This window comes from Bacillus sp. FSL R5-0416 (assembly GCF_037975425.1).
Taxonomy (GTDB): domain Bacteria; phylum Bacillota; class Bacilli; order Bacillales; family Bacillaceae; genus Bacillus; species Bacillus subtilis.
In genome coordinates, this window is sequence record NZ_CP150252.1 from 3,157,501 (window position 1) to 3,215,171 (window position 57,671).

At 43.7% G+C, this 57,671-nt stretch carries 56 protein-coding genes, 1 tRNA gene, 1 rRNA gene and 2 riboswitches (2 of these 60 only partly in view); of the genes, 18 read left to right on the plus strand and 40 right to left on the minus strand.

Annotated elements, in window-relative coordinates:
- Positions 1 to 1,224: ribosomal RNA gene (locus NYE20_RS16915) — 16S ribosomal RNA — on the minus strand (it extends 326 nt beyond the left edge of the window).
- 465 nt (positions 1,225 to 1,689) lie between these two features.
- A riboswitch (TPP riboswitch) is annotated at positions 1,690 to 1,791 on the plus strand.
- Positions 1,792 to 1,890: 99 nt separating this feature from the next.
- On the opposite strand from NYE20_RS16915, the gene thiT reads away from it, so the two are divergent.
- Complete coding sequence (gene thiT, locus NYE20_RS16920) at positions 1,891 to 2,469, plus strand: energy-coupled thiamine transporter ThiT (RefSeq protein ID WP_003228966.1); 579 nt, start codon at positions 1,891 to 1,893, stop codon at positions 2,467 to 2,469.
- A 41-nt stretch (positions 2,470 to 2,510) separates the two neighbouring features.
- On the opposite strand, the gene NYE20_RS16925 is transcribed toward thiT, so the two are convergent.
- The 3 genes from NYE20_RS16925 to NYE20_RS16935 are packed head-to-tail and all read right to left on the minus strand — an operon-like array spanning position 2,511 to position 5,124.
- Positions 2,511 to 3,032 carry a GNAT family N-acetyltransferase gene (locus tag NYE20_RS16925; RefSeq protein WP_003228963.1) on the minus strand — a complete coding sequence of 174 codons (522 nt, stop codon included), beginning with the start codon at positions 3,030 to 3,032 and terminating at the stop codon, positions 2,511 to 2,513.
- A 17-nt stretch (positions 3,033 to 3,049) separates the two neighbouring features.
- On the minus strand, positions 3,050 to 4,579 hold the full coding sequence (gene floT, locus NYE20_RS16930) for a flotillin lipid rafts scaffold protein FloT (protein WP_015384468.1): 1,530 nt from the start codon (positions 4,577 to 4,579) through the stop codon (positions 3,050 to 3,052).
- Positions 4,580 to 4,599: 20 nt separating this feature from the next.
- On the minus strand, positions 4,600 to 5,124 hold the full coding sequence (locus tag NYE20_RS16935) for an NfeD family protein (protein ID WP_032727091.1): 525 nt from the start codon (positions 5,122 to 5,124) through the stop codon (positions 4,600 to 4,602).
- A gap of 167 nt (positions 5,125 to 5,291) precedes the next feature.
- On the opposite strand from NYE20_RS16935, the gene NYE20_RS16940 reads away from it, so the two are divergent.
- Positions 5,292 to 5,780, plus strand: a complete 489-nt coding sequence (locus tag NYE20_RS16940; RefSeq protein WP_003242867.1) for a DinB family protein — start codon at positions 5,292 to 5,294, stop codon at positions 5,778 to 5,780.
- A 5-nt stretch (positions 5,781 to 5,785) separates the two neighbouring features.
- On the opposite strand, the gene NYE20_RS16945 is transcribed toward NYE20_RS16940, so the two are convergent.
- The 3 genes from NYE20_RS16945 to betB all read right to left on the minus strand — a co-directional run bounded on the left by NYE20_RS16945 (position 5,786) and on the right by betB (position 9,149).
- Positions 5,786 to 6,364: an MOSC domain-containing protein gene (locus NYE20_RS16945; protein ID WP_123373916.1), complete on the minus strand. Its 579-nt coding sequence runs from the start codon at positions 6,362 to 6,364 to the stop codon at positions 5,786 to 5,788.
- Between the two features lie 87 nt (positions 6,365 to 6,451).
- Entirely contained in the window at positions 6,452 to 7,660 is a 1,209-nt protein-coding gene (gene gbsB / locus NYE20_RS16950) for a choline dehydrogenase (protein WP_014477776.1), read from the minus strand.
- Positions 7,661 to 7,676: 16 nt separating this feature from the next.
- Entirely contained in the window at positions 7,677 to 9,149 is a 1,473-nt protein-coding gene (betB, locus tag NYE20_RS16955; RefSeq protein ID WP_103804292.1) for a betaine-aldehyde dehydrogenase, read from the minus strand.
- 198 nt (positions 9,150 to 9,347) lie between these two features.
- Between betB and gbsR the strand changes: the two genes are divergently transcribed.
- From gbsR to ktrB, 4 genes are all read left to right on the plus strand, one after another.
- Positions 9,348 to 9,890, plus strand: coding sequence for a transcriptional regulator GbsR (gene gbsR, locus NYE20_RS16960; RefSeq protein ID WP_015251366.1), 543 nt, complete (start codon positions 9,348 to 9,350; stop codon positions 9,888 to 9,890).
- Positions 9,891 to 10,087: 197 nt separating this feature from the next.
- Positions 10,088 to 10,633, plus strand: coding sequence for a biofilm surface layer hydrophobin BslA (gene bslA / locus NYE20_RS16965; RefSeq protein WP_003243556.1), 546 nt, complete (start codon positions 10,088 to 10,090; stop codon positions 10,631 to 10,633).
- Between the two features lie 144 nt (positions 10,634 to 10,777).
- Positions 10,778 to 10,926, plus strand: a riboswitch (cyclic di-AMP (ydaO/yuaA leader).
- 72 nt (positions 10,927 to 10,998) lie between these two features.
- Entirely contained in the window at positions 10,999 to 11,667 is a 669-nt protein-coding gene (gene ktrA, locus NYE20_RS16970) for a potassium uptake protein KtrA (protein ID WP_003228942.1), read from the plus strand.
- A 6-nt stretch (positions 11,668 to 11,673) separates the two neighbouring features.
- A complete protein-coding gene (gene ktrB / locus NYE20_RS16975) occupies positions 11,674 to 13,011 on the plus strand; it encodes a Ktr system potassium transporter KtrB (protein ID WP_326153838.1) in 1,338 nt (445 codons plus the stop codon).
- A gap of 35 nt (positions 13,012 to 13,046) precedes the next feature.
- Here the strand turns inward: ktrB and NYE20_RS16980 are convergent, their stop codons facing one another.
- The 3 genes from NYE20_RS16980 to NYE20_RS16990 all read right to left on the minus strand — a co-directional run bounded on the left by NYE20_RS16980 (position 13,047) and on the right by NYE20_RS16990 (position 15,963).
- A complete protein-coding gene (locus NYE20_RS16980; protein ID WP_003222348.1) occupies positions 13,047 to 13,310 on the minus strand; it encodes a YiaA/YiaB family protein in 264 nt (87 codons plus the stop codon).
- A 108-nt stretch (positions 13,311 to 13,418) separates the two neighbouring features.
- Positions 13,419 to 14,267: an exo-glucosaminidase LytG gene (lytG, locus tag NYE20_RS16985; RefSeq protein WP_339183528.1), complete on the minus strand. Its 849-nt coding sequence runs from the start codon at positions 14,265 to 14,267 to the stop codon at positions 13,419 to 13,421.
- Between the two features lie 160 nt (positions 14,268 to 14,427).
- A complete protein-coding gene (locus NYE20_RS16990) occupies positions 14,428 to 15,963 on the minus strand; it encodes an MFS transporter (protein ID WP_339183531.1) in 1,536 nt (511 codons plus the stop codon).
- Between the two features lie 502 nt (positions 15,964 to 16,465).
- On the opposite strand from NYE20_RS16990, the gene cdoA reads away from it, so the two are divergent.
- Positions 16,466 to 16,951 carry a cysteine dioxygenase gene (gene cdoA / locus NYE20_RS16995; RefSeq protein WP_003243534.1) on the plus strand — a complete coding sequence of 162 codons (486 nt, stop codon included), beginning with the start codon at positions 16,466 to 16,468 and terminating at the stop codon, positions 16,949 to 16,951.
- Between the two features lie 106 nt (positions 16,952 to 17,057).
- Here the strand turns inward: cdoA and NYE20_RS17000 are convergent.
- The 3 genes from NYE20_RS17000 to NYE20_RS17010 all read right to left on the minus strand — a co-directional run bounded on the left by NYE20_RS17000 (position 17,058) and on the right by NYE20_RS17010 (position 19,326).
- Positions 17,058 to 17,130 (minus strand) — tRNA-Ala (locus tag NYE20_RS17000).
- A 106-nt stretch (positions 17,131 to 17,236) separates the two neighbouring features.
- Positions 17,237 to 18,067 carry an undecaprenyl-diphosphate phosphatase gene (locus NYE20_RS17005; protein WP_014477785.1) on the minus strand — a complete coding sequence of 277 codons (831 nt, stop codon included), beginning with the start codon at positions 18,065 to 18,067 and terminating at the stop codon, positions 17,237 to 17,239.
- A gap of 92 nt (positions 18,068 to 18,159) precedes the next feature.
- Positions 18,160 to 19,326, minus strand: a complete 1,167-nt coding sequence (locus tag NYE20_RS17010) for an AI-2E family transporter (protein WP_021480467.1) — start codon at positions 19,324 to 19,326, stop codon at positions 18,160 to 18,162.
- A 181-nt stretch (positions 19,327 to 19,507) separates the two neighbouring features.
- On the opposite strand from NYE20_RS17010, the gene iolU reads away from it, so the two are divergent.
- Complete coding sequence (gene iolU, locus NYE20_RS17015) at positions 19,508 to 20,494, plus strand: scyllo-inositol 2-dehydrogenase (protein WP_041850599.1); 987 nt, start codon at positions 19,508 to 19,510, stop codon at positions 20,492 to 20,494.
- Between the two features lie 40 nt (positions 20,495 to 20,534).
- Here the strand turns inward: iolU and rhaA are convergent, their stop codons facing one another.
- The 9 genes from rhaA to mcpB form a co-directional block, all read right to left on the minus strand.
- Complete coding sequence (gene rhaA, locus NYE20_RS17020) at positions 20,535 to 21,809, minus strand: L-rhamnose isomerase (protein WP_043940183.1); 1,275 nt, start codon at positions 21,807 to 21,809, stop codon at positions 20,535 to 20,537.
- A gap of 25 nt (positions 21,810 to 21,834) precedes the next feature.
- Entirely contained in the window at positions 21,835 to 22,149 is a 315-nt protein-coding gene (rhaM, locus tag NYE20_RS17025; RefSeq protein ID WP_021480470.1) for an L-rhamnose mutarotase, read from the minus strand.
- A 17-nt stretch (positions 22,150 to 22,166) separates the two neighbouring features.
- Positions 22,167 to 23,624, minus strand: a complete 1,458-nt coding sequence (gene rhaB / locus NYE20_RS17030) for a rhamnulokinase (RefSeq protein WP_141949149.1) — start codon at positions 23,622 to 23,624, stop codon at positions 22,167 to 22,169.
- A gap of 4 nt (positions 23,625 to 23,628) precedes the next feature.
- Positions 23,629 to 24,405, minus strand: a complete 777-nt coding sequence (gene rhaR / locus NYE20_RS17035) for a rhamnose catabolism operon transcriptional regulator RhaR (protein ID WP_009968057.1) — start codon at positions 24,403 to 24,405, stop codon at positions 23,629 to 23,631.
- Between the two features lie 56 nt (positions 24,406 to 24,461).
- Entirely contained in the window at positions 24,462 to 26,531 is a 2,070-nt protein-coding gene (locus NYE20_RS17040; protein WP_339183538.1) for a bifunctional aldolase/short-chain dehydrogenase, read from the minus strand.
- Positions 26,532 to 26,668: 137 nt separating this feature from the next.
- The gene (gene tlpB, locus NYE20_RS17045) at positions 26,669 to 28,657 is read right to left on the minus strand and encodes a methyl-accepting chemotaxis protein TlpB (protein ID WP_038828460.1); all 1,989 of its coding nucleotides are present in this window, start codon (positions 28,655 to 28,657) and stop codon (positions 26,669 to 26,671) included.
- Positions 28,658 to 28,769: 112 nt separating this feature from the next.
- Positions 28,770 to 30,755, minus strand: coding sequence for a methyl-accepting chemotaxis protein (gene mcpA / locus NYE20_RS17050; RefSeq protein ID WP_015714603.1), 1,986 nt, complete (start codon positions 30,753 to 30,755; stop codon positions 28,770 to 28,772).
- A 125-nt stretch (positions 30,756 to 30,880) separates the two neighbouring features.
- Positions 30,881 to 32,869 (minus strand): methyl-accepting chemotaxis protein TlpA, encoded by a 1,989-nt coding sequence (gene tlpA, locus NYE20_RS17055; RefSeq protein ID WP_339183542.1) that lies wholly within the window; start codon positions 32,867 to 32,869, stop codon positions 30,881 to 30,883.
- Between the two features lie 176 nt (positions 32,870 to 33,045).
- Positions 33,046 to 35,034, minus strand: coding sequence for a methyl-accepting chemotaxis protein McpB (mcpB, locus tag NYE20_RS17060; RefSeq protein WP_003243461.1), 1,989 nt, complete (start codon positions 35,032 to 35,034; stop codon positions 33,046 to 33,048).
- A 157-nt stretch (positions 35,035 to 35,191) separates the two neighbouring features.
- On the opposite strand from mcpB, the gene NYE20_RS17065 reads away from it, so the two are divergent.
- Positions 35,192 to 35,929, plus strand: a complete 738-nt coding sequence (locus tag NYE20_RS17065) for a protein-glutamine gamma-glutamyltransferase (protein ID WP_003228904.1) — start codon at positions 35,192 to 35,194, stop codon at positions 35,927 to 35,929.
- A gap of 13 nt (positions 35,930 to 35,942) precedes the next feature.
- On the opposite strand, the gene NYE20_RS17070 is transcribed toward NYE20_RS17065, so the two are convergent.
- The 7 genes from NYE20_RS17070 to NYE20_RS17100 form a co-directional block, all read right to left on the minus strand.
- Positions 35,943 to 36,197, minus strand: a complete 255-nt coding sequence (locus NYE20_RS17070; protein WP_339183544.1) for a hypothetical protein — start codon at positions 36,195 to 36,197, stop codon at positions 35,943 to 35,945.
- A 256-nt stretch (positions 36,198 to 36,453) separates the two neighbouring features.
- Entirely contained in the window at positions 36,454 to 36,852 is a 399-nt protein-coding gene (locus NYE20_RS17075; RefSeq protein ID WP_003243483.1) for a secondary thiamine-phosphate synthase enzyme YjbQ, read from the minus strand.
- A complete protein-coding gene (locus tag NYE20_RS17080; protein WP_003243642.1) occupies positions 36,812 to 36,946 on the minus strand; it encodes a hypothetical protein in 135 nt (44 codons plus the stop codon). Before NYE20_RS17080 ends, NYE20_RS17075 begins: the two co-directional genes overlap by 41 nt.
- 25 nt (positions 36,947 to 36,971) lie before the next feature.
- A complete protein-coding gene (locus NYE20_RS17085) occupies positions 36,972 to 38,636 on the minus strand; it encodes an alpha-glucosidase (RefSeq protein ID WP_141949150.1) in 1,665 nt (554 codons plus the stop codon).
- 126 nt (positions 38,637 to 38,762) lie between these two features.
- Complete coding sequence (locus tag NYE20_RS17090; RefSeq protein ID WP_038828450.1) at positions 38,763 to 40,052, minus strand: hemolysin family protein; 1,290 nt, start codon at positions 40,050 to 40,052, stop codon at positions 38,763 to 38,765.
- Positions 40,053 to 40,095: 43 nt separating this feature from the next.
- Positions 40,096 to 40,773 (minus strand): zinc metallopeptidase, encoded by a 678-nt coding sequence (locus NYE20_RS17095; protein WP_003228889.1) that lies wholly within the window; start codon positions 40,771 to 40,773, stop codon positions 40,096 to 40,098.
- A gap of 41 nt (positions 40,774 to 40,814) precedes the next feature.
- Positions 40,815 to 41,078, minus strand: coding sequence for a membrane protein (locus NYE20_RS17100; RefSeq protein ID WP_015483620.1), 264 nt, complete (start codon positions 41,076 to 41,078; stop codon positions 40,815 to 40,817).
- 46 nt (positions 41,079 to 41,124) lie between these two features.
- Here NYE20_RS17100 and mstX point away from each other — a divergent pair, with 46 nt between their 5' ends.
- Both mstX and kbfO read left to right on the plus strand, forming a co-directional pair.
- On the plus strand, positions 41,125 to 41,457 hold the full coding sequence (mstX, locus tag NYE20_RS17105) for a biofilm formation protein MstX (RefSeq protein ID WP_003228886.1): 333 nt from the start codon (positions 41,125 to 41,127) through the stop codon (positions 41,455 to 41,457).
- Positions 41,454 to 42,440, plus strand: coding sequence for a potassium channel protein KbfO (kbfO, locus tag NYE20_RS17110; RefSeq protein WP_003228881.1), 987 nt, complete (start codon positions 41,454 to 41,456; stop codon positions 42,438 to 42,440). Before mstX ends, kbfO begins: the two co-directional genes overlap by 4 nt.
- Here kbfO and NYE20_RS17115 read toward each other — a convergent pair.
- The 5 genes from NYE20_RS17115 to NYE20_RS17135 form a co-directional block, all read right to left on the minus strand.
- On the minus strand, positions 42,437 to 42,841 hold the full coding sequence (locus NYE20_RS17115) for a YugN-like family protein (protein ID WP_003228878.1): 405 nt from the start codon (positions 42,839 to 42,841) through the stop codon (positions 42,437 to 42,439). The two genes, kbfO and NYE20_RS17115, sit on opposite strands and share 4 nt — an antisense overlap.
- Positions 42,842 to 42,900: 59 nt before the next feature.
- Entirely contained in the window at positions 42,901 to 43,272 is a 372-nt protein-coding gene (locus NYE20_RS17120; protein WP_124047990.1) for a hypothetical protein, read from the minus strand.
- A gap of 58 nt (positions 43,273 to 43,330) precedes the next feature.
- Entirely contained in the window at positions 43,331 to 44,683 is a 1,353-nt protein-coding gene (locus NYE20_RS17125) for a glucose-6-phosphate isomerase (RefSeq protein WP_161621294.1), read from the minus strand.
- A 111-nt stretch (positions 44,684 to 44,794) separates the two neighbouring features.
- Positions 44,795 to 45,967: an iron-containing alcohol dehydrogenase gene (locus tag NYE20_RS17130; RefSeq protein ID WP_032726782.1), complete on the minus strand. Its 1,173-nt coding sequence runs from the start codon at positions 45,965 to 45,967 to the stop codon at positions 44,795 to 44,797.
- A gap of 103 nt (positions 45,968 to 46,070) precedes the next feature.
- On the minus strand, positions 46,071 to 47,234 hold the full coding sequence (locus NYE20_RS17135; RefSeq protein ID WP_161621293.1) for an iron-containing alcohol dehydrogenase: 1,164 nt from the start codon (positions 47,232 to 47,234) through the stop codon (positions 46,071 to 46,073).
- A 229-nt stretch (positions 47,235 to 47,463) separates the two neighbouring features.
- On the opposite strand from NYE20_RS17135, the gene NYE20_RS17140 reads away from it, so the two are divergent.
- Positions 47,464 to 47,700 (plus strand): DUF378 domain-containing protein, encoded by a 237-nt coding sequence (locus NYE20_RS17140; protein WP_003220771.1) that lies wholly within the window; start codon positions 47,464 to 47,466, stop codon positions 47,698 to 47,700.
- A 78-nt stretch (positions 47,701 to 47,778) separates the two neighbouring features.
- Here NYE20_RS17140 and yugI read toward each other — a convergent pair whose 3' ends face one another.
- From yugI to NYE20_RS17155, 3 genes are all read right to left on the minus strand, one after another.
- Positions 47,779 to 48,171 carry a S1 domain-containing post-transcriptional regulator GSP13 gene (gene yugI, locus NYE20_RS17145; protein WP_003228864.1) on the minus strand — a complete coding sequence of 131 codons (393 nt, stop codon included), beginning with the start codon at positions 48,169 to 48,171 and terminating at the stop codon, positions 47,779 to 47,781.
- 201 nt (positions 48,172 to 48,372) lie between these two features.
- The gene (locus NYE20_RS17150) at positions 48,373 to 49,533 is read right to left on the minus strand and encodes an aminotransferase (protein ID WP_161621292.1); all 1,161 of its coding nucleotides are present in this window, start codon (positions 49,531 to 49,533) and stop codon (positions 48,373 to 48,375) included.
- Positions 49,534 to 50,034: an Lrp/AsnC family transcriptional regulator gene (locus NYE20_RS17155; RefSeq protein WP_009968070.1), complete on the minus strand. Its 501-nt coding sequence runs from the start codon at positions 50,032 to 50,034 to the stop codon at positions 49,534 to 49,536.
- 147 nt (positions 50,035 to 50,181) lie between these two features.
- Here NYE20_RS17155 and NYE20_RS17160 point away from each other — a divergent pair, with 147 nt between their 5' ends.
- Positions 50,182 to 51,003, plus strand: coding sequence for an alpha/beta hydrolase (locus NYE20_RS17160; protein WP_103804304.1), 822 nt, complete (start codon positions 50,182 to 50,184; stop codon positions 51,001 to 51,003).
- 24 nt (positions 51,004 to 51,027) lie between these two features.
- On the opposite strand, the gene NYE20_RS17165 is transcribed toward NYE20_RS17160, so the two are convergent.
- Positions 51,028 to 51,288, minus strand: coding sequence for a YugE family protein (locus NYE20_RS17165; RefSeq protein ID WP_070547695.1), 261 nt, complete (start codon positions 51,286 to 51,288; stop codon positions 51,028 to 51,030).
- Between the two features lie 86 nt (positions 51,289 to 51,374).
- Here NYE20_RS17165 and patB point away from each other — a divergent pair, with 86 nt between their 5' ends.
- The 3 genes from patB to kapB all read left to right on the plus strand — a co-directional run bounded on the left by patB (position 51,375) and on the right by kapB (position 54,382).
- Positions 51,375 to 52,538, plus strand: a complete 1,164-nt coding sequence (patB, locus tag NYE20_RS17170) for a cystathionine beta-lyase PatB (RefSeq protein ID WP_070547696.1) — start codon at positions 51,375 to 51,377, stop codon at positions 52,536 to 52,538.
- 125 nt (positions 52,539 to 52,663) lie between these two features.
- Complete coding sequence (gene kinB / locus NYE20_RS17175) at positions 52,664 to 53,950, plus strand: sporulation sensor histidine kinase KinB (protein ID WP_015714613.1); 1,287 nt, start codon at positions 52,664 to 52,666, stop codon at positions 53,948 to 53,950.
- 45 nt (positions 53,951 to 53,995) lie between these two features.
- A complete protein-coding gene (kapB, locus tag NYE20_RS17180) occupies positions 53,996 to 54,382 on the plus strand; it encodes a kinase-associated lipoprotein KapB (RefSeq protein ID WP_015714614.1) in 387 nt (128 codons plus the stop codon).
- Positions 54,383 to 54,408: 26 nt separating this feature from the next.
- Here kapB and kapD read toward each other — a convergent pair whose 3' ends face one another.
- Together kapD and NYE20_RS17190 are read right to left on the minus strand one after the other, a co-directional pair.
- On the minus strand, positions 54,409 to 55,026 hold the full coding sequence (gene kapD, locus NYE20_RS17185; RefSeq protein ID WP_014480688.1) for a 3'-5' exonuclease KapD: 618 nt from the start codon (positions 55,024 to 55,026) through the stop codon (positions 54,409 to 54,411).
- 75 nt (positions 55,027 to 55,101) lie between these two features.
- Positions 55,102 to 55,305 carry a hypothetical protein gene (locus NYE20_RS17190; protein ID WP_003243502.1) on the minus strand — a complete coding sequence of 68 codons (204 nt, stop codon included), beginning with the start codon at positions 55,303 to 55,305 and terminating at the stop codon, positions 55,102 to 55,104.
- Here NYE20_RS17190 and NYE20_RS17195 point away from each other — a divergent pair.
- Together NYE20_RS17195 and NYE20_RS17200 are read left to right on the plus strand one after the other, a co-directional pair.
- Positions 55,238 to 56,416 (plus strand): multidrug efflux MFS transporter, encoded by a 1,179-nt coding sequence (locus NYE20_RS17195; RefSeq protein WP_072173680.1) that lies wholly within the window; start codon positions 55,238 to 55,240, stop codon positions 56,414 to 56,416. The genes NYE20_RS17190 and NYE20_RS17195 overlap by 68 nt on opposite strands.
- 92 nt (positions 56,417 to 56,508) lie before the next feature.
- On the plus strand, positions 56,509 to 57,671 hold the 5' portion of the coding sequence (locus NYE20_RS17200; protein ID WP_010886602.1) for a transglycosylase domain-containing protein. Its footprint extends 712 nt past the window's final position; 1,163 of the gene's 1,875 nt are visible here — the first part of the coding sequence; its start codon is at positions 56,509 to 56,511; its stop codon lies beyond the right edge, outside the window.

Consider the following 57,671-nt stretch of genomic DNA (forward strand, 5'->3'; position numbering starts at 1 on the left):
GTCATAAGGGGCATGATGATTTGACGTCATCCCCACCTTCCTCCGGTTTGTCACCGGCAGTCACCTTAGAGTGCCCAACTGAATGCTGGCAACTAAGATCAAGGGTTGCGCTCGTTGCGGGACTTAACCCAACATCTCACGACACGAGCTGACGACAACCATGCACCACCTGTCACTCTGCCCCCGAAGGGGACGTCCTATCTCTAGGATTGTCAGAGGATGTCAAGACCTGGTAAGGTTCTTCGCGTTGCTTCGAATTAAACCACATGCTCCACCGCTTGTGCGGGCCCCCGTCAATTCCTTTGAGTTTCAGTCTTGCGACCGTACTCCCCAGGCGGAGTGCTTAATGCGTTAGCTGCAGCACTAAGGGGCGGAAACCCCCTAACACTTAGCACTCATCGTTTACGGCGTGGACTACCAGGGTATCTAATCCTGTTCGCTCCCCACGCTTTCGCTCCTCAGCGTCAGTTACAGACCAGAGAGTCGCCTTCGCCACTGGTGTTCCTCCACATCTCTACGCATTTCACCGCTACACGTGGAATTCCACTCTCCTCTTCTGCACTCAAGTTCCCCAGTTTCCAATGACCCTCCCCGGTTGAGCCGGGGGCTTTCACATCAGACTTAAGAAACCGCCTGCGAGCCCTTTACGCCCAATAATTCCGGACAACGCTTGCCACCTACGTATTACCGCGGCTGCTGGCACGTAGTTAGCCGTGGCTTTCTGGTTAGGTACCGTCAAGGTACCGCCCTATTCGAACGGTACTTGTTCTTCCCTAACAACAGAGCTTTACGATCCGAAAACCTTCATCACTCACGCGGCGTTGCTCCGTCAGACTTTCGTCCATTGCGGAAGATTCCCTACTGCTGCCTCCCGTAGGAGTCTGGGCCGTGTCTCAGTCCCAGTGTGGCCGATCACCCTCTCAGGTCGGCTACGCATCGTTGCCTTGGTGAGCCGTTACCTCACCAACTAGCTAATGCGCCGCGGGTCCATCTGTAAGTGGTAGCCGAAGCCACCTTTTATGTTTGAACCATGCGGTTCAAACAACCATCCGGTATTAGCCCCGGTTTCCCGGAGTTATCCCAGTCTTACAGGCAGGTTACCCACGTGTTACTCACCCGTCCGCCGCTAACATCAGGGAGCAAGCTCCCATCTGTCCGCTCGACTTGCATGTATTAGGCACGCCGCCAGCGTTCGTCCTGAGCCAGGATCAAACTCTCCGATAAATGGATCACAGGTTAAGTTCACCGCTTCCTGCGGCGACACCTGTGTGACCTGCGTCGTGCAGGCCCTAGTTTGACTGACTACGCACATTGCTGTGCGATTTATAAAAATGAATTAACAGGTACGTTTTGTCTTGTTTAGTTTTCAAAGATCATTTCGTTACTTCTCAATGAAGCAGCTTTACTAATATAACATTCAGCTTCTTTTTTGTCAATAACTTTTTCAAGTTGTTTTGAAGCATCTAGTTTGTGTCCGCTGTGCATCAGCGACGTTTAATAATATAACACCTGTATTTATTTATTGCAATAGTTTTTTTAAAAAAAATCTATAAAACAAATAAACTATAATCCTCGCCATGATTTCTAAAGCGTGTGTATCATATAACTTTCTTAAAAGAACATATACATCAGTCATGTGATCTTGTTGTTTTTTTCGTTTTCTTGTATAGTAGAAACGAACTAAATACTGATGACCACAAGGGGAGCATTAAAGCTGAGAGTGAGCGGTTTCGTTCTGACCCTTTGAACCTGTTAGTTAACGCTGGCGTAGGGATGTGGCAAAGTCAAATGAATTGCAGATCGTAAAGCAGTGCGTGGAACTTTTCTCATCCTTCCGCGTGCTGCTTTTTTGTTGTCCTTTTGGTTGTCTGTCAATGGAAGGAGATAGATATGAATCAATCTAAGCAACTGGTTCGCCTTATTGAAATTGCCATTATGACAGCGGCAGCCGTTATTTTAGACATTGTCTCAGGAATGTTTCTTAGCATGCCTCAAGGAGGCTCGGTCTCCATCATGATGATTCCGATCTTTTTAATTTCGTTTCGCTGGGGTGTCAAAGCAGGTCTTACTACAGGTTTGTTGACAGGTCTAGTACAAATAGCAATCGGAAACTTGTTTGCTCAACATCCTGTACAGCTATTGTTAGATTACATTGTCGCTTTCGCAGCAATCGGCATAAGCGGCTGTTTCGCTTCTTCAGTCCGTAAAGCCGCTGTATCCAAAACAAAAGGGAAATTGATTGTTTCAGTGGTCAGCGCAGTTTTTATCGGCAGTTTGCTGCGCTATGCCGCGCATGTCATTTCAGGAGCTGTGTTTTTCGGCAGCTTTGCTCCAAAAGGAACACCGGTATGGATTTATTCTTTAACTTATAATGCGACTTACATGGTACCTTCATTCATTATTTGTGCAATTGTCCTATGTTTATTATTTATGACAGCACCCCGTTTGCTTAAAAGTGACAAAGCGTAAAAGTAACAATCCCCCAGCGAATTCCGCTGGGGGATTGTTCGTTATCTGTTAAGAAGTGTTTTTAAAGCTGAAAGATCCGGCCAGCCAAGACCTACTTCTTTCAGCCTTACTCCGGCAATTTCAAAGTTGTCCTCCGCTACTCTTTCAGGTGAATAGGCCTGATAAAATATAATCGAGGGATTCTGCTCAATAACCCAAACAAACATACTTGAAAAACCATGTTGAAGCAAAAACTCTGCTCCTTTTGCTAAGAGCGCCCTGCCTGCACCTTGCCGCTGGCGCTCTTCCAGAAGATAAATAGCGTATAACTCGCCGTCATAGCCTTCTTGTTCAGAGCGAATAGGTCCAAATGAAGCAAAGCCGAATACTGAACCCTTTTCGTCCTGAGCAACAAATACTCCCTTTAACGAGCGACTTTTCCATTTGTCTTCAAATTCCTTATAGTTCAGGCTGTTTAAATAATCAATCGGGATAATTTCGTGGTATGTTGTCCTCCAGCTGTCTACATGCACTTTTGCAATGTCCTTTATATCCTCTAACTTCGCTTCACGTACAGTTACCATACGGTTCTGCCCTTTCCTTACTCTGATTTTTGGATCGTTTTGGCTTCTTTGATTTCATTTGTTAATTCATTAATGCTTTGTTTTACGTTTCCTTTTCCTGAAAAGTTCTCAAGCATTTCTTTTACATCAATTCCTGAGGATGCTTTTAAACTTTCTTGCAAACTTGACATTAAGTTCGTCGCATAGCTGGTTACTTTGTTTGCTCCGCTTGATTCACCGCTTCCTCCTGTATCGACAACGGTGATTTTATCAATATTTGAAAGAGGTGCCGCTGCTTGTTTCGCGTATTCCGGAAGCATTTTGACAATCATATCGAAAATCGCCGCCTGCCCGTACTGTTCAAAAGCAGCCGCAATTTTCTCTTTTGCTTCCGCTTCTGCAAGACCTTTCAGGCGGATAACCTCTGCCTCTGTCTCTCCTTTCGCTTTTTCCGCTTCTGCTTTTGCTAGCCCGTCAATTCTTACTTTTTCCGCCTCAGCCTTTGCCATTGCTTCTATACTGTACTTCTTGGCATCGGCTTCCGCGAGCTGTTTGGCTTTCTCAGCTGCTGCGGACTGCTCAACAGAATAACGGTCTGCATCGGCTTTTTTCTTTACCTCTGAGTCGTATTGACGTTCACGGCGAAGAATTTCTTTTTCTTCTAGTTCTATTTGTTTTTGGCGTTCGATAATTTTAACCTGCATTTCCTGCTCTGTGACTTGCTGGCGCGCTCTGGCAGTCTCTAAATCATATGCTTGGTCGGCATTCGCTTTTGCCGTATCTTGTTCTCTGCGAAATTCAGCCATTTTGAGCTGATTGAGTTTTTCAGCTTCAGCGATTTCCGTCGCCCGTTCAAGTTCTGATTTTTTTGCGTCTTTATCGGCTTCTGCCCGCTTAATTCGGGTTTCTTTATCAGCCTCTGCTGTTGCGATATCAGCATCGCGTTTTACTTGGGCAATTCTCGGTTTCCCTAATGATTCAAGATAACCGTTTTTATCACGAACATCTTTAATGGTAAACGAGACGATTACAAGCCCCATTTTCGCGAGATCCTGTGAAGCGACACGCTGCACCTCTTGAGAGAATTTTTCTCTGTTTTTATAGATTTCTTCTACTGTCATTGAGCCGAGAATGGAACGAAGGTGGCCTTCTAAAACCTCCCGCGCTTCCTGCTCACGGTCGTCTTTTGATTTCCCTAAAAATTGTTCGGCTGCTGTAGCGATTTCTCCTATAGAACCGCCGATTTTAATAATCGCAGTTCCATCGGCCATTACTGGCACTCCTTGTTCTGTATAGACTTCAGGTGTCGAAACATCGAGTTTGCTTGATAATAGGCTTAGCGGCTCTGCCTGCTGGAAGACGGGAAGGACAAAGGTTCCTCCGCCGCGGACGATTTTAATACGGTTGCCGCCTTCATCGACATGAACATTTTTATTGCCCAGATAGCTCCCCGTTACAATTAACGCTTCATCAGGCCCTGCTGTACGATACTTCGTAATAAACACAGCTATTAGTGCAATTAATAAAAAGAATACAACTCCGATGATCATTATAATCGGCATTGTCATATCAAATTCCTCCTTGTATATTAAATGGGTTCATGCGGAGTAACCGAAAGAACTCCGTTGTTAATATCTACGACTAACACCGTTGTCCCGTAACTGATCTGCTGATTATCAAAACTGACCGCTGACTTTGAAATGGTCCCGCCTATCCCTTCTATGACCACTTCACCAAACCCGTCAACCGGCACAGCTGTAATCACTTTACCGAGTCTTCCTCTGAGATCATCTTCTCTATATGCCAATGATTCTTCTGCAGATGATAATGGTACCAGTACAAAGATGTGAAGCAATACCACCAGCATGATCGAAAGGATGCAAGATAAAAGCGCAATCAGCAAGCTTGACAGAGGCAATACAAGTTCACCTATATATCCGCCCGCTGAAAAACATGTGAAAAATGAGAGCACTAATGTCGGATTAAGAAACGGAATGCCTTCTGACAGTCCTGCAAATACATCTCCGAAAAACAGGAATAATAGCGTAAGGCTGCCCGCAATAATAAGCGTATAAAGATAAATTGTTTGTATAGGTACTCCAAATAACTCCAATTTCCTCATCCTTTCTTCATCAATGCATTGATGAACGGCCGCCGTTACCATTTATACGAGACACCACGGGAAAGGTTTCAAAATTTTAAGACAAATAACCCATTTGAAGTGCTTTATAAATGATAATTGCTTATATATATGGTAATGTCATTTTAGGAGGAGATATGATGAGTATCTTTAATGAAGCCAGATTAGAAACGTGGAACGAATTGAAAGGACTTTCTGACGAAAAGCTGAACCAAAAGCCTTCTGCTGAAGAATGGAGCATACGGGAAGTTCTTGACCATTTGAAAAAAATCGATATGACCGCACAAAAAATGTTGAAGGAACGTGTAAAGGACGCTCCGATTAAAGAAATTGAAGAAAAACCGCTTGAGGTAGCACAGGACAGAAATAATAAACGGAAAGCCCCGAGTCATCTTGAGCCTGCGCATGATTTTATTTCAGGCAGCCAAATGAAACGTGAGCTTGATGTGGTAAGAGAGCAGCTGACTGCTGCGATTGCCTCTCTGAAAGAAGAAGATTTTGAAAGAGTGCTTCCGCATCCTGTGTTTCAAGAGCTGACTGTCAGACAGTGGATCGATTTTATCGGCCATCATGAAAAACGGCACCTCAGCCAAATGAAAGAAATTAAAGAAAAGATAGAAAGGGCCTGATTTCATCAGACCCTTTCTGCTTTTCGTTTGACTTTTCGCTGATAGGAATGAACTTCTATTTCATCACCTGTGTAAACAGCACCAGGTCTCTCCACAATACAGACAATCCCTCTAATGCCCAGTGCGTGGCGGACGAAAGCCGGCGCCAGCTTCGGTTGGTCCGGATAAAAAGACTGAATGACTTCTCCCGGCTGGATACACGGATCATTTTCGCCCTCACACAGCAGAGCCGCTCCGCTCGGAAAAATAATCCGGCTTCCTTCTTTTAATGAAGTAAGATCTGGCATACCGCTGACTGCCACATTCGCCCCGAGCCATTCCGGCAAAATCCTCGGCACTCCCATTTTTAAAGCGATTTCGTTGCATTCCTCTATTGAAACAATTGAAATTTGTCTGCGGTTGAAAATTTCAGTCCCTCTTGAAAACATTGGTTCTCTGGCTCCCGCTTTTTTGGTCAGGCCAAAATGCAAGTCGCCGGGGATGCCGCCATAATCAAAATCAAGCTTGTCCATTTGCTTTGTTACGAAGCTTTCTGTATCTGCGATATATAAGCCTTCCGCTTTTGCAGTCATCCGCTTCCACATCAGCTGGCACCTTCTTTCTTATCTAAAATTTCCACCTATGCTTCATTATCCCAAAAAATCCCGCTCTGTAAAGGAGCGGGATTTTGATTATACCGTTTTAGGCGTAAGGTTAAAGCAGCGCTTGTAGATCCAGTTGTATGCTTTTTCATTTAAATCTCTAGGGTTTCCGAAGGTTTGCGGATCTTTCATAGCTTCTTTAGACAAGCGTTCGATCATATCAGGTGATACTCCCTGCTCTTCTAAAGTCGGCACTTCTAAATCTTCGACCAGATCATACATCCAATTGACAGATGCTTTCGCAGCTTCTTCTGTTGTCATCTTGCTTGTATCAATACCGAACGCTTTCGCAATACGCGCAAACTTCTCAGGATAGCCCTTCCAGTTGTATTCCATGACAGGGCCCATCATTGCCGCTACACATTGGCCGTGAGCGACTGGGATAATACCGCCAAGCGTTTGGCTCATCGCATGAGCCGCGCCCGCTGATTCACTTCCGTAAGAAAGACCGGCAAGCATCGCAGCCTGCGCCATTCCGTACCTTGCTTCCAGATCCTCTCCGTCAGCAAATGCCCTCTTAATGTAATGAGCGGCATACTCAATCGCCATTAGGGCAACCGCATCCGTGATTGGCTGTGCAAATTTCATTGTATAGCACTCAATGGCATGGGCGAGCGCATCAATTCCCGTCATAGCTGTCACATGCGGAGGCATTGAAACATGAAGCTCAGGATCAATGATGGTCAAGTGTGCTGCAATCAGCGGACCGCCCGTGTTGAATTTGAATTCTCTTTCTTCATCTGTGATAACCGCCCATTGGGTTACTTCTGATCCTGTTCCAGCTGTAGTGGGAATTGTCGTCAGCGGAGGAATGCGGTTTTCCAGCGGTTTTTTCCCATCTGCCGCTTCATAATCAAGCACGCTTCCTTCGTGAGTTGCTTCTACTCCGATTGCTTTTGCTGTATCCATGGAGCTTCCGCCTCCGACTGCCACCAAACCATTACAGTTCTCTTTTTTGTAAAGCTCAGATCCTTCATTCACCAGACGGACAGGCGGGTTTGGCTCAACTTTATGAAAGAGCACCACTTCAATGCCTGCTTCTTTAAGTGATTCGATTACAGGATCAGCAACACCGGCTTTATAAATCCCTGGGTCTGTGACAAGGAGCGCTTTTGAAACACCCAGTGCAGCTACTTCCTCACCCGTATGCTTGATGGCTCCGATTCCATGCTTAATCACAGTCGGAATTTCAAATGTGTGGAATTTCTGCATGCTTTCTACCTTCATATTTAATGTCATCATCAATCTCCCCCTCTTATGAATTAAACCAGTTAACCGCTGCCGGTTTTGTATTGCGGTATACATGTTTGACTTCTGTGTATTCTTCAAGGCCTATTTTTCCAAGCTCGCGTCCGAACCCGGATTGCTTATATCCGCCCCATGGCGCTTGTGCAAAGTACGGATGAAAATCGTTGATCCAAACGGTTCCCATTCTCAAGCGGGCTGCTACCCGTTCGCACTTTTCAATGTCTTTTGACCATACCGCTCCAGCCAAGCCATAGATAGTATCATTCGCAAGCTCGATTACCTCTTCTTCAGAGCTGAAGGTTTCGACTGTCAATAAAGGACCGAAAACCTCTTCCTGAACGATTCTCATGTCAGAATTACAGTTTGAGAAAATAGTAGGCTCATAGAAAAAGCCGTTTTGAAGCTCAGGATCTTCCGGGCGTTTGCCTCCTGTCTCCAGCTTCGCGCCTTCCTCTATTCCGATCTCAACATATTTTTCTACCTTTGCCCTGTGCTCCGCCGAAATAAGCGGACCGCTTTCTGTCTCAGCATGAAAACCGTTTCCGAGTTTTATGCGTTTTGCCCGTTTGACCAGCTCCGCCAAAAATTGATCATGAATGGCATCCTCAACAAGCAAGCGGGAACCTGCAGAGCATACTTGGCCGGCGTGGAAAAATACAGCGTTTAAGGCCTGATCAACCGCAACTTCTAAATCCGCGTCCTTGAAAACAATATTTGGGTTTTTCCCGCCAAGTTCAAGGGCGATTTTTTTGACGTTTCCGCTTGCCGCCCGCATGATTTTTTTGCCTGTTTCAATTCCGCCCGTAAATGAAATCAAATCGACGTCTTTGTTTACGGCAAGCTCGTCGCCCACTGTGGCTCCCGGTCCAAGAACAAGATTCGCGACACCTTTTGGAACACCGGCTTCTTCCATCAGCTTAAAGACTTTGATTGTCGTCAGCGGCGTAATCTCACTCGGCTTCATGACGATTGTGTTTCCTGCGGCCAGTGCAGGGGCGATTTTCCAGCTCGCTTGAAGGAGCGGATAATTCCATGGAGTGATCTGGCCGCAAACCCCGATTGGCTCCCTAATAATTTTGCTTTCTGAATCACGAATCGGAGATGAAATGATCTCTCCGCCATCTTTGTCTGCCAAGCCGGCGTAATATTGAAAAACATTGGCGATATCGTCCATATCGGCCTTGCTTTCTTCGAGTGTTTTTCCTGTATCAAGAGATTCAAGCTCAGCCAGCTCCTCAAGATCGCGTCTGATTAATTCCGCAATTTTCAGAACAATTTTTCCGCGTTCAAGCCCGGATAGCGATGACCATTCTCCTTTGTCAAATGCTCTGCGTGCGGCTGCGATTGCTTTGATGGCGTCCTCTCGCCCTCCCTCGCTTACAGTTGCAATTTCTTCTTGATTAAAGGGGTTGATAATACTGCGGATCTGTTCTTTTTCGGCACTGATCCATTCTCCGTCAATGAATAATGTTTGACTCATATAAGCCTCCTTGACGTAAATAAAGTTTGTTAAATAAAAATTTAATGTTTTTAACAACCTTAATCTAACATATGGTTTTTAAACTGTCAAAGTCCCATTTTGATTTTTCTTTTTGACTTTTCCTCATGTTTCGTTAAGATAAAGAACATAAAGAAATAACTTAACGAATTTAATTTTCTAAAGGAAAAGAGGGTCAGTATGGATGAAAATCCAGAATTTGCAGCTATAGAACAGGCTCGGGATCTTGTTATTGACTCCATTGCTGAAACGATGGATCTTTACGGAATTACCCGCAGTGTCGGGATTTTATATGGGACGATGTATATGAGGGATGAGATGACGCTTGACGAAATGCGTGAGGAGTTGCAAATGAGCAAACCAAGCATGAGCACTGGCGTCAAAAAGCTTCAAGACTTAAATGTAGTGAAAAAAACATTTCACCGGGGCATCCGCAAGCATACATTTGTGGCTGAGAAGGATTTCTTTAAATTTTTCACAAATTTCTTTCCACCTAAATGGGAGCGGGAGGTTCAAGTGAATGTAACAGCGATCGAGGAAGCACAAGCTGATTTACAAAAGGTTTTAAGCAAGGAAGATCTCGATGAGGATATCAAAAATGAAGCACTGCAGTTATATGATCAGCTGGAAAGCTCTAAAGCTTACTATGACTGGCTGAAACGGCTTGCTGAATCGGTGCAGACCGGAGAAATTTTTAAATTTATACCGATCGAAACAAAGTAAAGCAGAAAACGCCTGGGAAACCAGGCGTTTTTTTGATGTAACTACTACAAATTTGAAAAATACGGGAAAAACACCCCATTTACTTCCAAAATATTTGATGGTAATTTTATGTAGGTAAAATTTGTATTTGGCCTTTCAGAGGAGGTGAAAAGCGGGCAGGCCTGTTTAATTTATCATTTTTTAGGGGGAATTTTGTTATGAAACGCAAATTATTATCTTCTTTGGCAATTAGTGCATTAAGTCTCGGGTTACTCGTTTCTGCACCTACAGCTTCTTTCGCGGCTGAATCTACATCAACTAAAGCTCATACTGAATCCACTATGAGAACACAGTCTACAGCTTCATTGTTCGCAACAATCACTGGCGCCAGCAAAACGGAATGGTCTTTCTCAGATATCGAATTGACTTACCGTCCAAACACGCTTCTCAGCCTTGGCGTTATGGAGTTTACATTGCCAAGCGGATTTACTGCAAACACGAAAGACACATTGAACGGAAATGCCTTGCGTACAACACAGATCCTCAATAACGGGAAAACAGTAAGAGTTCCTTTGGCACTTGATTTGTTAGGAGCTGGCGAATTCAAATTAAAACTGAATAACAAAACACTTCCTGCCGCTGGTACATATACTTTCCGTGCGGAGAATAAATCATTAAGCATCGGAAATAAATTTTACGCAGAAGCCAGCATTGACGTGGCTAAGCGCAGCACTCCTCCGACTCAGCCTTGCGGTTGCAACTAATGTAAAAGACCGGTTAACGCCGGTCTTTTTTGCGTTTTACCCTCCCCTTTTTCTCTAATCCCCGTTATCTTTTATCTGGTTTAAAATTTAAATTGACAAACACTAGAAACAGGAGTAAATTCTTGAGTGTTCAATTTCATACAGTCTCTTTTACCGCTTAATCAAACACGAACGGGGGAACCAACGATTGGCTGTTTTATTAACAGCCTTGGGGTGAATCTTACTAAGTAAGAGGGGGTACTCTGAATCCCTAATCCGACAGCTAACCTCGTAGGCGTATACAGAGAGGAGGTCTATTATCGGCCATTCTTTGCAATGGTCTTTTTTGCTTCAAAAACGTTAATTCACTAAGGGAGATATGAACATTGGGAAGAATTAAAAATAAGCAATTTGCCGTGATCGGGCTGGGGCGGTTTGGCGGCAGCATTTGTAAAGAACTTCATAGAATGGGGCATGAGGTCCTTGCGGTTGATATCAACGAAGAAAAGGTCAATGCATATGCTTCTTACGCCACTCATGCGGTAATTGCCAACGCCACCGAAGAAAACGAATTGCTTTCATTAGGAATACGCAATTTTGAATATGTGATTGTTGCCATCGGAGCAAATATTCAAGCGAGTACGCTGACCACCCTATTATTAAAGGAGCTTGATATTCCAAATATTTGGGTAAAGGCTCAAAACTATTATCATCACAAGGTGCTTGAAAAAATCGGCGCTGACCGCATTATTCATCCTGAAAAAGATATGGGGGTTAAAATCGCACAAAGCCTTTCAGACGAGAATGTTTTGAATTACATTGATCTATCTGATGAATACAGTATTGTCGAGCTGCTGGCTACGCGCAAGCTTGATTCAAAATCGATTATTGACCTGAATGTAAGAGCAAAGTACGGCTGCACGATCCTAGCCATCAAACATCATGGAGATATCTGTCTTTCCCCCGCGCCTGAAGACATCATTCACGAGCAAGATTGCCTGGTGATCATGGGCCACAAAAAGGATATTAAACGTTTTGAAAACGAAGGGATGTAGACAAAGGTGACACTTCAAAAGGATAAAGTGATCAAATGGGTTCGGTTTACACCGCCTCAAGTGCTTGCCATTGGTTTTTTCCTTACCATTATCATCGGGGCTGTCCTATTAATGCTTCCGATTTCCACTACGAAGCCATTGTCATGGATAGATGCCCTTTTTACTGCGGCTTCCGCTACAACTGTTACAGGGCTTGCTGTTGTCGATACCGGCACTCAATTTACGGTATTCGGGCAAACAGTAATTATGGGGCTGATTCAGATTGGCGGGCTTGGATTTATGACATTTGCGGTCTTGATCGTCATGATATTAGGAAAAAAAATCGGATTAAAAGAACGAATGCTCGTCCAGGAAGCCTTAAACCAGCCGACAATCGGCGGTGTCATTGGCCTTGTCAAAGTCTTGTTTCTGTTTTCGATCAGTATTGAATTGATAGCAGCACTCATTTTATCCATCCGGCTTGTACCTCAATACGGCTGGTCATCCGGCTTGTTTGCAAGTTTGTTTCACGCAATATCTGCTTTTAACAATGCCGGGTTTTCGTTGTGGCCTGATAATTTGATGAGCTACGTTGGCGATCCTACAGTGAACCTCGTGATTACTTTCTTATTTATTACAGGAGGGATCGGATTTACGGTTCTGTTTGATGTGATGAAAAATCGGCGTTTTAAAGCTTTTTCTTTACATACAAAGCTCATGCTTACAGGAACGCTGATGTTGAATGCGATTGCTATGCTTGCGATCTTTATTTTAGAATACAGCAACCCCGGCACGCTTGGCCACCTGCATATAGTGGATAAATTGTGGGCGTCCTATTTTCAGGCAGTGACGACGAGAACCGCAGGCTTCAATTCTCTAGATTTCGGCAGCATGAGAGAAGGAACAATTGTATTTACTTTATTATTGATGTTTATCGGAGCAGGAAGCGCATCAACGGCGAGCGGCATTAAGCTGACTACGTTCATCGTGATTTTAACATCTGTTATTGCTTACTTGAGAGGTAAAAAAGAAACGGTTATTTTCCGCCGTTCCATCAAATATCCGATTATCATTAAAGCTTTAGCTGTGAGCGTCACCAGTTTGTTCATCGTGTTTTTAGGGATTTTCGCCCTGACGATCACAGAACAAGCGCCATTTCTTCAAATTGTGTTTGAAACCTTTTCCGCATTCGGAACTGTCGGCCTTACGATGGGGCTTACTCCTGAACTGACAACAGCTGGCAAGTGTATCATCATTGTCATCATGTTTATCGGAAGAATTGGTCCTTTAACGTTCGTGTTTTCATTCGCAAAAACAGAGCAATCAAATATCCGTTATCCTGACGGCGAAGTGTTTACAGGGTGATATCAAAAAAATCCGGCGTGCAGTCGCCGGATTTTTTATGATTCGATATGAGATTGATTTTGTCTTTTTTCCTGTTCCGCGATGATTTCATTATCCTCCGCGTTATCACGGGTTACTTTTTGTGTAAGAATCGCACCAACTGCTACAAGTATCATAACAGCGATGTAATAACCTTTTTCATTGAGTTCCAGGTTATCAGCATTATAGAGTCCGATACTAAACAAAAATACTCCCGCAAAAAAAGTAAAATAAGCTAATACTGTAAAGGCAACCGTGTTTCTGCGTCTATATTTCTGCACCTTTGTTCCCTCCCGAAAGCATAGTTAAAAAGTGATAACTTCCGTGGAATATTATACCTCAAATTCCCCTTAATGGAACAAAGAATTAAAAATACCAGTAAAAAGGGCTTAGGTTGCCTCCTTTATTTCAACAGCTGAATCATCAATCCAGCCGATAAGTTTATCATTGATTTGGAATTGGTACCATACAGACTGGCCTTTCTGTTTTCTAGACACAACCTTTATGTCTTTGCCGACGTAAGATTGGGCAGAGGTAAGCCTTATGGACCGATCATCAGTAGAGGGCTTGGACCATACGTCTTGAACGGCACTGTCTTTAATAGAGGCGTTTAAATCCACAGATTTGAGGGATGGATTTACCTCATCGTACTCATCTAAATCGTATTTTTCCACAATAGCGCTGATTTTGTCAGCATAGTCAGGATCTGTAGCATATCCTGATGTTTGCAGGGCGGTTGCCGCTTCCTTATAATTCCCTGCCTCAAGCACCGGTTTATACTTCTTTTTATTCCACGATGTGCCACGAACGAACAATTGGGCGTGATCATCCATAGATTCAAAAAACGTGCTGTATTTTCGAAACTTCGCGCGAATGGTTTTTCTTTTACCTTTTTCAACTTCGTCCGTTTCCATCGTGACATGATGGCCTTTATAATTCCCTTTTACGCCAAAAAGGTTGTTGGCCTTAGCAGCCAGTTCACTGTTCCCCCAGTCCGATTCGAGAATGGCCTGAGCAATTGTGATGCTGGGGAGAACATGGTATTTTTCATACAAAATTTGGGCATGTCCGGACAGACTGTCTATAAATACTTGCTGTTCATCGATTTCTTCAGTTTCTTTGGATGTTTCAATCGTTTTTGATAAAGTTGTCGCTAAAACAAACAGAGCTAGCGGAATCGATACAATGAAAAATAGTGAAATCAAGAGTTTACGTTTTTTAAGTTTTTTACGGGCCATGAAAACCTTCCTTCGAATTAAAAGATTACGAATGTAAAAGAATCTACCTTTTAGAATTTTACTTGCACTTCTAATATTTTTCAATTCTTTAGGGATAAAGTTGGGAAAAGATTGCAAAATAAAAACCTTTTCGCTCAATGAAAAGGTTTTTACCATGTTTCTATTTTTGTAAATTTCTGAGTGCATTACGATATTCCGTATCATTTATTACTTTATATGATTTGACAGTTGCCTTCGACAAACCTTCTGCTGAAACGGCCGGTTTTTCCGGAGCTGCTTTCGCTTTATCATGTGGTTTATGTGCCAGCTTGTGCCCCATTCCAGTGGCATTCATACAAAATGACAGGCAGACGAGCAGCACGCTAAGGATAAAAGAAATGAAGAAGAGATCATGATAAGCAGTCATCATAGAATCCTGTACCGAACCGCTTTGTCTGGCAGCATCTTTTTTCGTGAAAAAGCCGATGAGAATAGGAACTCCCATATAGACAAACAATCTTAAAAACTGAACAGCTGTCATTCTCTTGACCAAATCAGGCAGCGGGCCTCCCATGGCAGCTCCCATCAGCCCTGCGGCGACTGTCAGGCCTGTTCCCGCTGCAAGCATGATAAACAGTGCCGCGAACATATAAAGAGATGATCGATCCTGCATATGCAGCCATTGAAAATTCACAAAGACGAGAATGAGTCCGCCGATAATACCGAGCATCCCTGGTCCGACTTTATCATAAAACAGAGCGCTCAAAATGGCCGCGATCGCCACTCCGATTAAAAGAGTCAAGTTTAAAAGAATGAGATGTTCCTGAGAAATATCATACATTTGACGGAGCAAGCCTTGAAAAGCAGACAGGCTGACAGCTACCGTTATCGTCCCTGCAGCTATGATCAATAAGCCAAGCACCGGTTTTGGCAGCAGCATCAGTTTAATAGATATGAATGGGTTTTTCACTTTATATTCCACAATCAATAGACCAATGAGCAAACATAACGTCACCCCGAAACCAATCCATACATAACCCGATGACAGCCCCCATTTTTGCAGAAAAATGAATGAAACCGCTGAGGCTGCGGCAAGGAAGACAGATAAAAGAATTCCCGCACGATCAAGCGGCTGTTCTTGATCCGCCGCTCCGTGATGCTCATCATGAAGAAAGAAATAGCTCACCGCGACACCGATCAGGGACAAGGTGCCAAAGATGAAAAACAGCCATCTCCAATGCCCGCAGCTTGTTGCAATGGTTCCCAGGATTGTACCGATGATAACAGAACCATAGAATCCCCCGATCAGCACAAGCAGTGCATAGTTCCTGCGTTCAATCGGGAATGACAGTACAAGCATTGGAATCATAATCATCAGCATGACGCCTGTTGCCGCCCCCTGTAAAAAGCGCCCTGCCGCCATCAATGCAATATCGCCTGAACATGCGATGAGCAGTGAGCCTAGTATAAAGACAGGTAATGAAGCCAGATAGACGGGACGAGCACCGAATTTTTTCCTCAGCAACGGTCCTACCGGAACTAACAAGGCAAAGGCCATATTGCCGATCAATATCGGATTTACTGATGTGAAGACACTTGTTCCAATCGCTTTCTGAACAAGGCCTTGAACTGACGACAATGCCGTGTTAGCCATCAATCCCGGCCCGACCGCTAAGACGGCGAGCAAAGAAATCACCCAATAGTGTTTTGTCTTCATGTTGTCATTCCTTCCTATATGAATACATGCGAAACACATCATTTTTTGAAAACAAAAGAAGCTAATAGATTTTGCATACCATTAGCTTTCATTCTAATATTCTCCCTTTCAGGGGAAATGATATTATTTTATTATAATTATGTGAATGAATGAGCATATAATCAAATATTATTTCAAATCGATTGTGTTTTGTCAATGGAGTAAATTTCAAGCACAACATAGAAAGCTTGAAAGCTTTTCCCCGATATTGTGTCTAGAACTGCACTTATGAATCCCTGCTCGTTCCCTCAAGCGAATTAAAGCAGGCCGTTTTAATCCTTTCAATCCACTATTCCAACTAATAAACTCAAATAAGTTGGTGATAAGACAACATTTTGCCCCCACATTTTTTTGTGTTCACTGGGCGTTTGCCGCCTCTAAATTGTATATGGGTAAATACCATGAATTAACCTATGAAATACCAATGTAAGGAAATTCTAAATATTCCGGGAGGCAAAAACGAATGGAACTGTATGAGTGTATCCAAGACATTTTTGGCGGCTTGAAAAATCCATCGGTTAAAGATTTAGCAACGTCTTTAAAACAAATTCCAAACGCAGCAAAATTGAGTCAACCGTATATTAAGGAACCAGACCAGTACGCTTACGGCCGAAATGCCATCTATCGAAATAATGAATTAGAAATTATCGTGATTAACATTCCGCCAAACAAGGAGACAACAGTACACGATCATGGTCAATCCATTGGTTGTGCAATGGTGTTAGAAGGAAAGCTTCTTAATTCTATTTATCGTTCAACCGGCGAACACGCAGAACTCTCCAATTCATACTTTGTCCACGAAGGAGAATGCCTTATTTCAACCAAAGGTTTAATTCACAAAATGTCCAATCCAACATCCGAACGAATGGTGTCTCTTCATGTCTACTCCCCTCCTTTGGAAGACATGACGGTCTTTGAGGAACAAAAGGAGGTATTGGAAAATTCATGATTGACAGATAAACTGCTCACTTTGACTTCACTCAACTGGAGGATTCAGAGAATGAAACCTTTTCCTCAAAACAAAAAAACCCTTATAGAATAAGGGTTTAAAGGTATGGAGCCAAGGGGGCTCGAACCCCTGACCTCTACGCTGCCAGCGTAGCGCTCTCCCAGCTGAGCTATGGCCCCGTATGTAACGTCATGTTTATTATAGATGATTTTATTTTGAAAAACAAGCTGTTTCCTCTTGAATTGACAGAAAAAATAAGGCTCGTAAAAGAGCCTTATTTTCGACTTACATCATGATCAAAAGTAAAATCACACCGAGAATAATTCGATAGATTGCAAATGGGACAAGTTTGATTTTGTTAATCAGCCTTAAGAAGAAACGGACGACAAACAGTGCGACCACAAAGGCACAGATAAAGCCGACGATGAAAAACGGCATCAGATCCGAGCTTAAGCTGTCCCAATGCTTCACAAGGCTTAGAAAGCTGGCTCCCATCATGATCGGCATCGCCATAATAAACGTAAAGTCGGCTGCAGCTCGGTGGTTTAATCCGAGAATAACACCGCCGGAAATGGTTGAACCCGAACGCGAGAAACCCGGCCAAAGGGCAAGACATTGGAATAAGCCGACGGCTATCGCCTGTTTATAGGAAATGCGGTCGAGTGTGTCTGTCGCTGTTTTCCGTTTATTGACCCAGTCAGCAAAAAGCATCAGGATTGCCCCGGCAATTAAACCGATGGCCACAGTTTTAACGGAAAATAAATATTCATCAATGTAATCTTCAAACAAAAAGCCGAGAACAGCTGCAGGCACGAGTCCGACGGCAATTTGGGCAATGCTTAATTTATGTCCCTGCTCCTGGTCGCTTGTAATATTTTTTTTCAAGCCCAGTAAATTTAAAATTCGGTCTTTAAACACGATAGCTACTGCTAAAATGGAGCCTAGCTGAATAACCACCTTGAATGAGTTAGCAGCTTCTTCTGACATCAGATTACTTGATTTAAGCCAGATGTCGTCTACTATGATCATATGTCCTGTCGAAGAAACCGGCGCGTACTCTGTTAATCCTTCTACGATTCCTAAAATGGCGGCTACAAACAATTCCCATAGAGTCATGATTTTGATTCTCCCCATTAGACATTTATTTTTTTACATAACGGGAGCTTTCCATAAATGGAAAGCCCGTCTTATATAACTATAAACGAAAATCACACTTTATGACCCGACGTATTTTCATTTTTTTCTTCATCGTATAAATGTGACTGCATTTTAAACCAGTCAAATAAATGTGTCGTAATGACTTTGGCAACCGCATAGCCGGGAATCGCAAGAATGATTCCAACAACGCCAAACAGCTTGCCGGCTGTTAACAGCAGAAAAATAATCGTAATCGGATGGATGTGAAGGTTTTTTCCCATAATTTGCGGAGAGATCAGCTTCCCTTCAATCAGCTGAACAATCGTCCAAACGATCACCAGCTTAAGCAGCATGAGCGGCGATGTCACTATGGCAATAATAATCGCAGGCGTAATGGCAATCGTTGGCCCTAAATATGGAACGATGCTTGTGCAAGCCGCAATGACTGCAAGCAATGAAGCATAATCCAGCCCGATAATCAAATAACCGATAAACAGCAAAAACCCGATACAGAAGCTGACAATGATCTGGCCTCTGATATAAGAGCTTAACCGATGATTCATTTCGCTTAAGACTGTATATGTCTGTTCTTTCAATCGAGTCGGCACAAACTTCAGTATGTAGACCGGTAATTTTCTTCCGTCTTTTAGCAAATAAAATAGAATAAACGGAACCGTGACGATCGAAATGATAATCTCAGTCAGTGCGCCGATAAAATTCCCAACACCGGTAAAGGTGCTGTTCACGATCGTCGCTGCCTGATCCGAAACCTTTGTAGCAAGATCAGATATATTAATGTTCATCGTTTGCTGGGCCTGATTGACGAAGTTGCTGCCGATCAGCTGTTTCGTCTGATTTTCTACGACGTCCACATATCTCGGGATATTGTCAATCAAACTCATAATTTGTTCTTTTAAGAAGGGAATGATCGACACGATCGTGATCGTGATCAGCCCGATAACCAATAGATATAGCAGCAATATAGAATAGATTCTTCTTATTCTTCTTCTCTCCAGAAAATCGACGACTGGGTTTAACAGATAAAAAACAATGCCTGTCAAAATAATCGGAAGTGATATCGTTTTGAGCAGAACAATAATCGGGGTGAAAATAAATGATGTTTTTGTAAATACTAGAATATTTAAACCAATCAGCAGCAGCACAAGCAAAAATAAAACAAACTTATTATCCAAGAAGAATCGCTTGAATCTGCCGCTCCATGTTTGCAACGTCTCCACTATCGTTCCTCCGTCATACATAGTTTAATTAAATTGTACACTATCGTCCCTATAATGAAAAATAAAAACCGTTAATTGCTGGAAAAGCTTTCTCGGTTTTAACATTCTATTTATATCTATCATGTGATTTTGTTCTTTTTAAGCTATAATTTAGCTATATCATGCAAAAGGAGCGATACGAGTGATACGTTTTGCAATAATAGGAACCAACTGGATTACAGACCGCTTTCTTGAGTCAGCAGCGGATATCGAAGATTTTCAGCTGACTGCTGTTTATTCAAGATCGGCTGAACGCGCTGGCGAGTTTGCTGCTAAACACAACGCTGCGCATGCCTTCTCAGACCTTCAGGAAATGGCGGCGAGCGATTGCTTTGATGCCGTATACATAGCGAGCCCGAACGCTCTTCACAAGGAACAAGCCGTTCTCTTTATGAACCATGGCAAGCATGTGCTTTGTGAGAAGCCGTTTGCTTCGAATACAAAAGAAACAGAAGAGATGATCTCAGCGGCTAAGGCAAACGGCGTTGTTCTCATGGAAGCAATGAAGACCACTTTCCTGCCGAATTTCAAAGAGCTGAAAAAACACTTGCATAAAATCGGCACTGTCCGCAGATTTACCGCAAGCTACTGCCAGTATTCCTCACGATATGACGCGTTCAGAAGCGGAACTGTTTTGAATGCGTTTCAGCCTGAGCTTTCCAATGGGTCATTAATGGATATTGGCGTCTATTGTATTTATCCGGCTGTTGTGTTGTTTGGCGAGCCGAAGGATGTAAAAGCAAACGGATATGCTTTATCCTCCGGAGTGGACGGAGAAGGAACTGTCATTCTGTCTTACGACGGGTTCGAAGCTGTTCTGATGCATTCCAAAATCTCTACTTCCTATGCCCCGGCTGAAATCCAGGGTGAAGACGGGACGATTGTAATCGATACGATTCACCGGCCTGAACGTGTTGAAATCCGCTACCGGGACGGCCGCCTTGAAAACATCGCGATCCCTGATCCTAAACCGGCGATGTTCTATGAAGCAGAAGAATTTGTCACGCTCATAAAAGAGAATAAGCTGGAATCTGAAGAAAATACATTTGAACGGTCTTTGACCACCGCAAAAATTATGGAAGAAGCAAGAAAGCAAATGGGGATTGTATACCCTGCTGATCAAGCTTAAAAAAATCCGCCCGCGTGCAAATGCCGCGGCGGATTTTTTATTAGACAATCGGAGAAGATGCCTTCCTTTTTAAAAGCACCTGTTGCTCATATTCTTTGATGTCATGAAGCCATGCCTCTTTTACCGGAACGCCCATTTGCTCACAGTAGGAATCCCAGATGGCTCCGAAAGGATATGTTTTGAATTCCTCCATCAGGGCCAGCCTTTCTGTATAGCGGCCCTCTTCCTGCAATTGTTTTAAATATCCGTTCGGGAGAAGCAAGGCATACAATAAAGCTTTGATCATATTTCTCGTTCCGATGGTCCAGGCGGCTACACGGTTAATGCTGGCATCGAAAAAATCCAGACCGATGGCGACCTTCTCAAGAGCATGATTTCGTACAATTTCAAGAGCGATTTCTCTCAATTCATCATCCAAAACCACTACATGGTCGCTATCCCAACGAACAGGCCGCGATACGTGCAAGGCAAGCTTGTCTGTGTAAAGCAGCATGGACGAGATTTTGTTCGATACCGTCTCAGTCGGATGGAAATGGCCTGTATCAAGTAAACAAAGCTTATGATTCGTCAAAGCATAAGCTAAATAAAATTCATGAGATCCGACAACATATGATTCGGAGCCAAGCCCGAACAGCTTGCTCTCGATTGAATCAAGATTATGTTGTTCACTGATCTCCTCTGAGAAGATCCGATCCAGTGATTCTTTTAGTCTTTTACGGGGTGTCAGCCTATCACTCGGGATATCCTTATAGCCGTCGGGAATCCAAATATTCGTCAAGCAAGGTGTTCCTAATTCTTTCCCGAAGTATTCCCCGATACGGCGGCAAGCGATGCAATGCCTGATCCAAAATTCTCTGATGTCCGGATCAGGGTGTGAAAGGGTGAGTCCGTCAGCCGCTTTCTCATGCGAAAACAAGGTTGGATTAAAATCTAAACCGAGACCAAGGTTTTTTGCCCATTTCACCCAGTTTTCAAAATGCTGCGGCTTCAATTCGTCACGTTCTACCGCTTCCCTGTTTGTTTCTGCGTATATCGCATGCAGGTTTACGCGGTGCTTTCCAGGAATGAGAGAAAGAGCCTTCTCCAAATCTCTTCTTAATTCTTCAGGAGTTTGCGCTTTTCCGGGATAATTGCCAGTCACGTCAATTCCGCCTGAAAGCTCGCCCTTATTTACTTCAAAGCCTTCAATGTCGTCACCCTGCCAGCAATGGATCGAAATGGGCACTTGCTCTAATTGCCGAAGCGCCTCTTCAACATCAATTCCCCATTTTTCATATGCCTGTTTTGCACTGTCATAATTGGCTTTTATGGTCATACGGCTCTCTCCCTTTATCAGTTTTTTAATCCAAATAAAAAACTTCCTTTAGATCTATCGCAACAGGACTGAAATCCGAATTTGTTTTCATTAATGGCGCCATCGATTTCCACCATCTTTGGCAAACTTCCGTGTCCGCCATCTTTCTCCATTTCTCTTCATCCTCTATTTCTAAATATGCAAAAAGCCTGCCTGTTTCCTCGTCTAGAAAAATGGAATAATGGTGTGCTCCATGAGCTTTGAGTGCTTCTGCCATCTCTGGCCAAATGTCATCATGCCGCTGGTTGTATTCTTCGTACTTGTCTTGATGGACAAACATGATACTGGCTTTTCTTTTCAAACCTTTTCACCTCTTCATCATTTAGATAGCGCTTTCAAAACGGTTTGCTGAAAGGACTGAATGATGGTGCTTCTGTCAATGTCTTTAGGTGTAAACACTTTGATCGGAAAGGAATTTCTGACGACTTGCCGGGCTTCTTTTATGTCTTTGACTTCTTTGGCAGCAATCATTTGCATCAAAAGATTTCCGGTGGCAGTTGCCTCTATCGGCCCTGCATATACCGCTTTTCCACTCATGTCTGCCGTTAATTGATTTAAGAAATCATTCCGGGCTCCGCCGCCGATGATATGAAATTGCTCGATCGGTTTTTCTGTGATTGTTTCGAGCTCTTTGATGGCTATCGCATAGATGATGGCTAAATTGCTGTAGATGCAGCAGGCAAGTTCGCCTGCAGTACGGGGAATCTTTTGGCGGGTTTGTCCGCAATAATGTTGTATTTCCTTTATCATGTTTTCTGGATTCAGGAAACGTTTATCATTTAAGTTTATAAATTGCTGGAATGGTTCTGTTTTTTTGGCTTCTTCTGCAAGCTGCTGAAAAGAATAATCTGCTTGTAGCTGCTGTTTGACTTCTTGTATCACCCACATGCCGATAATGTTTTTGAGAAAGCGAATGGTGTTGTTTGCGCCGCGTTCATTTGTATAGTTGTTTTCTAAAGCAAGATCAGTTATTATCGGTGTTTTGTTTTCAACCCCGATTAACGACCATGTTCCGCTGCTGATATACGCCCAGCCATCATGTACGCCTGGCGCCGCAATGACGGCCGAGGCCGTATCATGTGTTGCGACTGTCATCACCTTGCACGCCGGGAGATCATAATCCGGGAACCACTCATTTCTTAGCTTTCCGAGTTCACACCCCGGTTCAGTGAGCGGCGCAAATTGCTGTTCCAGAACAGACACGGCTTCAAGCAATTCAGGATCAAGATTTCCCGTTGAGACGTTTAAAAGCTGTGTTGTGGACACGTTTGTGATTTCCGTTACAGCTTTTCCGGTTAAACAATAGCCTAAATAATCAGGAATCATCATAATTTTGTCTGTCTTTTTCAGCAGCTCACGGTCTTCTTCAAACAATTGATAGATCGTGTTGAAAGGCTGAAATTGTATTCCTGTTTTTTGATAAATTGCGGCTTTTGAGAGGGTATGTTCCAGTTTGTCTATTGTGTGATCTGTTCTTCTATCACGGTAGGAGATTGCTTCCCGCAACCGATCGCCTTTTTCGTCCAGTAAGACATAATCGACTGCCCATGTATCAATGCCTACGGTGCAGTGTTCATACCCAAGCGTCTTTACTTTTTGCAGTCCTTGCAGGATTTGTTTTAGCAAATGATCAATATCCCATAAGCAATGCCCGTCTCTTTGACTGAAACCGTTAGCGAACCTGTGAATCTCTTGTATGTCAAGCTTCCCTTCATTTAGTTCACCTACCATGATTCTCCCGCTTGATGCGCCTATATCAATGGCAGTATAAATCATTTTTTCACCCTCTCTTCGAAAGAGGAACAGCTGTCACCTTCACCTTTTTGTCCTCAAGAGCTTTTACCGATGCCGGATCAAGTCCAGAATCCGTAATAAGGCGGCTGACATCTTGCAGCGAGGCGATATGTGAAAACTCGCGGTTCCCCCATTTGCTTGAATCGGCCATCAAAATGGTCTGGTCCGACCTTTCGATCATCCGTTTTTTGAGCAGCGCCTGCCACTCATTTGAATCACTCATCCCGTTGTGTACGTCAAATCCCTTACATGACAGAAAGGTTTTATTGACATGATAGGTCTCAAGTGAACGCTCTGCTAACGGGCCGGCAAATGATAATGATTTTTCCAGCAAAATGCCGCCTGTTGAAATGACTGATATGTTTTCTTTATTACTGAGTTCAATAGCTGCTTTCATTGAGTTTGTAATCACGGTGAGCTCAATGTCAGGGAGTATTTTTGCCATGTACCAAGCGGTTGTGCTTGCATCGAGAATGATTCGGTCTCCGCTTTTTACATATTTGGCCGCTTCGTGAGCGATGGCTTTTTTTTCGATGACATTCGTGATTTCCCGTTCAGAAAAATGAATTTCTGATTCCTTCTGCTGAATACTGACCGCTCCTCCGTGGCTCCGGCTCAGTTTATGTTCTTTTTCAAGCTTTTCAAGATCACGCCGAATGGTTTCCTCTGTGACTGAAAAAATGTCACTTAATTCGGAAACGCGGATGCTTGAACGCATATTTACTATTTCCACTATTTTTTGCTGCCGTTCTGCTACTAGCATCGGTAACGCCCTTCCTCATATCGTAGTCCGTCTTATATTTTTATCATAGCATATATCTAACGCGTAAAAGCAGCAGGGACGCCGCCGTCTACCGTGATCATGCAGCCCGTTGTTTTTTCGGCTTTGGAAGAAGCGAAGAATGCAATGGCTTCGGCAATATCCTCCGGGTAAATATTGACGAGCAATGCTGTCCGTTTCCGGTAATGTTCCTCCAGCTGATCCGGTTCAATCCCGTACGCCGCGGCTCGTTCCTCACGCCAGCTTGAACCCCAGATTGCCGATCCTTGAAGAACCGCATCAGGCAAAACGGAGTTGACCCTAATGCCGAATTCTCCGCCTTCTGCTGCGATGCATCTTGCTAAATGGGTTTCAAGCGCCTTAACAGAGCTGTAGGCAGAGGCGTTTTTTCCCGCATAAACCGAATTTTTCGATCCGACAAATACCATGCTTCCGCCTCTATTTTGATGTTTCATCTGTTTAAACGCTTCACGGGCTACAAGGAAATAGCCTGTTCCTAAAACATTCATATTAAGATTCCATTCTTTTAGACTTGTTTCGTCAAATGGGCTTGATGTGGCCAGCCCGGCATTATTGACGACGATATCAATGCCGCCGTAAGCAAGCGCCGCTCGTTCAAAAGCTGACTGTACGTCTTCCTCCTTTGTCACATCCATTTTGACAGCCATTGCCCGTCCTTTTCCGTATGCATCGTTTATTTCCCCGGCAATTTTCTGTGCGCCTTCTATATTCAGATCAGCTACGATCACGTGCCCTCCCTCAGCTGCAAATCGGCGGCATGCCGCACTGCCGATTCCGCCGGCTCCTCCAGTTATCAGCGCTACTTTTCGGGAAAATTCTGCTTCCGGCGGGGCCAGCGTGAGTTTATATAGTTCGAGCGGCCAATATTCGACATGGTAGGACTCATTTTCATGTAAAGAAACAAATTGCCCCAGAGCGGTTGCTCCTTTCATTACGGCGATGGCCCTCCGATATAAAGCCCCGCTTACTTTAGACATCGTATAACTTTTTCCTGTATTCACCATTCCGATTCCAGGAATCAATATCACCCGCGGGGCGGATTCAAAGATTTGATCCCCATCCTGCTGATTGCGTGTAAAGTAAGCCTGATACTCTGATGTAAAGGTCTCGACTCCTGACTTGATCAGATCCGCAAGCTTGTGCACATCTTGAGTTTCCGGATTCCAATCAATGTACAGCGGAACCCGTTTTGTGTGAACAAGGTGATCCGGGCATGCCGCACCGATTTGCGAAAGTGCTGGCGCTTGGACACTGTTTACAAATTCCAAGACATCGTCATGATCATCATAGGAAAGGATCATTTTCTTTTCTTCACTTACTGCTCCTCTGATCACAGGCATGATGCCTGCCAAGATTTGTTTTCTTTTATCCTCCGGCAGAGGCTGATACCTTTTGCCTCCGAATACCTCATGCTGATTGATACGATCGTTAATATACTGCTCGGCTTCTTGAATGATGGATATCGTTTTTTGATAACATGTTTCAGACGTCTCTCCCCAAGTGACTAAGCCGTGTTTCTCCATTAATACAAGCTCGGCGTGGGGATTGTTTGCTACGCCTTCAGCGATCATTTTAGACAAAGTAAATCCAGGACGGACGTATGGGACCCATACAAACCGATTTCCGTAAATGTCTTCAGCGATTTGTTTTCCATTATCCGCACAGCATATGCTGATAATCGCATCTGGATGGGTATGGTCAACATGTTTGTATGGCAGAAAAGCGTGTAATAGCGTTTCAATTGAAGGGCGGGGATGTTTGCTGTCTATCATACAATGAGACAGGTAGTCTACCATTTCTTCATCGGGCATTTGGTCCCTTTTAATCAGCGGGCGGATATCTTCTAATTTCAAACCGGAAAAGTTATGCGCTTTCATTGTTGCCAAATCCGAACCGCTTCCTTTTACCCACATGACTTCTATTTCACGGCCTCTAAAATCCTTTTCCGTTGTTTTCATAGATGTATTCCCCCCGCCCCAGTTGCAGACAGTGCGGTCTGACCCGATCAGATTGGACCTGTACACCAATTCCTCTACACCTTTAGGCAGCTGTGCAGCTCGCTCTGAATCCCATATATGTTTCGCCATATTTGATATTCCTCCATACCCTTTTATTTGTATCCGTTTTCATTATATATGATTTCTGTTTGTTTTTGAATCGTTTTTGTTTATTTTTGCTTTCTAACAAAAAAAGAAAGCAGCAGATATGCCGCTTTCTCGTTTCATTATGATTCTATTTTAAATTTCTTCGTAATGTCCTGAAGTTCTTCCGCCATGTTTGCCAACGTCTCCGCTGAAGAGCTGATTTCTTCCATGGACGCAAGCTGTTCTTCCGCCGAAGCTGCGATATCCTGAATGCCTGCTGAGCTTTCTTTCGCTACTGCAGAAATATCTTCAACAGCACTTGACACTTCCTGTGATCCGGCTGACAGTTGTTCAACCGTCGCGTTCAAGTTTTGCAATTCGCCGGAAATTTGGGTTGTCATCTCATAGATTTGTTTAAAGCTTTCCGCTGTTTGATCCGTAATCTGCAAGCCTTCTTTCACTTCATGATTCACGGATTGGAACATTGTAAGTGAGGTGCTGATTTCCCTGACAATCTCTTGAATTAATCCTTCAATTTCCTTGGCGGAGTCTGCTGATTGTACAGCAAGTTTTCTAACCTCTTCCGCAACTACTGAGAAACCTCTTCCGTATTCTCCCGCTCTTGCCGCCTCAATCGCAGCATTTAATGCAAGCAGGTTGGTTTGATCAGCAATGCCGTTAATCACATTCAAGATGCTTGTGATGTCTTGCGATTTTGTTTCAAGGCCCTTCACAACCGCTTCCGCTTTTTGAACGGATTGGTCAATTGTTTTCATCTGGCCGACTGTATGCTCCACCAGCTTTTCTCCGCTGCCCGCTGCCTCAGAGGACTGAATCGATGATTTCGTAATGGTTGAAGAGGCCTGAGCCACTTTTGAAATCCCCTCGTTCATTTGAGAAAGATGATTTGAGCTTGTTTCCAGTTTCTCGCTTTGTGCCTCGTTGCCATCTGAGAACTGTTCGATGGCAAGTGTAATATGTTCAGTTGCCTTGCTTGTTTGGGCTGCGCTTGCTGTCAGCTCCTCAGAAGATGAAGCGACGTTTTCTACAGACGTTTGAATAACGCCGATTACAGAACGCAATGATGCAGACATTTCATTAAAGCTTTCGCCAAGCTGGCCAAACTCGTTTTTCGAGTGAATGTCAATGACTTCTGTGAGATCTCCGCTGCTGATTTTTGCAGACGTTGAGACAAGTTTTCTTAACGGCTTGGTGATGGCACGGATAATATAGAGTATGAGTATGCCGCCGATTACTATTGACACGCATAGAATGATAACCGCAGTGTTCAGCACCGGGCTTGAAGCATCTTGCAATTCACTGACAAAATATGTGCCCGCGATTTTCCAGCCAGTCAGTTTATTTGTCGTAAAGGCCATTTTCTTTTCTTTGCCTTCGAATGTATATTCAAATGAGCCTTCTTTTTTGGAATATACTTGGTTTGTCCAATCGCCGGAACCGGTTGTCCCCGGCTTAATGGTCGGATGGGCGATATATTTTTTGTTGCCTGTCGTAATAAATGCAAAGCCTTCTTTACCGATTTTGATTCTTTTTGATGCAGTAAGCACTTCATCCAGGTTTAAATCCAGCGCTATAACCCCTGAACCGTCTTTTAATTGTTTTGAAATTGTGACAACGATATCTCCTGTCGCTTCATCGGTATACGGTTCTGAGAAAACAGCCTGTCCTTTTTCCGCAACCGCCTGTTTGTACCAGTCACGTCCTGTCGGATCGAAACCTTTCGGAACACCGCTATCCGGATATTTATAAAGCTTCTTATCTTCTGAGGCAGCATAGATTGCGCCTACATCGTCGTTAAGTGTCGTGTACTGCTTAAATTTCTCTTTCAGTAATGTTTTGTTTTTGCCTAACAATATGTCTTTATCAACTGTCTCACTATAATAATCTATTGCTTTTACTTTATCTTCTAATTTATTTTGCAGCGTACTGTTTAGTTCTTCAACATTTCCCTTCGCACTGCTTATGAGCTCTCTGTCTAACGCGTTCCAAGCTGATTGATAACTGAAATATGCTAAAACCCCAACCGGCAAAATAAGCACTGCCAGAAACGCAGCGATTAGCGGTTTGCTGATCGATGGCTGTTTGATCCATTGTATGAATTTTCCCATTCTCGTTGACTCCTCCTTTAAGATAAATCTAATATCGTCAAACTAGGATAAAAGGTTTAATAAAAAAACTAAAAAAAACACCCAAGCGCAAAAGCTTGGGTGTTAAGGCTTATTATTCAATTTTGAATCGTTTGGTCATATCCCGAAGCTCTTCCGCCATAGAGGAAAGGGTCTCTGCAGACGAGCTGATTTCTTCCATGGAAGCTAGCTGCTCTTCAGCTGACGCCGCGATATCTTGTATATGCGCTGAGCTTTCTTTTGAAATCGATGCAATGTGCTCAGACGCTCCCGAAACTTCTTCGGAGCTGGCAGAAAGCTGCTGAACCGTCGCACTCATATTTTGCAGTTCGCCGGCGATTTGGTTCGTCATTTCAGAAATGCGTTTGAAGCTCATTTCTGTTTTATCTGTGATGTCAAGTCCTGTCTGCACCTCTTGATTGACAGATTGGAACATGCCGAGTGATGTATTGATTTCCTTCACAATTTCGATGATTAATCCTTCAATCTCTTTTGCTGAATCTGCTGACTGTACTGCCAGTTTTCTTACTTCTTCCGCTACAACGGAGAAGCCGCGGCCGTACTCGCCTGCGCGCGCTGCTTCAATTGCTGCGTTTAAGGCAAGCAGGTTCGTCTGGTCTGCGATGCCGTTGATCACACGCAAAATGTTTGTAATATCTTTCGATTTCGTTTCCAATCCGCGTACGACTTGCTCCGCTTCTTTAACGGACTTGTCAATGACATTCATTTGGCCGACGGTTTGATGAACAAGCTTGCCGCCTTCACTTGCAATTTCTGTCGATTGAACAGATGAATCAGTGATCACTTCAGAAGCTTGAGCCATATTCGTCAACCCGTCATTCATTTGATAAATGTGCTCTGCTGCCGTTTCAATGTTTTCGTTTTGTTTTTCATTGCCGTTAGAAAATTGTTCAATCGCCAATGTAATGTGCTCTGTTGCCTTGCTCGTTTGCGCAGCTGATGCAGTCAGCTCCTCAGAGGAAGCGGCAACATTGTCTACCGAATCCTGGATGGCGTGTATGAGAGAACGAAGTGACGACGCCATATTGTTAAAGCTTTTGCCGAGCTCGCCCAATTCATCTTTTGAACGGATATCAATGGTTTCCGTCAAATCTCCCTCGCTGATCCGCTTAGAGGAACCGACAAGCTGTTTCAGCGGTGTTGTAATCGACCGAATGATCAATGTCATGACGATAATCCCTATGATAATAGCTGCGGCCAAGACAATTAAAGCAAGGTGAAGGACAGGCTGGGCTGCCTCATGGATTTCATCCAAATACATGGTGCCGCCGATCTTCCATCCCGTCAACTTGTTTGTGTCAAAGGCCATTTTTTTCTTATCGCCATCCATGGTGTATTGAAAATCGCCTTTATCAGCACTCAACATCTTATCGAGCCAGTCGCCTTTTAATTCAGTTCCTGATTTTTCATTCGGGTGTGCGACAACTTTTTTGTCCTTCGTCATGATAAATGCGTAGCCTTGTGTGCCGATGTTGACTTTTTTGGTTGTTTTCAGCAGATTTTCAATCGTCATGTTGATTGCGATAACGCCTGAACCATCTTTTGTCTGCTGGGCGATTGTCACAACCATCGTATTTGTCGACGCGGTTTTATAAGGATCTGTGATCACGACTTTCCCTTTATTTGCAACCGCTTTTTTGTACCAGTCGCGTTCAACCGGATTATAGCCGCTTGGCATCGGAAGATCCGGATAGCGGGTAAAGTGCCCTTTTGTGTCACTTGTATAAATGGATTCTACATCCTTGTTAATGCTGATATATTGTGAGAATTTCTCTGCAATGCTTGCATTGCTTTTTGCATTGTATTTCTCTTTTGTCAGCCATTCGCTGAAATAATCAGCACTGTTTTCTTTTTCGCCGATGCTGGTGTTAATGATTTCGTTTAATTGCTGTACATTTTCCAATGCGCTCCCCATCATCTGTCTGTCGAGTGAGCTGCTAGCCGATTGATACGCAAAGATCGCCAATATGACAACCGGTATGATGAGGATCGACAGAAAGGAAACGAGAAGCTTCCGTGTAATTGATCTTTGTTTTATGAGTTGGAGTATTTTTTTCATCATTCATTTCTCCTTTTTTATGCTACCCTTCATATCGGCTGGAAATGGGTAAATATATACAGCAAAAAAGAAGAAATTTAACAAAAGTAACTAATTTCCCATAAATAAATAGTATTTTAGACCTATTATTTATCTACTTTAAATTGTTTTGTCAGATCACGGAGTTCTTCAGACATTCTTTCAAGCGTCAGTGCAGATGAACTAATCTCCTCCATGGAAGCCAGCTGTTCCTCAGCTGAAGCGGCGATATCTTGGATGCCATCCGAGCTTTCCTTAGAAATGGCTGTGATATCATTTGAAGCTGCGGAAATTTCTTGAGCTCCCGCTGACAGCTCCTCAACCGTTGCATTCATGTTTTGCAGCTCGGAAGCAATTTGATTGGTCATTTGCGATATATGTTTGAAGCTCTGTTTAGTTTCATCCGTCATGACAAGCCCTGTTTCAACTTCTTTGTTTACGGACTGAAGCACGTTCAGTGATGTGTGAATTTCTTTTACTATTTCACTGATCAGCGATTCAATTTCTTTTGCTGAGTCAGCCGACTGTACCGCGAGCTTTCTCACTTCCTCAGCGACGACTGAAAAGCCCCGGCCATATTCACCCGCTCTGGCCGCTTCAATGGCGGCATTTAAAGCCAAAAGATTGGTTTGATCCGCAATGCCGTTGATGACACGCAAAATATTCGTGATATCCTTTGATTTGATCTCCAGCCCTTTCACCACTTGTTCCGCTGCTTTTACGGAATAGTCAATTGTGTTCATTTGGCCGGCTGTTTTCTGGACGAGTGTCTCCCCCTTGCTTGACACTTCTGTTGAATCTGCGGATGTTTCTGTAATCACTGCTGCAGCCCGCGCCAGCTCTGCCAATCCGTCATTCATTTCATTAATTTGTTCGGTTGTCGTTTCTATTTTCTCGCTTTGGCTTTCGCTGCCGTTTGAAAATTGCTCGATAGCCATCGTAATGTGCTCAGTGGCTCTGCTTGTCTGGTCTGCCGATGCAGTCAGCTCTTCGGACGATGAGGCAACGTGTTCTACTGAGTCTTTGATCCCGTGAATGAGCGAGCGAAGCGAGTGTGCCATATGATTGAAGCTCTCACTCAGAACGCCGAGTTCATCTTTTGAATTGATTTCAATCGTTTCGGTTAGATCGCCTTCACTAATTTTTTCAGCTGATGCGACAATGCGTCTCAATGGCTTTGTGATGGATCGAATCACAAAATAAATCGCCGTCATTCCAGCTCCGATGGCAATCGCCAGAACGATTGAAGCCATGATCAGAACCCTGCTTGCAGCATCGTGAATCTCGTTTGCATACATCGTGCCGCTGATTTTCCAGCCTGTTGTTTGGCTTGTTGCAAATGCCATTTTTTTCTTTTTGCCTTTGTACGTATATTCAAAGTCCCCGCTTTTATCCTTGTAGAGCTTATCAACCCAGTCCCCTTTTAGCTCTGTTCCCGCTTTTTCTCCGGAGTAGGCGATGACTTTCTTGTTTTGGCTCAAAATAAAAGCATAGCCTTCTTTTCCGATAATGATTCCTTTCGCGGTAGTGACTAAGTCATCAATTTTCATATCAATGGCGACAACGCCTGATCCATCCACCGTTTGACGGGCGATAGTGACGACCATTTTTCCTGATGAAATCGATTCATAAGGCTCAGTGACAATTGTTTTGCCTTTATTGGCCATTGCTTCTTTGTACCAATCTCGTTCCAAAGCATTAAAGTCGCTTGGCATGTCAGCGTACGGATAACGTGTGAAGTCCCCGTCTTTGCCGCTTGAAAATACCGCAGCGACATTATCATTCATTTGGATAAATTGTTTAAATTCCTGTTTCAGCTCTGTTTTCTTTTTATCCTGAAATTTTTCTGCTGTAGCCCAATCGCTGAAATATGCGAGGCTTTTTTCAGTAGTGCTGATTTTATCATCAATGATGTGATCTAATATCTGAACATTTTCCTTTGCGCTTTCCGTCATCTGTACATCAAGTGAGGCAACTGCTGATTGATAAGCGCTAACCGAAAGGGCGGTTATCGGAACAATTAAGATCAGCAGGAAAGAAATAATAAGTCTCCTTGCAATTGATGATCTGCGAATAGTGGTGAGTGTTTTTTTCATTTCCTTTTGAACCTTCTTTCAATAATTTACAAATTATATCGGCGGATCTTCCTTTAAATTACATTGAAAATGGAGGAAAAAATGAAAAATAGTTCTAAATTCACCTGTTAAACTAGGACTTTATTATTGTTTACCATATAAAAAAACAGCGCTTTGATAGCGCTGTTTTTCGGTTTTTACTCGATTTTAAATTGTTTCGTCAGATCGCGAAGCTCTTCTGCCATCTGCGCAAGAGTCGTCGCTGAGGAACTGATTTCTTCCATGGAAGCAAGCTGTTCTTCAGCTGATGCGGCAATGTCCTGGATGCTTGCCGAGCTTTCTTTCGACACGTCTGCAATGCCGCTGACTGCTGCTGAAACATGCTGTGAACGGTCTGACAACTGCTCGACGGTGGAATTCATCGTCTGCAGCTTGCCCGCGATTTCGTTTGTCATGCTGAAAATGCTCTGGAAGCTTTCTTTTGTATTGTCTGTGACAACAAGTCCGGACTGTACTTCCTGATTGACCTCTTTAAACATGTGAAGAGAGGTGTCGATTTCTGCGACGATTTCTTGGATCAGCTTTTCGATTTCTTTCGCTGAATCGGCTGATTGGACAGCCAGCTTGCGCACCTCCTCCGCTACGACAGAGAAGCCGCGTCCTGACTCTCCGGCACGCGCCGCTTCAATGGCTGCATTTAGTGCAAGCAGATTTGTTTGGTCAGCGATTCCGTTGATGACTCTCAAAATGCTTGTGATGTCTTTTGATTTTCCTTCTAAGCCTTTGACAACAGCTTCAGCCTGCTGAACAGATTGATTAATCGAGTTCATTTGTCCGACTGTCTGCTGCACAAACTTCTCACCCGTTCCGGCGATTTCCGTTGATTGGATAGATGCCTTTGTAATATCTGACGATGTTTGTGAGACTTGCTGGAGTCCTTCATTCATTAAGTTCAGCTGATGAGAGCTGGATTCAACCTTTTCGCTTTGCTCCTCGTTTCCGTTTGAGAACTGCTCAATCGCCATCGTAATATGCTCGGTGGCTTTACTCGTCTGCCCGGCAGATGCGGTAAGCTGTTCGGAAGATGCGGCCACATTGTTCACCGAGTCCTGAATAGCGCTGATCAGAGAGCGGAGAGATTGTCCCATTTCATTGAAGCTTTCCCCAAGCTCTCCAAGCTCATCCTTTGAATGGATTTCGATCGTTTCGGTCAGATCCCCCCTGCTGATCGTTTTCGATGATTGAACAAGACGTTTTAACGGTTTTGTAATCGAACGAACGATAAATAGAATTAAAATTCCGCCTGCCACAATGGAAGCAATCAGCACAATCATTCCTGTTGTCAGCACAGACTTTGAGGCATCCTTAATTTCATCCATATACATTGTGCCGGCTATTTTCCAACCAGTCAGTTCGTTTGTAGTATAGGTCATCTTTTTATCTTCGTTATTAAGAGTATACTGGAGTTCACCGCTGTCATTCGCATACATTTTGGCTACCCAGTCGCCTGAAAGCTTTTCTCCAGCCTTATGGTTCTTGTGAGCGACATAGGTTTTGTTTTTTGTTGCAATGAAAGCATAACCTTCTTTTCCGACCTTGATTTGTTTCATTTGTTCTAACAATTTATCAATGGTAATATCCATGGCGACAACGCCAGATCCGTCCTTCAGCTCCTGTGCAATGGTAATGACCATGCTTCCGTCACTCGCAGCCACGTAAGGATCTGTCACGACAATTTCACCGCCGGCCTTCATCGCATCCTGGTACCAAGGCCGTTGTCTCGGGTCGTATCCTTCCGGCAATTTTTCTTTTGGCGCTTGTACATAAGTGCCGTTATCTGCGCCCCCATAAATTCTGGCTACTCCTTGATTAATAGATACATATTGTGAAAATTTAGCTTTGATCTCTTCTTGATTCGATTTCCCTTTGAATGCGGATCTTTTAAGAGATTCACTGAAAAAGGTGACTGCTTTCGCTTTTTCTCCCAGATCATTTGTAACAGTTGTATTAAATGTATCGACACTGTTTTTCGCATTTCCCATAATTTCCTGATCCAGCTTTCCGCTGGCGCTTCGGTAAGAGCTAAATTCTAATATAAGAATAGGGATAATGAGAATCGCAATAAATGAGACGATTAATTTCTTTGAAATAGACGGTTTCTTCAGCCAATTGATAAAAGTCTTCATGTCACTTGCTCCTTCAGGTTTGATACAGTATATATCGGCTGCTTAAAAAAGTTTTAAAATAAAAAATGGAAGAAGTTCTTTTTGGCTGTCTTCTGCCTTTTTAACTTTCATTGCCCAAGCTCTTTGCATATCTTATAAAAAACAAGGGGGGCTAAACATGATTATTGTATCAGGACAATTGCTCCGTCCCCAGGATATTGAAAATTGGCAGATTGATCAAAATCTGAATCCGCTCTTAAAAGAGATGATTGAGACGCCTGTTCAGTTTGATTATCATTCAATTGCTGAACTGATGTTTGAGCTTAAACTGCGGATGAATATTGTAGCAGCGGCAAAGACGCTGCACAAAAGCGGGGCGAAGTTTGCCACTTTTTTAAAAACATACGGGAATACAACGTATTGGAGGGTTTCACCGGAGGGCGCCTTGGAGCTGAAATACAGAATGCCGCCTTCAAAAGCGATTCGGGACATTGCAGAGAACGGCCCGTTTTATGCGTTTGAATGCGCAACCGCAATCGTTATCATTTATTACTTGGCCTTAATCGATACAATCGGAGAAGATAAATTCAATGCCAGCTTTGACAGAATTATTTTATATGACTGGCATTATGAGAAATTGCCGATATATACGGAAACAGGACACCACTTTTTCCTTGGAGATTGTTTGTATTTTAAGAATCCTGAATTTGATCCGCAAAAGGCGCAATGGAGAGGCGAAAATGTGATACTACTGGGGGAAGATAAATATTTTGCCCATGGTCTTGGAATCTTAAACGGAAAGCAAATTATTGATAAGCTGAATTCTTTTAGGAAAAAAGGAGCCTTACAGTCAGCCTACCTTCTGTCTCAGGCGACCAGACTGGATGTTCCGTCTCTTTTCCGCATCGTCCGCTAAAAAGCCCCATCGCCTATTTTCCGGACGATGGGGTTTCAAATGCCTTTCGTTTTCGATAGAAGGGGGCTGTGCCGAAATATTGGTTCACAGCCCACTCCATTTTTTCAAGGTCATTTCTTGTCACGATTGGATCCTGGCTGCTCCATTTGATAAAGCGGACAAAATAGTAGCCTTTGATAGGAACCATTGTAACTTTTGAGTGAGGCCAGCCTTCAAATACAAACTCAATTTCCCCTCTTTTTTTATAAGAATATTGAAGAATGTTCATATCTGTCACCTCAGTTTATCAAGTTACGTTCGGCAAAGCTCGGTACGTTTACATCCATTGATTGACTATCCCTCATGCAGGCTTTCCTGAAAACAAAGGGTGAGGCGCGTGTCTCTTTCCCTCGCTTTTTATTTCGCATATGGACGAATGCCAAGCGCGCCTTCATTCGATAAAGCGGCAGCCGGGGCGGGTGTGACAAGCCCTCCGGCTATCGGCGTTTGTTCAGCGATCATGCTTTTGTCAAAAAAACAGCCTATTATCCCATCATTTTGATATAGCATGTCCGGGTGCGAGGGCCGTCAAATTCACAGAAATAAATGCCCTGCCACGTTCCAAGAATGAGCCGGCCGTTTTCCACAATGACATGCTGTGAAGCTCCGACTGTACTCGACTTCATGTGTGCAGCTGTATTGCCCTCCATATGGCGGTCCAGCTCATGTTCCCACGGATAAACCTCATCAAACCTTCTGAGCATATCTTTTTTGACGTCCGGATCGGCATTTTCATTAATTGTAATGCCCGCAGTCGTATGCGGACAGTAAATCAGCGCTGCGCCGCTCGTTATACCTGTTTCTTGAAGAAACGCTTCCACCTCCCGGGTGATATCAATCATTTCATCTCGTTTGGTTGTTTTGATTTGCAGTGTTTTCAGCATTTGTTTCTCCTTTCGTTTGTCCGCTCTCATCGCTTAATTCGTTCTGTGTTCTTTTTTTTCCTGTTAAACCGCTCTCATAAACCCGATAAAACAAAAAAACTCCAGTCTAAGGCTGGAGTTTAGCACCATAGATATATTCTTGCTTCATACGGCTTTAAGAGTGCTGATGTCATATGCTTGTGCGGCTCTGTTTCAATATTTGACAAGACGAGTGCATCTGATGACAATGGCAATCCAGAGTGCCTGAACAACGCCGGTGTTCCTGTCAGATTGGCCGCAATCAGTGCAGTATGGCTCTCGTTTTTCCGAAGATATGCAAAGATTTGCTGATCTTCCGGTAAAATGAGCTCGTATGTCCCGTTAATAAAAACATCATATGTTTGGCGCAGCTTGATCAAGCTTTTGTAAAAATGGTAAACGGATGTTTTATCGTTTTTTTGCGCCTCGGCATTCAGCCATTTGTAATTCTCATTGATTCCGATCCACGGTTTGGCCTCAGAAAATCCGGCGTATGGACCAGCATTCCATTGCATCGGCGTTCGCGAATTGTCTCTTCCCTTTTTCCAGACAATCTTCATCACATCCTCGTGTGATGTGCCTTTCGCCGTTTTTGTTTCATACAGGCGTTTCATTGCGACATCATCATAGTCATCAATAGATGGAAAAGCCACGTTCGTCATCCCGAGTTCCTGTCCCTGATAAATAAACGGTGTGCCTTTCATGAGAAAATAAACAGCGGAAAGCGCTTTTGCACTTTCTTTCAGGTACACTCCGTCGTCTCCCCACACAGAAACTGAACGGGGCTGGTCGTGATTCTCCATAAACAAAGCATTCCAGCCGATCCCTTCCAGACTGTCCTGCCAGTCAGTTAAAATTCGTTTAAATGCAACGATATCAATACTTTCATTGATCTCTACATCCCACAGGCCGAGATGCTCAAATTGAAAAATCATGCTGAATATGCCGTTTTTTTCTCCAGCCCAATCAGCTGCTTCTTTTGCAGCGACGCCGTTTGCTTCACCAACTGTCATAATCGGATAGCGGGAAAATGTGTTTTCCTTCAGCTCTGTTAACAAATCCATAATGCCGTCAGCATTCATATGATAAGGAAAGGAAGGGACATAGTCCAGCCCCTTTGGATTCGGCATGTCGGGAAGCCCTTCTTTTTTCTTAATATGCGTAATGGCATCCACCCGAAATCCGTCAATTCCTTTATCAAGCCACCAATTGATCATGTCATAAACGGCATTCCTCACCTGTTCATTTTCCCAATTCAAATCAGGCTGTTTTTTATCAAAAAGGTGCAGATAATACTGGCTTGTCTTTTGATCATACTCCCAAGCCGGCCCGCCGAAAATACTTTCCCAATTGTTGGGCGCTTTTCCGTTTTTGCCATCTTTCCAAATATACCAGTCGCGCTTTTCCGAGTGTATGGATGAACGGGATTCTATGAACCATGGATGTTCGTCGCTTGTGTGGTTCACAACGAGATCCATAATCAGCTTCATCCCCAGATCATGAATGTCACCAAGCAGTTCATCAAAATCTTCCATGGTGCCAAACTCGCTTAATATGTTTTGATAATCCCGGATATCATAGCCATTATCAGCATTCGGTGAGTCATACAGCGGGCAAATCCATATGACGTCAGCGCCCAGCTCTTTTATGTAAGAAAGCTTGGATCTGATTCCTTGAATATCCCCAATTCCGTCGCCATTTGAATCTTTAAAACTGCGGGGGTAAATTTGGTAAACAACGGCTTCCTTCCACCAAGCCTTTTTCATACAGCCACTCCTTCCCAGTGTACCGGTCTTATATATCCTATGTAGAAAAAAGGCTACACAGCATTGCTTTTTAAGAAATGACTTGATGACACAAAAAACAGCCGTTCGTTCCCCGGCTGTTTTTTATTAAAAATCAGTTTTTTTAATTTCTACAAAACGGATGTGATGATCTTCGGCGTCGAGGATTTTAAATTCACAGCCCTCCGCATGTATCACATCCCCTGCTTTCAGCTCCATTTTTTGCGTTAGAAGCCAGCCTGCAATCGTATCAATTTCTTCATTTTCAATCGCAATGTCGAGAAGGTCATTCACTTCGTCTATTAGCGCTTTTCCATCCATCACATAATGGTGCTCGCCCTTTTTCAGGATGTGCGGTGTTTCATCCTGATCATACTCATCGCGGATTTCCCCGACGATTTCCTCTATAATATCCTCTACAGTGACAAGCCCCGCCGTTCCCCCGTATTCATCTACGAGAATCGCCATGTGAATCCGCTCCTTCTGCATGCGGATTAAAAGCTGCTGAACAGGAATGCTTTCAATGACTCTGATAACGGGCCTCATGATTTGATTCAGCTTTATCGGCTGGCCGAGAAAATAAGCTTTAAACATATCTTTGCTGTTGATGATCCCTAAAATATGATCCTTGTCATCTTTGATGACAGGGTAGCGTGTATACCGTTCATTAATGATGTGATGAATTGCCTCTTCAAGCGACTGCTCCAGAGAGATAACCGCAATTTCTGTCCGCGGAATCATAATCTCTCTCGCTACCCGGTTGTCAAATTCAAAAATCTTATTTACATAGCGGAATTCAGACTGATTGATTTCTCCCTTTTCATAGCTTTCAGAAAGGATCAGCCTTAGTTCCTCTTCGCTGATGACAACCTCATGCTCCTTTACTGAATGAAAGCCAAACAATTTCACAAGAAAGCTTGCAGAGCCGTTTAATGCCTTAATAAACGGGTACGTGATTTTATAAAACCAGATCAGCGGCTTTGCAATCCATAAGCTTACAGCTTCAGCTTTTTGAATAGAAACCGTTTTCGGGGCAAGCTCCCCCATCACCACATGCAAAAAAGTGACGATGATAAATGCAACTACAAATGTGACAATGTGGTTAAACGGTTCCGGCATGCCTGTCATTGTAAATAAGGGATGAAGAAAACGTTCAAATGTAGGTTCACCAAGCCACCCAAGGCCGAGGGCTGTAATCGTAATCCCGAGCTGGCAGGCTGATAAATACTCGTCAAGATTGGAGATGATTTTATGTGCGGCTAGTGCTCGGCTGTCACCGCTTTCGATGAGCTGATTGATTTTTGAACCTCTGATTTTGACGATCGCAAATTCCGCTGCAACGAAAACAGCCGTAATGCCAATCAAAACAAAAATGGCGATCAATTGTAAAATAAGCAAAAAAAGCCCTTACCATAAATGGTAAGGGGCCACCTCCTTAACGTTAATTCTCATCACGACCGTTTAAGAAAATCATCACAAAACGAAGTAGTTCAAACAGGGAAACCAGGGCGGCGGCCACATACGTTAAGGCAGCAGCACTCAGCACTTTATTTACCCCATTTTCTTCATTGTTTCGGATGAATCCTTCTGACACAATAATCTGCTTCGCACGTGAACTTGCATTGAATTCGACAGGCAATGTAATCAGCTGGAAAAAGACAGCCGCTGAAAACAGTATGATGCCAAGCCCGATCAAATTCAGGCTGCCGAGAAGCATGCCTCCTAAGAAAAGCAAAGGAGCTACACCGGATGCAAAATTCACGACTGGGAAGATTTTATGTCTCAGCACAAGCGCACCATATGACTCCTGATGCTGCAAGGCATGTCCGACTTCATGGGAAGCTACGGATATGGCGGAAATTGAGCGGCCGTAATAGACCGGCTCAGATAAACGCACCACCCGTCTTGTCGGGTCGTAATGGTCTGTTAAAGTGCCTCTTACCGGTTCGACCGGCACGTCGTAAAGACCGTTTATATCTAAAATCCGTCTTGCCGTTTCTGCCCCTGTACGTCCGCTTGAGGCTTCCACTTTTGAATATTTTTCAAAGTTGCTCTTTACTTTAAATTGTGCCCAAAACGACAATCCCAATGCGGCTATTGTTAAAAATATAAACAGCATTTTTTCATCATCCTTTTTCCATGATCATTTCTCTATTACGATTATTTTAATGAGTTTTCTTTCCCGTGTACAGAAATGCGCTTTTTCTTCCGGCTTGGAGCACACAATCCAATCAGCAAAAAGAACAGGCCTGCTGAAAACAAATAAAAGGCGAAACTGCCGGCCAGTTCTTTCAGAAAATGAAGCCAGGAGAAGCTTCCGGAAAAGTGATTATATGAATTCAAATCGAAAATAAACAAAATCACCGCGGATGCCGCCAGCTGCGTACCGATTAAAACCACGATCGTTCTTTGAAAGATCGTCATCTTTTTCATCCTTTTTGTTTTAGTTTATGGAGAAATCCGGTTTTATATGTTTTGTACATTTTTTGAAAAACATCACCGGAAGTGGGACATACTGTTAGAAAAAAGCACGGGTGTGATGGAAGCTATGAAAGTGACGAGTGAGGAAAAGGAACAGCTGAGCACAGCAATCGACCGAATGAATGAAGGACTGGACGCGTTTATCCAGCTGTATAATGAATCGGAAATTGATGAACCGCTTATTCAGCTTGATGATGATACAGCCGAGTTAATGAAGCAGGCCCGAGATATGTACGGCCAGGAAAAGCTAAATGAGAAATTAAATACAATTATTAAACAGATTTTATCCATCTCAGTATCTGAAGAAGGAGAAAAAGAATGAAATCAAATCGGATATTTATTTCATGGCTCAGGTGGCCGTTATTTATCCGAATCGGGGTTATTATTTTATGTCTGATTCTTTTGTTCGGCCAAATCATTTATATACTTGAGCCTAAGCAGTTCACTTCGGTATTCGAAGGTATTTGGTGGGCTGTCGTTACGGTTTCGACAGTCGGTTATGGAGACTATGTGCCGCACACTCCGCTGGGACAGGCAGCCGGAATACTGCTGATTTTGAGCGGAGCAAGCTTTGTCACAGCGTATTTCGCTACGTTATCAGCGGCCGCATTCAGCAGACAGCATCGCTACATCGAAGGAAAAGTTGCTTACAAAGGCCGGGACCACATCATTCTGATCGGGTGGAATGAAAAAACAAACCGGCTTTTGAAGGACCTTCAGCTTGCCGCCCCTTCCAAAACAGTCGTACTAATCGATGAATCCTTAACAGAAGGCCCGCTTATTGAAAACGTTCATTTCATACGCGGGCACGCTGCCGATGATGGGACACTGAAACGGGCCAATATTACTGAAGCGGAATCAGTGATGATTACTGCCGATCAGTATAAAAGTGAAACTGATGCTGATATGCTGTCAGTGCTGACTCTTTTATCTGTTAAAGGGCTTAATCCCCTTGCTTACTGCATCGTCGAAATTTTGACTGACCGTTTTGTCACCAATGCAGAGCGGGCAGGCGCAAACCAAATCATCGGAACTTCAGAATTTATCAGCCGGGCGATGCTGCAGCATTACCAAGTCAAGTTACGGCCGTCTAAACAGCAGAACGGAATCAAGCTGACACTTGATCAGCATGTGGAGCTTCTTGCTGTTCCTGACGAACTAAAGGGAGCGGCTTACAAAACCTGTGTTCTCTATTTCCTTGATCACAACACAACAATTATAGGCGTACAAAAAAAGGAGGGACCGATGCTTTCCCCTCCTCTTACATACAAGGTGCTCGAAACAGACCAATTCCTTGCCATCTAGTGTAACAGAACATCCTCCAATTCTTTCACGAGAGAGGCGCCGATATCCAAAAATGCCGGATCAATTTCCGCGTCCCGCCTTTCCGGTTCGGAAAATTGATTAAACAGTGATTGGAAAGGCCCTCCCTCGGCGTGATCGTCAACATCCGCCTGAAACACCTGTCTCAGCATAAATGGCGTTCCGATCCGGACGGCCGCCCCTCGTTCATCGAGACTGCCCTGTACCGCATTGACGGGAATTCTTAAAAATAAATAGCCGTCTCTATCATCAATTTTATAATCAAAGTAGCCATGATCGTATTCCCAGCCGCCGTTTATCACATAACCGAGCGGCTTCATCACTTGTTCCAGTTCTTGAAGCAGAAAAGACTGCCCATCTATCGCGGAAGGTATTGGTATCATCAGAATGCCCCTTTTTTCACTTATCCTGTCCCGCCGAACAAGACTTCATTCAGAGGCGCCTACATGGAAATCGTTGTTTCTTTCGCGCGGCCAACAGGAAAGAAAGCGCATTCAATTAAGAAGTAAACAGCCATTGCCGCTGCAAGCCATGCAGCTGAATCCCAAGACACATAAACAACCGTTGCATAGAGTCCTAATTTAGTGAAAAGAGTATGGGTTCGTTTTAAATGCAAAATCCGATGTACCGCATCGGTAAAAAGGGCAAGCGGCAAACCAATGAGAAGAAAGGCGTGGATGAAAAAATGTGACAGCGTGCCGCCAAAGCTTGAAGAAAACTCTGTATACACGGCATCAAAGGAGATAAGGAAACTTAAAATAGCTGCAGAAAAACCGGCAATGATGAGATGTTTAACCAATTGTTTCATGAACATCAGCACCTTTCTGATTTTATAAAAAGCCGACCGGCAAATGCCAGTCAGCTTTCTCACATTAATCTTCCAGACGTTTTTCAAGCTCTGCTTTTTTCTCTTCAAAGCCAGGTTTGCCGAGTAACGCAAACATATTGACTTTATACGCTTCTACACCAGGCTGGTCAAACGGATTGACGCCAAGGAGGTAACCGCTCATCGCGCAGGCTTTTTCGAAGAAATATACAATGTATCCAAAAGTATATGCATTCAGCTCAGGAATGTTAACGATTAAGTTCGGAACATTTCCGTCTGTATGGGCAAGCATTGTACCTTGGAATGCTTTTTTGTTAACGAAATCAACAGTTTTACCGGCTAAATAGTTCAAGCCGTCAAGATCGTTATCCGCTTCCTCAATTGTCAGTTCATGTTTAGGCTTCTCTACGTTCAGGACCGTTTCGAATAAATCTCTGCGGCCTTCTTGTACATACTGGCCTAAAGAATGAAGGTCTGTTGAATAGTTCGCTGAAGAAGGATAAATGCCCTTCTCATCTTTCCCTTCGCTTTCTCCGAACAGCTGCTTCCACCATTCCGCAAAGTATTGAAGCGCCGGTTCGTAGTTGATGAGCATTTCAATTGTTTTGCCCTTATTATAAAGGACATTGCGAACAACCGCATATTGGTATGCTGGGTTATCTTCCAGTTCAGATGTTGCAAAATCTTTGCTCGCATCCAGGGCGCCTTTCATCATGTCGTCAATGTTGACGCCGCTGACAGCAATCGGCAGGAGACCTACAGCTGTTAAAACTGAATAACGGCCGCCGACATCGTCAGGAATAACGAATGATTCGAAGCCTTCTTCGTTAGAAAGCGTTTTTAATGCGCCGCGCTCTTTATCAGTTGTTGCATAAATCCGCGCTTTCGCTTCTTCTTTACCGTATTTCTCTTCAAGAAGCTTGCGGAAAATACGGAAAGCGATTGCAGGTTCAGTTGTCGTACCTGATTTAGAAATCACATTAATAGAGAAGTCAACATCTTCAAGAAGATCCATGACGTCTCTCATATAAGATGAACTGATGTTGTTCCCGATAAAAATGACTTGCGGATTGCCGCGTTTTGCTTTTGGCAAAGTGTTATAAAACGCGTGATTCAGCGCTTCAATCGCTGCCCGCGCTCCAAGATAAGAACCGCCAATGCCGACAACAAGCAAGACATCAGAGTCAGATTTGATTTTTTCCGCGCTTTTTTTGATGCGCGCGAATTCTTCTTTATCATAATGTTCAGGGAGGTCCACCCAGCCTAGAAAATCGCTGCCCGCGCCTGTTTTTTCATGGATATTATGGTGTGCTGTTTTTACAAAGTCCCGCAGATATGTAAGTTCATGTTCGTTGAAGAAAGTCAACGCTTTTGAGTAGTCAAAGCGTACATGCGTCATTGCTTGTCCCTCCATAACGGTATAATGTTTTCATCTTTCACTTTATATGAACTTATCTGTGAAATCAAGTCAAGAAGAAAGGGCGGAATGACTGGATTCCGCCCTTTGAGTTTATAGAGACGCGCGAAGGATGGCAAGCACGTCATCTTTGTTCAATTTTTGGAAGTTGCCGAAGCCGCCGTGTTCCATTTCCTTGGCTGCGATATCAGCAATCAGCTCAAGCTTTTCTTCTCCAATATTGTAATCAGCAAGACGAGAAGGTGCACCGAGGCTTGTCCAGAACGCAGACAGTTTATCGATTCCTTCAAGCGCAATTTCTTTATCTGTTTTGCCTTCAGTATCAATGTCAAACATGTTGAGCATGAGGTTTTTGAAGCGGCCTACATTTGTATCAAGCGTGTATCTCATCCAATTTGGGAACAGTATTGCCAAACCGCCCGCGTGCGGAATATCATATACAGCTGAAACAGCGTGTTCCATTGTATGAGAAGCCCAGTCACCAAAGTAGCCCATTTGGAGCGTGCCGTTTAAAGCGATTGTACCAGCATACAAAATCGTTTCACGAAGCTCGTAGTTTTCCAGATCTTCAAGAAGCTTAGGAGCTGTTTCGATGACCGTCTGCAAAACAGCAAAGCACATTCTATCCTGAAGCGGCGTGTTTTCAACATTATGGAAGTATTGTTCGAATACGTGGCTCATCATGTCAACCATGCCGTATACTGTTTGATTTTCTGGAACGGTGAACGTATTTTCAGGGTCTAAAATAGAGAAACGCGGATGAGTGACATTGCTGCCCCATACAAATTTCTCGTTTGTTTCCCAGTTTGTAATCACGGAATCAGGGTTCATTTCAGACCCTGTTGCAGCAAGCGTTAAAACAGTGCCAAACGGCAGCGCATCCTCCGCTGTTACTTTTTTGCTGAAAATATCCCAAGCGTCGCCATCGTATTTGACGCCAGCTGCGATTGCCTTTGTACAGTCAATCACACTGCCTCCGCCGACAGCAAGCAGAAAATCAATGTTATGCTCTCTGCAAAGTCCTATGCCTTTTTCCACTGTCGCAAGACGCGGGTTCGGCTCTACACCTGACAGCTCATGAACAACAGCGCCCTCTTCTTTTAAAATGCCTGTGACTTGATCATAAAGGCCGTTGCGTTTAATGCTGCCGCCCCCGTAAACAAGCAGTACATTCTTGCCGTATCGTTTGAATTCTTTTCTTAATTGTTCAAGCTGACCTTTTCCAAAAATCAGCTTTGTCGGATTATAATAAGTGAAATTTTCCATAGTAAAACCTCCAAATGATGCTGGTAAAAAACAGATTTTCCATTGTAACATAAGTTGACAAAAAAGAAAAAGGGAAGCAGCCAAACGGCTATTTCCCCTTTTTTTATAGTGATGCTTTCAAAATTGACAGCACATCTTCTTTGTTGAGTGATTTAAATTGACCGAATGCACCGTTAGCCATTGCCTTGTCAGCAATTGTGTCAAGCTGCTCATCATTAATATCATAATCAGCAAGACGGTTCGGAGCGCCAAGACTTGTCCAGAATGCGGACAGCTTATCGATACCTTCAAGGGCAATTTCTTCATCCGTTTTACCTGCTTCTTCAACATCAAACACGCGAACTGCAAGCTGTTTCATGCGGGCAGGGTTTTCAGACAATGTGTGTCTCATCCAATTCGGGAACAGAATCGCCAGTCCGCCGGCATGCGGAATATCATAAACGGCTGATACTGCATGTTCAATATTATGAGTAGCCCAATCCCCTCTTGCCCCCATAGAAAGCATGCCGTTTAATGCGATTGTTCCTGTGTACAGGATCGTCTCACGCAATTCGTAATTTTCGAGATCATTGATCAGCTTAGGCGCTGTTTCAATGACTGTACGCAAAAGTGATTCACACATGCGGTCCTGATACGGCGTGTTTGATACATGATGGAAGTATTGTTCGAATACGTGGCTCATCATGTCAACCATCCCGTAGATCGTGTGGTTTTTAGGTACGGTGAATGTATTCACCGGATCAAGAATCGAGAATTTAGGGAATACGAGCGGGCTGCCCCAGCCGTATTTTTCTTTTGTTTCCCAGTTTGTAATAACAGATCCTGAGTTCATTTCTGAACCAGTTGCAGCGAGAGTCAATACCGTTCCGAATGGCAAAGCATCTTTTGGCTGATGCTTTTTCGTAACGATATCCCACGCATCACCATCATACTTCGCTCCTGCGGCAATCGCTTTTGTACAGTCGATTACGCTTCCGCCTCCGACAGCCAGCAAGAAATCAATGTTTTGTTCTTTACAGATGGCAACACCTTTATTAACAGTCGACACACGAGGATTCGGTTCCACACCTGCTAATTCATGCACGGTAGCTCCGGCTTTATTCAGCTGTTCAATCACTTGATCATACAGGCCGCTGCGTTTAATGCTGCCGCCTCCGTACACAAGCAATACGTTTTTTCCGTAAGGTTTGAGTTCCTCCGGAAGTCTTTCCACTTCGCCGCGCCCGAAAATTAATTTGGTCGGATTCCAGTATGTAAAGTTTTGCATGACATCTCCTCCTTAGATTTTTAATTATGCAGAATGTCCTCACCACATGTAAAGCAATCAGCTCTCACCGATCAGCATACCAGATGGTTTTATTTTGCAGGATGCTGGGAAAGAAGCTGATATAAGCGAGGGCAGGCCAGCTTCCCTCATATGGAGAATGCATGTATAGATTCTCCAATATGTCACAATCTATAACTGTTTTAATAATTCATGGAGGAGGTTGCAAAACATGAGTACCATTCAAAGAATTTGTCTTGTATTAACCATCATTGGCGCCATTAACTGGGGACTGATCGGATTTTTCCAATTTGACTTAGTAGCGGCTATCTTCGGTGGCCAAGGGTCAGCTCTTTCCCGAATCATTTACGGACTTGTCGGAATCGCCGGCTTAATCAACCTCGGTCTGCTATTTAAGCCAAACGAGGAAAGATCACGTGAAGAAGCAGCAAATCCTGAAATGCGATAGGATATCAATCACGCTGAAATAGGATTTTGCATGAAATCAAAAGCACCGAACATTCCTGTCCGGTGCTTTTTTTCATGCTTATTTTTTGATAAGGTCTTTGCGGTTGGACATTTCGATCCACTCTTCAAGCTTATCTTTTAATGTGTTGAAACCTTGTGGTGTAGAAGCTTCTTCGCTTACTTGAGCAGCTTTAGGTTTTCTTGGTTTGCTTTCTTTTTTCTCAGGCGCAGCTTGTGTCGCACGAATTGAAAGGCTGATTTTGCCTTTTTCTTCATCAACAGCAAGTACTTTTACTTGTACTTCGTCGCCAACTGAAAGGTGCTCGTTGATATCTTTTACGAAACCGTGAGTCACTTCAGAAATGTGTACTAAACCTTGAGTTTCTTCATCTAATGCAACAAACGCACCATACGCTTGTAATCCTGTAACTTTACCAGTGTAAACACTGCCCACTTCAAATTTTGCTGCCATTCATAACAACTCCTAAGTTAAATTAAATATCTGTTTATACGCAATTTAAAATTATATCACACATGTCTTATTTCCGCAAAGAAAACTTTTTTATAAAAAATCAGGTTTATGCACAGCAAAAAGGGGGTAAACTGAAAATACCAAAGGCTTTCTAGTATTCCCCCCTTTTATTGGATGCGAACAAAAGGTTCGTATCTTTTTTTATGTTGTTTTGTGCAGGAAGCGTTTCATTCTGACTAACGCTTCTTGAAGCTGTTCAATCGAGGTTGCGTATGAACAACGGATATATCCCTCACCGCTCGGACCAAACACACTTCCAGGAACAACTGCCACTTTTTCCTGCGTCAGAAGCTCCTCGGCAAACTGTTCTGAACTCATCCCCGTGCTTTTAATTGATGGAAAAGCATAGAAAGCGCCGCCCGGATGATGACAGCTGAGACCGATTTCATTGAGCGATTCTACAAACAGATTCCGTCTTCTTCGATAGCTTTTTTTCATTTTTTCTACGTCTTCCATGCCGTTCTTCAGGCCTTCAAGGGCGGCAAACTGCGCCATTGCGGGCGCACACATCATCGCATACTGATGAATTTTAAGCATGGCATCCCGAAGCAAGGATGGTGCCGCGGCAAAACCGAGCCTCCAGCCCGTCATTGCAAATGCTTTTGAAAAGCCTGAGATGACTACCGTCCGTTCCTTCATTTCCGGTAATGCCGCTATACTTGTAAATTCCTCATCATATGTCAGCTCCGCGTAGATCTCGTCGGCTAAAACGATGACATCATGTTTTTTGGCAAATTCAGCAATCTCATTCAGCTCTTCCTTCGAATAAACCGAACCTGTCGGATTCGATGGTGAGCAGATGAGAATGGCCTTTGTTTTTTCAGTGACTGCCGCTTCAAAATCAGCAGCCGTTGCTTTAAATCCTTTGTCTGCCGTTGTATGAACGTGAACCGGGATACCGCCTGCCAAAGAAACAAGCGCATCGTACGCCACAAAACACGGCTCAGGAATGATGACTTCCTCACCTGGATTCACAATGGCGCGGATCGCAATATCCAAAGCCTGACTTGCCCCCACTGTCACAATCAGCTCATTATCTGGCGAGTAGCTAAGATCAAACCTGTTGCTCAAATAACGGCTGATTTCCTCCCGCAATGAGTATAAACCCGCATTGGCCGTGTATGACGTATATCCTTGTTCAAGAGAGAGAATGCTTGCTTCGCGGACATTCCACGCGGTAACAAAATCAGGCTCGCCGACGCCTAAAGAAATGACGCCTTCCATCGTTGCCGCCAAATCAAAGAATTTGCGGATGCCGGATGGCTTTATTTGTTGTACATAGTCTGATAAATACGAAGTCATTTACGGTGACACCACGATTCTTTTGTCGTCGTCTCCTGTTTCAAACACTTTGCCGTCATGCTTGTATTTTTTCAGGATAAAATGGGTTGTCGTAGATACAACTGAATCAAGCGTTGACAGTTTATCCGAAACAAAACGCGCTACGTCAGACATCGAATTGCCGCGAATCACGACAGACAAATCGTATACGCCTGACATCAGGTAAACTGATTCAACCTCTTGGAATCGGTAAATCCGTTCCGCCACTTCATCAAAACCGACGCCCCGCTTCGGCGTTACTTTGACGTCAATCATGGCCGTAACGCCCTCATGTCCGTCGACTTTTCGCCAGTCAATCATAGCGGAATAATCGATAATAACCTTTTCTTTCTCCAGTTTGTCAATAATTGTTTTCACTTCATTTACAGGGATGCCCGCCATCTTTGCGATTGTTTCTAAATCGGCGCGGCTATTTTCGTCTAAAATTTCTAATATTTCTGTTTCTTTTTCTGTCAATTTCATTTGATTCACACCTTTGCAATGTCAAGAAATCTCATGACATTATATCACGTTTTTTGACGAATGCTAAGAAAAAACGAGGAGAAACTTCCGCTAGAATTGACAATTTCAGGGCATAATACAACCATCAAAAAAAGGGAGTGACACAGAATGGAGGCGGTTTCACCAATTAGGCGGTTTACGGTCGATGGAGTCAATGTATACTACGAACATTATCAAAATCCCGGCAGGCAAACGCTGGTCTGCGTACACGGTTTTTTATCATCTGCATTCAGCTTCAGAAAAGTAATTCCTCTCCTTCGGGACAAGTACGACATCATCGCGCTTGATTTGCCTCCTTTCGGCCAATCTGAAAAATCAAGAACGTTTATCTATACCTATCAAAACCTTGCTAAGCTTGTCATTGGAATTTTGGAGCACTTGCAAGTGAAACAGGCTGTGCTTGTCGGGCATTCTATGGGCGGGCAGATATCGCTGTCTGCTGCTCTCCAAAAACCTGAGCTTTTTTCAAAGGTTGTGCTGCTTTGCAGTTCAGGGTATTTAAAACGTTCACACCCGACAATCATTTTCGGGACCCATATCCCGTATTTTCATCTTTACATCAAACGCTGGCTCTCGAAAGAAGGCGTGATGAAAAATTTATTAAATGTGGTGCATGACAAATCGCTGATTGATGAGGAGATGATCGACGGCTATGGCAGACCGTTTCAGGACGAGCAGATTTTCAAAGCCATGACAAGGTTTATCCGCCACAGAGAAGGAGATTTAGAACCCGAGCAATTGAAGAAAATGAACAAGCCTGCTCTATTGATTTGGGGCGAGGAGGATCGAATTGTCCCAATGGAGATCGGTAAACGGCTGCACGCAGATTTGCCTAATTCCGTGCTGTACTCACTTGGCCAGACCGGACATCTGGTGCCTGAAGAACGGCCTGAACTTATTTCTGAACACATTGCTGATTTTATCAATTAAAAAAACCGGTGCTGAACCGGTTTTTTAAGGCGTGCAGGAGCTGCTGTTTTTAATGAATAAAAGCTGGCCTGCCACTTCCCGGCAGCTGGCGATCGGCAGCGTTTGTTCAAAAGAAGTTTCAAATATATGCTGAATGCTTTTCGCCAGCACGTCGGGATCGTCTTCATCATAGACTGCCTGCACGACATCAACAGCCTCCGTTTCGTAAAACTCTTCTCCATATTTAAACGGGTCCCATTTGGCAATGATCTTAATCATTTCCCTGACCGCTTGACTTTCTTCCATATTCATCACCGCTTATAATAAAATTTGCAGTTCTATCTTATCATAGTGAAGCTTAGAAGAATAAACATACATGAGGGGGTAACAGAATGAACTTTGATAAACGAGAAGAACGCCTTGGCACCCAATCGGTCAAATGGGATAAAACAGGTGAATTATTTGGCGTGACAGACGCCCTCCCGATGTGGGTGGCGGATATGGATTTTCGCGCCCCGGAAGCGATAACTGAAGCGTTAAAAGAGCGTCTTGACCACGGTATTTTTGGTTATACAACTCCAGATCAAAAAACGAAGGATGCTGTGTGCGGATGGATGCAAAACAGGCACGGCTGGAAGGTAAATCCGGAAAGCATCACATTCAGCCCCGGCGTTGTAACAGCTTTGAGCATGGCGGTACAAGCTTTTACGGAGCCTGGCGATCAAGTAGTTGTTCAGCCTCCAGTTTATACGCCTTTTTACCATATGGTGGAGAAAAACGGCCGGCACATTTTACATAATCCGCTGCTAGAAAAAGACGGCGCATATGCAATGGATTTTGAAGATTTGGAGACAAAGCTTAGTGACCCAAGCGTTACATTGTTTATTTTATGCAATCCTCATAACCCTTCTGGGCGTTCATGGAGCCGGGAAGATTTACTGAAGCTAGGCGAATTGTGCCTTGAGCATGGCGTCACAGTTGTATCGGATGAAATCCATTCCGATTTAATGCTGTACGGACATAAACACACGCCGTTCGCTTCGCTCTCTGACGATTTCGCTGATATTTCTGTGACATGTGCTGCTCCAAGCAAAACATTTAATATCGCCGGATTGCAGGCTTCAGCGATCATTATTCCGGATCGCCTGAAGCGCGCCAAGTTTTCCGCAAGCCTTCAGCGCAATGGTTTAGGCGGACTGAACGCGTTTGCCGTCACTGCAATCGAAGCCGCGTATTCAAAAGGCGGACCGTGGCTTGATGAATTGATCTCTTACATTGAGAAAAACATGAACGAAGCGGAAGCCTTTTTGAGCAACGAGCTGCCAAAGGTCAAAATGATGAAGCCGGATGCATCATACTTGATTTGGCTCGACTTCAGCGCTTACGGCTTGTCCGATGCAGAGCTTCAGCAAAGAATGCTAAAAAAAGGAAAAGTTATTTTAGAGCCCGGGACGAAATACGGGCCTGGCGGAGAAGGATTTATGCGCCTGAACGCGGGATGCTCTCTTGCAACCCTGCAGGACGGCCTGCGCCGCATCAAAGCCGCATTATCGTAAATATAGCTGTAAACGCCTTTACGTCTTCATTTGTAAAGGCGTTCTTAATAAAGGAATTTTATATTTTACTTCTAATATTTAGTGTTATAATAGATTCATATTTTATACGAAAGGATTTCACACGAATGGAAATTCTAAAAGACTATCTTCTGCATATCTGCTTTATTTTGTTTCCTATTCTTCTTTACCAAGTGTTTTGGCTTGGAAAACCTGCGATTCTTGTGCCAAAAATAAACAGCGGTTTGGTCACGCTCTTCGCCTGCGGCGCCTCCGTTTTATGCATTATTTTCCCGATTCATGAAATGGACTACATACAATACGGCCTTCAGATGATTCCCGTTATCATTTGTTTATTTTACATTAGTACCGCTTCCGGACTTACAGTCGCCGCATCTGTCCTATGTTTTGAACTGCTTTTTTACGAACCTTCCGCAATGTTTGTTTTCACTTTGCTGCCTTTTCTTATCATTATCCCAATCTTATTTCAGAAAAAATGGCCATTCATGTCCAAAGCGAAAAAACTGCTGCTGTCTTTATTGATCAGCTGCGTGGAGATTTTCCTATTTTTCGCCTCAAGCTGGATTCTTTCCGCCTTGAATATTTTAAATTTTCAAAAATCAGGAATTTTCGTTTACGAGGCGGCAGTCTCAGGGCTTTTCCGCTCCAGTGTTCTTCTATTAAGCATCTATATTATCGAAAGCATCGCCGAAAATATCGCCCTGCGCTCACAGCTTATCCATTCTGAAAAAATGACGATTGTGAGTGAACTGGCAGCGAGCGTCGCCCATGAGGTCAGGAATCCGCTGACAGTTGTCCGCGGGTTTGTCCAGCTGCTTTTTAATGATGAAACCCTACAAAACAAGTCGAGTGCAGATTACAAAAAGCTTGTACTGTCAGAGCTTGACCGGGCGCAAGGCATTATTACAAACTATCTCGATATGGCCAAACAGCAATTATACGAAAAAGAGGTTTTTGACCTATCAGCCCTTATCAAAGAGACAAGCTCCCTTATGGTGTCGTACGCCAATTACAAGTCAGTAACCGTCGAGGCTGAAACAGAACCGGACCTTTTGATATACGGAGACGCAACAAAGCTGAAGCAGGCTGTCATCAACCTGATGAAAAACAGTATTGAAGCGGTTCCTCACGGGAAGGGTGTGATCCACATATCAGCCAAAAGAAACGGCCATACGATTATGATTAACATCACAGACAATGGGGTCGGGATGACAGACCATCAAATGCAAAAACTCGGCGAACCTTATTATTCCTTAAAAACGAACGGAACGGGACTCGGCCTCACCGTAACCTTTTCCATTATTGAACATCATCACGGGACCATTTCATTTAACAGCAGCTTCCAAAAAGGCACTACGGTGACCATTAAGCTTCCCGCTGATCTTCCTCACTAGCAAATCGATTGGAACTTTAATAGAATGAATGCGAGGTGATGACAGATGAGCACGTTTGAGACAGGCTCTATCGTTAAAGGATTTTACAAAACAGGTGTATACATAGGAGAAATCACGGCTTGCAGGCCGCAGCACTATTTAGTGAAAGTGAAAGCGGTTCTTACCCATCCCTCTCAAGGAGACCTTCATCATCCAAAACAGGCGGATGTGCCATTTTTTCATGAGAGAAAAGCGCTCGCATATGGTGAACAGACCAATATCCCCCACCATATGGTGAAGCCTTATGACGGTGAAGTGCCGGATTATACCGAATCTCTGCGGGAGGCGACAGCACAGCTGAGAGCCAAATTGAATGAGGATGGTTCGGAGTGGGCAAAACGCTCCCTTCATAATCTGGACATTTTAGAAAAAGAATATTTTAACCGGCCATAACCCAGTCTGACAAAAGATTGGGTTTTTCACGTCGCGCGCTTGAACAGTTCGGTTAAATCGATTCTTTCGCCGATTGTGGGCGGTTTCGGCTTTTCGAGATACTGCTTATCCTGCTCAACAAGCTTAAAAAGTTTATATGCTGTGAGGGCATCATCAAGCGCTTTATGATGGGTGCCGGTTCCGGAATCTCCATACTCTTCGGCAGCTTTCCATAAACCCGTCAATGTCCGGTCTCCAAAAAAGTTTTTGTATTCAAGCGATAAATCTCTCATTTCTCCCTTAAACGGGAAAGGGATATGGTTAAACATACAGTTTTGCTTCAGCACTTTCATATCCATGTTTCCCCACGTAATAATTGTGCTGTTTTTCTCAGGATCCAGCTCGTTTAGTTTACGGATGAAATCCTCGAATCTCATTCCTTCGTCTACCTGTTTTTGGGTTATTTTTAAAAATGATTTGCAGCGTTTCGTAAGCTTCGGGAACTTTTTCGGTCTAACATAGCTAGAAAACGTCTCAACCACTTCATCATCAATCGACTTTACAATTCCGGCTTCAATGATTTCCGGGAAGAAGTTTTGAGGACTGTACTTTCCATCAGGCATCGTAAATTCGAAATCAATAATGAGTAAGCTGTTTGTCGTCACCTTTTTACACCTGCCTTTCCTCCGATCAGAAAATGCTATCTTTATAGTATATCAATTCCCCTTCTCGACATTTCTTCATTTTCTAAAAATAATGAATTTTCCCAGCCGCTTCGTTTCTTTTAAATTATGAATCGTTTCTTTATAATTAGTAAGGAACCCGAAATAATAAGAAGGTGATGTTATTTCTATCCGTAAGAAAAACTTTGTCATAGTGTGGCTGGCGAACTTTTTTGTCTCCGCTAGCACAACGATGATCGTTCCTTTTCTCTCCTTATACATTGAGACGCTCAGCTCTTTTTCAAACGGCTTTGTGCAAAGGTGGAGCGGCTATGTGTTCGGCATTACATTTCTCATGGCGTTTTTGGTATCCCCGTTTTGGGGACGGTTCGGAGACAAACGCGGATACAAGAAAATCCTTATGGCAACCGGAACGGGCATTGCCCTCAGCATTTTCTTCATGGGCTTTGTTACATCGGTGTACCAATTGTTTTTTCTGCGTATGGCAATGGGTCTTGTAACCGGATTCATCCCGACTTCTCTTGCGATGATTTCGGCACAGACTCCGAAGAGCTCAGCCGGCAAAACACTTGGCACGCTGCAAATGGGGCAAGTGTCCGGAAGCTTGTTCGGCCCGCTTTTGGGAGGCATGCTTGCTGATCGTTTCGGCTTTACGTATACCTTTTTTATCACATCCTTTGTGATTTTCTCGTCTGTTCTTCTCGTGTTATTTGGTGTCAAAGAAAAGCCTCTTGCAGAGAAAACAGCCAAACGTACGTCTTACTCGAGAAAAGAAGTGCTCTCCTATATTTTTCACCAGCCCGCACTGTGGGTCATGATGCTGTTAACCATGCTGATTCAAACAGGCAATTTCAGTATCCAGCCTCTGCTCGCTTTATATGTAAATGAGCTGCACGGACCTGTCAATCTTGCCTTTTTCTCCGGCATGGCATTTTCAGCAACGGGGCTCGGAAGTTTGCTGCTGGCTAGAAAATGGGGTGATCTGGGCGACCGCTACGGCCATCGCCGCATTTTAATCGGACTTTTGCTCGCCGCCTCTTTCTTTTTTATTCCGCAGGCGCTCGCGTCCTCACTCAGCGTGCTCCTTGTTTTCAGATTTTTATTCGGAATGGCGATGGGCGGTTTGCTGCCATGCATTACGGCAGCGATCCGCGTTCAGGCTCCCGGCAGCATTCAAGGTGAAGTTCTCGGCTACAATGTCAGCTTTCGCTTTTTAGGAAACGTGCTCGGGCCTCTGCTCGGCGGAATCATATCGAGCCATTTTACCATTTCGGCCACCTTTTACGTCACGGCGTTTCTCTTTTTCGCCGGCGCCTGCATGCTTTGGATCATGCAGAAACTTCGGAAAGATTCTTATGCCAAAGCAAGCTGATTCCGAGAAAAAACTGAGGAATCTTCTAAATTTAACCTTCTCGTAATCTCAAAAGAATGGTACGATATGGCTAGAATTTAGGAGAAAAGAGAGTGACCATGTTACGAAAAATAATCGGATGGATTTTGCTCCTTTGCATAATCCCATTGTTTGCATTTACAGTTATCGCTTCCGGAAAAGAAGTAAAACAAATGAAGTCCCTGGATCAGGTGCTTGATAAAAATATTGATCTGAAAGATATCAGCCTTGTTCAGAACAGCTACATGTATGACAGGGACGGCTCCCTTGTCTCGGAAATCGTTAGCGACCACGAAAACCGTGTGCTCGTTCCATTTAACAAGATTCCCGAGGAAGTCAAACAGATTTTCTTAACATCTGAGGACCGCCATTTTTACGAGCATAAAGGCTTTGACTTTATGGGAATGGTGCGGGCTACTGCTTCTAACGTAAAAGACAAGAAAATTGACCAGGGTGCCAGCACCATCACACAGCAGCTTTCAAGAAACTTGTATTTGAGCCACGAACGCTCCTTCAGCCGCAAGCTGACAGAGCTCGCGTATTCCTATCAGCTGGAGAAAAAATATACGAAAAATGAAATTCTTGAAGCTTACTTAAATACCATTTATTTCAACAACGGTGTTTACGGCGTCGGTTCAGCAGCTCAATTCTATTTCAGCAAACCGCTGAAATCTCTCACAGTGGGAGAAATGGCTTTTATCTGTGCTATACCTAATAACCCTACATTATATGATCCTCTCAAGCATTTTGACTACACGAAAAGCCGTCAAGAACGTTTGCTTAAAGGGCTAAAAGATGCCGGGGTCATTACGGACAAAGAGCTGAAAAAAGCCGTAAAACAAAAAATCAAACTGGATGTTGAAAAAAGAGAAGACAAATATCCTGACTACGTTTCCTACGTCAATGATGAATTCACTCAGCTGGTGTCTGAATCAGAAGGCTTTGATAAACGCCTTCAAAAAGCATCAGGAAAACAAAAAGAAAAGATCGAGAACGAGCTGTCCGCAAGAGTCAGCACGCTGATGAAAGACGGTGTGAAAATTTATACTGCACTTGATCCGTACATGCAAAATCAAGTTGTGGCACAAATGAATTCCAAGCTCCCGTATGCGGACGTACAGGGCGGAGCGGCTGTGATTAATCACCAGACGCATCAAATCATCGCTCTATCCGGCGGGAAAAACTATCAAAAATATGACTTTAACCGCGCCTACCAGGCGTACAGGCAGCCGGGTTC

Excerpts from the sequence above, each read along its gene's own strand:
- thiT (WP_003228966.1), top strand. The coding sequence starts at position 1,891 with ATGAATCAATCTAAGCAACTGGTTCGCCTTATTGAAATTGCCATTATG.
- NYE20_RS16925 (WP_003228963.1), bottom strand. The coding sequence starts at position 3,032 with ATGGTAACTGTACGTGAAGCGAAGTTAGAGGATATAAAGGACATTGCA.
- floT (WP_015384468.1), bottom strand. The coding sequence starts at position 4,579 with ATGACAATGCCGATTATAATGATCATCGGAGTTGTATTCTTTTTATTA.
- NYE20_RS16940 (WP_003242867.1), top strand. The coding sequence starts at position 5,292 with ATGAGTATCTTTAATGAAGCCAGATTAGAAACGTGGAACGAATTGAAA.
- NYE20_RS16945 (WP_123373916.1), bottom strand. The coding sequence starts at position 6,364 with ATGTGGAAGCGGATGACTGCAAAAGCGGAAGGCTTATATATCGCAGAT.
- gbsB (WP_014477776.1), bottom strand. The coding sequence starts at position 7,660 with ATGACATTAAATATGAAGGTAGAAAGCATGCAGAAATTCCACACATTT.
- betB (WP_103804292.1), bottom strand. The coding sequence starts at position 9,149 with ATGAGTCAAACATTATTCATTGACGGAGAATGGATCAGTGCCGAAAAA.
- gbsR (WP_015251366.1), top strand. The coding sequence starts at position 9,348 with ATGGATGAAAATCCAGAATTTGCAGCTATAGAACAGGCTCGGGATCTT.
- bslA (WP_003243556.1), top strand. The coding sequence starts at position 10,088 with ATGAAACGCAAATTATTATCTTCTTTGGCAATTAGTGCATTAAGTCTC.
- lytG (WP_339183528.1), bottom strand. The coding sequence starts at position 14,267 with ATGGCCCGTAAAAAACTTAAAAAACGTAAACTCTTGATTTCACTATTT.
- NYE20_RS16990 (WP_339183531.1), bottom strand. The coding sequence starts at position 15,963 with ATGAAGACAAAACACTATTGGGTGATTTCTTTGCTCGCCGTCTTAGCG.
- cdoA (WP_003243534.1), top strand. The coding sequence starts at position 16,466 with ATGGAACTGTATGAGTGTATCCAAGACATTTTTGGCGGCTTGAAAAAT.
- NYE20_RS17005 (WP_014477785.1), bottom strand. The coding sequence starts at position 18,067 with ATGACTCTATGGGAATTGTTTGTAGCCGCCATTTTAGGAATCGTAGAA.
- rhaA (WP_043940183.1), bottom strand. The coding sequence starts at position 21,809 with ATGACCATAAAAGCCAATTATGACAGTGCAAAACAGGCATATGAAAAA.
- rhaB (WP_141949149.1), bottom strand. The coding sequence starts at position 23,624 with ATGATTTATACTGCCATTGATATAGGCGCATCAAGCGGGAGAATCATG.
- rhaR (WP_009968057.1), bottom strand. The coding sequence starts at position 24,405 with ATGCTAGTAGCAGAACGGCAGCAAAAAATAGTGGAAATAGTAAATATG.
- NYE20_RS17040 (WP_339183538.1), bottom strand. The coding sequence starts at position 26,531 with ATGGCGAAACATATATGGGATTCAGAGCGAGCTGCACAGCTGCCTAAA.
- tlpB (WP_038828460.1), bottom strand. The coding sequence starts at position 28,657 with ATGGGAAAATTCATACAATGGATCAAACAGCCATCGATCAGCAAACCG.
- mcpA (WP_015714603.1), bottom strand. The coding sequence starts at position 30,755 with ATGAAAAAAATACTCCAACTCATAAAACAAAGATCAATTACACGGAAG.
- tlpA (WP_339183542.1), bottom strand. The coding sequence starts at position 32,869 with ATGAAAAAAACACTCACCACTATTCGCAGATCATCAATTGCAAGGAGA.
- mcpB (WP_003243461.1), bottom strand. The coding sequence starts at position 35,034 with ATGAAGACTTTTATCAATTGGCTGAAGAAACCGTCTATTTCAAAGAAA.
- NYE20_RS17065 (WP_003228904.1), top strand. The coding sequence starts at position 35,192 with ATGATTATTGTATCAGGACAATTGCTCCGTCCCCAGGATATTGAAAAT.
- NYE20_RS17070 (WP_339183544.1), bottom strand. The coding sequence starts at position 36,197 with ATGAACATTCTTCAATATTCTTATAAAAAAAGAGGGGAAATTGAGTTT.
- NYE20_RS17075 (WP_003243483.1), bottom strand. The coding sequence starts at position 36,852 with ATGCTGAAAACACTGCAAATCAAAACAACCAAACGAGATGAAATGATT.
- NYE20_RS17085 (WP_141949150.1), bottom strand. The coding sequence starts at position 38,636 with ATGAAAAAGGCTTGGTGGAAGGAAGCCGTTGTTTACCAAATTTACCCC.
- NYE20_RS17095 (WP_003228889.1), bottom strand. The coding sequence starts at position 40,773 with ATGCTGTTTATATTTTTAACAATAGCCGCATTGGGATTGTCGTTTTGG.
- NYE20_RS17100 (WP_015483620.1), bottom strand. The coding sequence starts at position 41,078 with ATGACGATCTTTCAAAGAACGATCGTGGTTTTAATCGGTACGCAGCTG.
- mstX (WP_003228886.1), top strand. The coding sequence starts at position 41,125 with ATGTTTTGTACATTTTTTGAAAAACATCACCGGAAGTGGGACATACTG.
- kbfO (WP_003228881.1), top strand. The coding sequence starts at position 41,454 with ATGAAATCAAATCGGATATTTATTTCATGGCTCAGGTGGCCGTTATTT.
- NYE20_RS17115 (WP_003228878.1), bottom strand. The coding sequence starts at position 42,841 with ATGATACCAATACCTTCCGCGATAGATGGGCAGTCTTTTCTGCTTCAA.
- NYE20_RS17120 (WP_124047990.1), bottom strand. The coding sequence starts at position 43,272 with ATGTTCATGAAACAATTGGTTAAACATCTCATCATTGCCGGTTTTTCT.
- NYE20_RS17125 (WP_161621294.1), bottom strand. The coding sequence starts at position 44,683 with ATGACGCATGTACGCTTTGACTACTCAAAAGCGTTGACTTTCTTCAAC.
- NYE20_RS17130 (WP_032726782.1), bottom strand. The coding sequence starts at position 45,967 with ATGGAAAATTTCACTTATTATAATCCGACAAAGCTGATTTTTGGAAAA.
- NYE20_RS17135 (WP_161621293.1), bottom strand. The coding sequence starts at position 47,234 with ATGCAAAACTTTACATACTGGAATCCGACCAAATTAATTTTCGGGCGC.
- NYE20_RS17140 (WP_003220771.1), top strand. The coding sequence starts at position 47,464 with ATGAGTACCATTCAAAGAATTTGTCTTGTATTAACCATCATTGGCGCC.
- yugI (WP_003228864.1), bottom strand. The coding sequence starts at position 48,171 with ATGGCAGCAAAATTTGAAGTGGGCAGTGTTTACACTGGTAAAGTTACA.
- NYE20_RS17150 (WP_161621292.1), bottom strand. The coding sequence starts at position 49,533 with ATGACTTCGTATTTATCAGACTATGTACAACAAATAAAGCCATCCGGC.
- NYE20_RS17155 (WP_009968070.1), bottom strand. The coding sequence starts at position 50,034 with ATGAAATTGACAGAAAAAGAAACAGAAATATTAGAAATTTTAGACGAA.
- NYE20_RS17160 (WP_103804304.1), top strand. The coding sequence starts at position 50,182 with ATGGAGGCGGTTTCACCAATTAGGCGGTTTACGGTCGATGGAGTCAAT.
- NYE20_RS17165 (WP_070547695.1), bottom strand. The coding sequence starts at position 51,288 with ATGGAAGAAAGTCAAGCGGTCAGGGAAATGATTAAGATCATTGCCAAA.
- patB (WP_070547696.1), top strand. The coding sequence starts at position 51,375 with ATGAACTTTGATAAACGAGAAGAACGCCTTGGCACCCAATCGGTCAAA.
- kinB (WP_015714613.1), top strand. The coding sequence starts at position 52,664 with ATGGAAATTCTAAAAGACTATCTTCTGCATATCTGCTTTATTTTGTTT.
- kapB (WP_015714614.1), top strand. The coding sequence starts at position 53,996 with ATGAGCACGTTTGAGACAGGCTCTATCGTTAAAGGATTTTACAAAACA.
- NYE20_RS17190 (WP_003243502.1), bottom strand. The coding sequence starts at position 55,305 with ATGTATAAGGAGAGAAAAGGAACGATCATCGTTGTGCTAGCGGAGACA.